57 protein-coding genes and 1 pseudogene (1 of these 58 running past the window's edge) are annotated in these 57,671 nt (G+C 40.1%); 28 read left to right on the forward strand and 30 right to left on the reverse strand.

The window, feature by feature from the left end:
- Positions 1-282: pseudogene (locus H6G73_RS09805) on the forward strand (hypothetical protein); the annotation flags it as partial.
- Between the two features lie 41 nt (positions 283-323).
- On the opposite strand, the gene H6G73_RS09810 reads toward H6G73_RS09805, so the two are convergent.
- On the reverse strand, positions 324-1,946 hold the full coding sequence (locus H6G73_RS09810) for an adenylate/guanylate cyclase domain-containing protein (RefSeq protein ID WP_190603808.1): 1,623 nt from the start codon (positions 1,944-1,946) through the stop codon (positions 324-326).
- 275 nt (positions 1,947-2,221) lie between these two features.
- On the opposite strand from H6G73_RS09810, the gene H6G73_RS09815 reads away from it, so the two are divergent.
- Both H6G73_RS09815 and H6G73_RS09820 read left to right on the forward strand, forming a co-directional pair.
- Positions 2,222-3,625, forward strand: a complete 1,404-nt coding sequence (locus H6G73_RS09815; RefSeq protein WP_190603810.1) for an amidohydrolase — start codon at positions 2,222-2,224, stop codon at positions 3,623-3,625.
- A gap of 325 nt (positions 3,626-3,950) precedes the next feature.
- The gene (locus H6G73_RS09820; protein WP_190603811.1) at positions 3,951-4,226 is read left to right on the forward strand and encodes a Calvin cycle protein CP12; all 276 of its coding nucleotides are present in this window, start codon (positions 3,951-3,953) and stop codon (positions 4,224-4,226) included.
- 173 nt (positions 4,227-4,399) lie between these two features.
- Here the strand turns inward: H6G73_RS09820 and H6G73_RS09825 are convergent, their stop codons facing one another.
- The 5 genes from H6G73_RS09825 to grxC all read right to left on the reverse strand — a co-directional run bounded on the left by H6G73_RS09825 (position 4,400) and on the right by grxC (position 7,324).
- Positions 4,400-4,591 (reverse strand): hypothetical protein, encoded by a 192-nt coding sequence (locus H6G73_RS09825; RefSeq protein WP_190603813.1) that lies wholly within the window; start codon positions 4,589-4,591, stop codon positions 4,400-4,402.
- An 88-nt stretch (positions 4,592-4,679) separates the two neighbouring features.
- Entirely contained in the window at positions 4,680-5,489 is an 810-nt protein-coding gene (locus H6G73_RS09830; RefSeq protein WP_190603815.1) for a TlyA family RNA methyltransferase, read from the reverse strand.
- 106 nt (positions 5,490-5,595) lie between these two features.
- The gene (locus H6G73_RS09835) at positions 5,596-6,504 is read right to left on the reverse strand and encodes a lysophospholipid acyltransferase family protein (protein ID WP_390839549.1); all 909 of its coding nucleotides are present in this window, start codon (positions 6,502-6,504) and stop codon (positions 5,596-5,598) included.
- Positions 6,501-6,944 carry a tRNA adenosine(34) deaminase TadA gene (gene tadA, locus H6G73_RS09840; RefSeq protein WP_190604047.1) on the reverse strand — a complete coding sequence of 148 codons (444 nt, stop codon included), beginning with the start codon at positions 6,942-6,944 and terminating at the stop codon, positions 6,501-6,503. The genes H6G73_RS09835 and tadA overlap by 4 nt, the downstream gene beginning before the upstream one ends.
- A 68-nt stretch (positions 6,945-7,012) precedes the next feature.
- On the reverse strand, positions 7,013-7,324 hold the full coding sequence (grxC, locus tag H6G73_RS09845; protein ID WP_190603817.1) for a glutaredoxin 3: 312 nt from the start codon (positions 7,322-7,324) through the stop codon (positions 7,013-7,015).
- 287 nt (positions 7,325-7,611) lie between these two features.
- On the opposite strand from grxC, the gene glpX reads away from it, so the two are divergent.
- Together glpX and H6G73_RS09855 are read left to right on the forward strand one after the other, a co-directional pair.
- Positions 7,612-8,649, forward strand: a complete 1,038-nt coding sequence (glpX, locus tag H6G73_RS09850) for a class II fructose-bisphosphatase (protein ID WP_190603818.1) — start codon at positions 7,612-7,614, stop codon at positions 8,647-8,649.
- A 130-nt stretch (positions 8,650-8,779) separates the two neighbouring features.
- A complete protein-coding gene (locus H6G73_RS09855) occupies positions 8,780-10,066 on the forward strand; it encodes a glutamyl-tRNA reductase (RefSeq protein WP_190603819.1) in 1,287 nt (428 codons plus the stop codon).
- Positions 10,067-10,353: 287 nt separating this feature from the next.
- Here H6G73_RS09855 and H6G73_RS09860 read toward each other — a convergent pair whose 3' ends face one another.
- From H6G73_RS09860 to H6G73_RS09875, 4 genes are all read right to left on the reverse strand, one after another.
- Complete coding sequence (locus tag H6G73_RS09860) at positions 10,354-11,901, reverse strand: mercuric reductase (protein ID WP_190603820.1); 1,548 nt, start codon at positions 11,899-11,901, stop codon at positions 10,354-10,356.
- A 105-nt stretch (positions 11,902-12,006) separates the two neighbouring features.
- Positions 12,007-12,762 carry a TVP38/TMEM64 family protein gene (locus tag H6G73_RS09865; RefSeq protein WP_190603821.1) on the reverse strand — a complete coding sequence of 252 codons (756 nt, stop codon included), beginning with the start codon at positions 12,760-12,762 and terminating at the stop codon, positions 12,007-12,009.
- Positions 12,755-13,519 carry a TVP38/TMEM64 family protein gene (locus H6G73_RS09870; RefSeq protein ID WP_190603822.1) on the reverse strand — a complete coding sequence of 255 codons (765 nt, stop codon included), beginning with the start codon at positions 13,517-13,519 and terminating at the stop codon, positions 12,755-12,757. Before H6G73_RS09870 ends, H6G73_RS09865 begins: the two co-directional genes overlap by 8 nt.
- A gap of 32 nt (positions 13,520-13,551) precedes the next feature.
- Positions 13,552-14,244 carry a TIGR04283 family arsenosugar biosynthesis glycosyltransferase gene (locus H6G73_RS09875; RefSeq protein WP_190603823.1) on the reverse strand — a complete coding sequence of 231 codons (693 nt, stop codon included), beginning with the start codon at positions 14,242-14,244 and terminating at the stop codon, positions 13,552-13,554.
- A gap of 291 nt (positions 14,245-14,535) precedes the next feature.
- Here H6G73_RS09875 and H6G73_RS09880 point away from each other — a divergent pair, with 291 nt between their 5' ends.
- Complete coding sequence (locus tag H6G73_RS09880) at positions 14,536-15,282, forward strand: PEP-CTERM sorting domain-containing protein (RefSeq protein ID WP_190603824.1); 747 nt, start codon at positions 14,536-14,538, stop codon at positions 15,280-15,282.
- Between the two features lie 67 nt (positions 15,283-15,349).
- On the opposite strand, the gene H6G73_RS09885 is transcribed toward H6G73_RS09880, so the two are convergent.
- On the reverse strand, positions 15,350-16,147 hold the full coding sequence (locus H6G73_RS09885; protein WP_256443832.1) for a tetratricopeptide repeat protein: 798 nt from the start codon (positions 16,145-16,147) through the stop codon (positions 15,350-15,352).
- A 368-nt stretch (positions 16,148-16,515) separates the two neighbouring features.
- Between H6G73_RS09885 and H6G73_RS09890 the strand changes: the two genes are divergently transcribed.
- On the forward strand, positions 16,516-17,751 hold the full coding sequence (locus H6G73_RS09890; protein ID WP_190603828.1) for an LL-diaminopimelate aminotransferase: 1,236 nt from the start codon (positions 16,516-16,518) through the stop codon (positions 17,749-17,751).
- 78 nt (positions 17,752-17,829) lie between these two features.
- On the opposite strand, the gene H6G73_RS09895 is transcribed toward H6G73_RS09890, so the two are convergent.
- On the reverse strand, positions 17,830-19,710 hold the full coding sequence (locus tag H6G73_RS09895) for a sensor domain-containing diguanylate cyclase (protein ID WP_190603830.1): 1,881 nt from the start codon (positions 19,708-19,710) through the stop codon (positions 17,830-17,832).
- A gap of 385 nt (positions 19,711-20,095) precedes the next feature.
- Here H6G73_RS09895 and H6G73_RS09900 point away from each other — a divergent pair, with 385 nt between their 5' ends.
- From H6G73_RS09900 to H6G73_RS09915, 4 genes are all read left to right on the forward strand, one after another.
- Positions 20,096-21,589, forward strand: a complete 1,494-nt coding sequence (locus tag H6G73_RS09900; protein WP_190603832.1) for a thymidylate synthase — start codon at positions 20,096-20,098, stop codon at positions 21,587-21,589.
- 73 nt (positions 21,590-21,662) lie between these two features.
- Positions 21,663-22,511 carry a hypothetical protein gene (locus H6G73_RS09905; RefSeq protein ID WP_190603834.1) on the forward strand — a complete coding sequence of 283 codons (849 nt, stop codon included), beginning with the start codon at positions 21,663-21,665 and terminating at the stop codon, positions 22,509-22,511.
- A gap of 121 nt (positions 22,512-22,632) precedes the next feature.
- The gene (locus tag H6G73_RS09910; protein ID WP_190603836.1) at positions 22,633-23,058 is read left to right on the forward strand and encodes a nucleoside 2-deoxyribosyltransferase; all 426 of its coding nucleotides are present in this window, start codon (positions 22,633-22,635) and stop codon (positions 23,056-23,058) included.
- 53 nt (positions 23,059-23,111) lie between these two features.
- Positions 23,112-23,681, forward strand: a complete 570-nt coding sequence (locus H6G73_RS09915) for a deoxycytidylate deaminase (protein WP_190603838.1) — start codon at positions 23,112-23,114, stop codon at positions 23,679-23,681.
- A gap of 199 nt (positions 23,682-23,880) precedes the next feature.
- Here the strand turns inward: H6G73_RS09915 and pirA are convergent, their stop codons facing one another.
- The gene (gene pirA / locus H6G73_RS09920; RefSeq protein WP_190603840.1) at positions 23,881-24,036 is read right to left on the reverse strand and encodes an arginine synthesis PII-interacting regulator PirA; all 156 of its coding nucleotides are present in this window, start codon (positions 24,034-24,036) and stop codon (positions 23,881-23,883) included.
- A gap of 123 nt (positions 24,037-24,159) precedes the next feature.
- On the opposite strand from pirA, the gene H6G73_RS09925 reads away from it, so the two are divergent.
- From H6G73_RS09925 to dprA, 3 genes are read left to right on the forward strand one after another with little or no spacing between them, the layout of a single operon-like run.
- A complete protein-coding gene (locus tag H6G73_RS09925) occupies positions 24,160-24,948 on the forward strand; it encodes an SAM hydrolase/SAM-dependent halogenase family protein (RefSeq protein ID WP_190603842.1) in 789 nt (262 codons plus the stop codon).
- A 49-nt stretch (positions 24,949-24,997) separates the two neighbouring features.
- Complete coding sequence (locus H6G73_RS09930) at positions 24,998-25,657, forward strand: DUF2301 domain-containing membrane protein (protein WP_190603844.1); 660 nt, start codon at positions 24,998-25,000, stop codon at positions 25,655-25,657.
- 30 nt (positions 25,658-25,687) lie between these two features.
- Positions 25,688-26,800 (forward strand): DNA-processing protein DprA, encoded by a 1,113-nt coding sequence (gene dprA / locus H6G73_RS09935; RefSeq protein WP_190603845.1) that lies wholly within the window; start codon positions 25,688-25,690, stop codon positions 26,798-26,800.
- A 3-nt stretch (positions 26,801-26,803) separates the two neighbouring features.
- On the opposite strand, the gene psb28 is transcribed toward dprA, so the two are convergent.
- From psb28 to H6G73_RS09955, 4 genes are all read right to left on the reverse strand, one after another.
- Positions 26,804-27,175, reverse strand: coding sequence for a photosystem II reaction center protein Psb28 (gene psb28 / locus H6G73_RS09940; RefSeq protein WP_190603846.1), 372 nt, complete (start codon positions 27,173-27,175; stop codon positions 26,804-26,806).
- A gap of 541 nt (positions 27,176-27,716) precedes the next feature.
- Entirely contained in the window at positions 27,717-29,270 is a 1,554-nt protein-coding gene (locus tag H6G73_RS09945) for a serine hydrolase (protein WP_190603847.1), read from the reverse strand.
- Between the two features lie 198 nt (positions 29,271-29,468).
- Positions 29,469-30,215, reverse strand: a complete 747-nt coding sequence (locus tag H6G73_RS09950; RefSeq protein WP_190603848.1) for an RNA methyltransferase — start codon at positions 30,213-30,215, stop codon at positions 29,469-29,471.
- Positions 30,216-30,325: 110 nt separating this feature from the next.
- Complete coding sequence (locus H6G73_RS09955; RefSeq protein ID WP_190603849.1) at positions 30,326-31,912, reverse strand: peptide ligase PGM1-related protein; 1,587 nt, start codon at positions 31,910-31,912, stop codon at positions 30,326-30,328.
- Positions 31,913-32,613: 701 nt separating this feature from the next.
- Here H6G73_RS09955 and H6G73_RS09960 point away from each other — a divergent pair.
- Positions 32,614-33,477 carry an SDR family oxidoreductase gene (locus tag H6G73_RS09960; protein WP_190603850.1) on the forward strand — a complete coding sequence of 288 codons (864 nt, stop codon included), beginning with the start codon at positions 32,614-32,616 and terminating at the stop codon, positions 33,475-33,477.
- A 159-nt stretch (positions 33,478-33,636) separates the two neighbouring features.
- Entirely contained in the window at positions 33,637-33,894 is a 258-nt protein-coding gene (locus H6G73_RS09965) for a hypothetical protein (RefSeq protein ID WP_190603852.1), read from the forward strand.
- Between the two features lies 1 nt (position 33,895).
- Here H6G73_RS09965 and H6G73_RS09970 read toward each other — a convergent pair whose 3' ends face one another.
- The 3 genes from H6G73_RS09970 to H6G73_RS09980 all read right to left on the reverse strand — a co-directional run bounded on the left by H6G73_RS09970 (position 33,896) and on the right by H6G73_RS09980 (position 36,274).
- Positions 33,896-34,531 carry a Vat family streptogramin A O-acetyltransferase gene (locus H6G73_RS09970; protein WP_190603855.1) on the reverse strand — a complete coding sequence of 212 codons (636 nt, stop codon included), beginning with the start codon at positions 34,529-34,531 and terminating at the stop codon, positions 33,896-33,898.
- A 17-nt stretch (positions 34,532-34,548) separates the two neighbouring features.
- Positions 34,549-34,938, reverse strand: a complete 390-nt coding sequence (locus H6G73_RS09975) for a hypothetical protein (RefSeq protein ID WP_190603857.1) — start codon at positions 34,936-34,938, stop codon at positions 34,549-34,551.
- Between the two features lie 577 nt (positions 34,939-35,515).
- Positions 35,516-36,274, reverse strand: a complete 759-nt coding sequence (locus H6G73_RS09980) for a YebC/PmpR family DNA-binding transcriptional regulator (RefSeq protein ID WP_190603860.1) — start codon at positions 36,272-36,274, stop codon at positions 35,516-35,518.
- Here H6G73_RS09980 and H6G73_RS24390 point away from each other — a divergent pair.
- Complete coding sequence (locus H6G73_RS24390) at positions 36,263-36,391, forward strand: DUF6335 family protein (RefSeq protein WP_242034160.1); 129 nt, start codon at positions 36,263-36,265, stop codon at positions 36,389-36,391. The two genes, H6G73_RS09980 and H6G73_RS24390, sit on opposite strands and share 12 nt — an antisense overlap.
- Positions 36,392-36,460: 69 nt before the next feature.
- Here the strand turns inward: H6G73_RS24390 and H6G73_RS09985 are convergent, their stop codons facing one another.
- The 4 genes from H6G73_RS09985 to H6G73_RS10000 all read right to left on the reverse strand — a co-directional run bounded on the left by H6G73_RS09985 (position 36,461) and on the right by H6G73_RS10000 (position 40,157).
- Complete coding sequence (locus H6G73_RS09985) at positions 36,461-37,084, reverse strand: hypothetical protein (protein ID WP_190603862.1); 624 nt, start codon at positions 37,082-37,084, stop codon at positions 36,461-36,463.
- Positions 37,085-37,126: 42 nt separating this feature from the next.
- Entirely contained in the window at positions 37,127-38,152 is a 1,026-nt protein-coding gene (locus H6G73_RS09990; RefSeq protein WP_190603864.1) for a glucokinase, read from the reverse strand.
- Between the two features lie 42 nt (positions 38,153-38,194).
- The gene (locus tag H6G73_RS09995; protein ID WP_190603866.1) at positions 38,195-38,842 is read right to left on the reverse strand and encodes a histidine phosphatase family protein; all 648 of its coding nucleotides are present in this window, start codon (positions 38,840-38,842) and stop codon (positions 38,195-38,197) included.
- A 460-nt stretch (positions 38,843-39,302) separates the two neighbouring features.
- The gene (locus H6G73_RS10000; RefSeq protein ID WP_190603868.1) at positions 39,303-40,157 is read right to left on the reverse strand and encodes a DUF72 domain-containing protein; all 855 of its coding nucleotides are present in this window, start codon (positions 40,155-40,157) and stop codon (positions 39,303-39,305) included.
- A gap of 266 nt (positions 40,158-40,423) precedes the next feature.
- On the opposite strand from H6G73_RS10000, the gene H6G73_RS10005 reads away from it, so the two are divergent.
- Positions 40,424-40,855, forward strand: coding sequence for a TOBE domain-containing protein (locus H6G73_RS10005; protein ID WP_190603870.1), 432 nt, complete (start codon positions 40,424-40,426; stop codon positions 40,853-40,855).
- A gap of 77 nt (positions 40,856-40,932) precedes the next feature.
- On the opposite strand, the gene H6G73_RS10010 is transcribed toward H6G73_RS10005, so the two are convergent.
- A complete protein-coding gene (locus H6G73_RS10010) occupies positions 40,933-41,214 on the reverse strand; it encodes a DUF427 domain-containing protein (RefSeq protein WP_190603872.1) in 282 nt (93 codons plus the stop codon).
- A gap of 151 nt (positions 41,215-41,365) precedes the next feature.
- Positions 41,366-42,367, reverse strand: coding sequence for a hypothetical protein (locus H6G73_RS10015; protein ID WP_242034161.1), 1,002 nt, complete (start codon positions 42,365-42,367; stop codon positions 41,366-41,368).
- A gap of 92 nt (positions 42,368-42,459) precedes the next feature.
- Between H6G73_RS10015 and H6G73_RS10020 the strand changes: the two genes are divergently transcribed.
- On the forward strand, positions 42,460-43,368 hold the full coding sequence (locus tag H6G73_RS10020) for a metallophosphoesterase (RefSeq protein WP_190603874.1): 909 nt from the start codon (positions 42,460-42,462) through the stop codon (positions 43,366-43,368).
- Between the two features lie 165 nt (positions 43,369-43,533).
- On the opposite strand, the gene H6G73_RS10025 is transcribed toward H6G73_RS10020, so the two are convergent.
- Together H6G73_RS10025 and H6G73_RS10030 are read right to left on the reverse strand one after the other, a co-directional pair.
- The gene (locus tag H6G73_RS10025) at positions 43,534-45,609 is read right to left on the reverse strand and encodes a thioredoxin domain-containing protein (protein ID WP_190603876.1); all 2,076 of its coding nucleotides are present in this window, start codon (positions 45,607-45,609) and stop codon (positions 43,534-43,536) included.
- 179 nt (positions 45,610-45,788) lie between these two features.
- The gene (locus tag H6G73_RS10030) at positions 45,789-45,944 is read right to left on the reverse strand and encodes a hypothetical protein (RefSeq protein WP_190603878.1); all 156 of its coding nucleotides are present in this window, start codon (positions 45,942-45,944) and stop codon (positions 45,789-45,791) included.
- 569 nt (positions 45,945-46,513) lie between these two features.
- On the opposite strand from H6G73_RS10030, the gene clpP reads away from it, so the two are divergent.
- A complete protein-coding gene (gene clpP / locus H6G73_RS10035) occupies positions 46,514-47,119 on the forward strand; it encodes an ATP-dependent Clp endopeptidase proteolytic subunit ClpP (RefSeq protein WP_190603880.1) in 606 nt (201 codons plus the stop codon).
- Positions 47,120-47,177: 58 nt separating this feature from the next.
- Here the strand turns inward: clpP and H6G73_RS10040 are convergent, their stop codons facing one another.
- The gene (locus tag H6G73_RS10040) at positions 47,178-47,972 is read right to left on the reverse strand and encodes a hypothetical protein (RefSeq protein WP_190603882.1); all 795 of its coding nucleotides are present in this window, start codon (positions 47,970-47,972) and stop codon (positions 47,178-47,180) included.
- Between the two features lie 853 nt (positions 47,973-48,825).
- Here H6G73_RS10040 and H6G73_RS10045 point away from each other — a divergent pair.
- The 3 genes from H6G73_RS10045 to H6G73_RS10055 all read left to right on the forward strand — a co-directional run bounded on the left by H6G73_RS10045 (position 48,826) and on the right by H6G73_RS10055 (position 52,706).
- Positions 48,826-51,177: a ribonuclease R family protein gene (locus tag H6G73_RS10045; RefSeq protein WP_190603884.1), complete on the forward strand. Its 2,352-nt coding sequence runs from the start codon at positions 48,826-48,828 to the stop codon at positions 51,175-51,177.
- A 17-nt stretch (positions 51,178-51,194) separates the two neighbouring features.
- The gene (locus H6G73_RS10050) at positions 51,195-51,815 is read left to right on the forward strand and encodes a flavin prenyltransferase UbiX (protein ID WP_190603886.1); all 621 of its coding nucleotides are present in this window, start codon (positions 51,195-51,197) and stop codon (positions 51,813-51,815) included.
- 231 nt (positions 51,816-52,046) lie between these two features.
- Positions 52,047-52,706 carry a LapA family protein gene (locus H6G73_RS10055; protein WP_190603888.1) on the forward strand — a complete coding sequence of 220 codons (660 nt, stop codon included), beginning with the start codon at positions 52,047-52,049 and terminating at the stop codon, positions 52,704-52,706.
- 68 nt (positions 52,707-52,774) lie between these two features.
- Here H6G73_RS10055 and H6G73_RS10060 read toward each other — a convergent pair whose 3' ends face one another.
- Positions 52,775-52,969, reverse strand: coding sequence for a hypothetical protein (locus H6G73_RS10060; protein ID WP_190603891.1), 195 nt, complete (start codon positions 52,967-52,969; stop codon positions 52,775-52,777).
- 406 nt (positions 52,970-53,375) lie between these two features.
- Between H6G73_RS10060 and H6G73_RS10065 the strand changes: the two genes are divergently transcribed.
- The 5 genes from H6G73_RS10065 to H6G73_RS10085 all read left to right on the forward strand — a co-directional run.
- Positions 53,376-54,965 (forward strand): NB-ARC domain-containing protein, encoded by a 1,590-nt coding sequence (locus H6G73_RS10065; RefSeq protein WP_190603893.1) that lies wholly within the window; start codon positions 53,376-53,378, stop codon positions 54,963-54,965.
- A 39-nt stretch (positions 54,966-55,004) separates the two neighbouring features.
- Positions 55,005-55,565 (forward strand): shikimate kinase, encoded by a 561-nt coding sequence (locus H6G73_RS10070; RefSeq protein WP_190603895.1) that lies wholly within the window; start codon positions 55,005-55,007, stop codon positions 55,563-55,565.
- A 256-nt stretch (positions 55,566-55,821) separates the two neighbouring features.
- A complete protein-coding gene (gene argB / locus H6G73_RS10075; RefSeq protein WP_190603897.1) occupies positions 55,822-56,715 on the forward strand; it encodes an acetylglutamate kinase in 894 nt (297 codons plus the stop codon).
- Positions 56,716-56,808: 93 nt separating this feature from the next.
- Complete coding sequence (locus H6G73_RS10080; protein ID WP_190603899.1) at positions 56,809-57,330, forward strand: tetratricopeptide repeat protein; 522 nt, start codon at positions 56,809-56,811, stop codon at positions 57,328-57,330.
- 61 nt (positions 57,331-57,391) lie between these two features.
- A protein-coding gene (locus H6G73_RS10085; protein WP_190603901.1) for a DUF3153 domain-containing protein crosses the window boundary here: on the forward strand, positions 57,392-57,671 show its 5' portion. The gene runs 548 nt beyond the window's last position; 280 of the gene's 828 nt are visible here — the first part of the coding sequence; the start codon lies at positions 57,392-57,394; its stop codon lies beyond the right edge, outside the window.

A 57,671-nucleotide genomic window follows, 5' to 3' on the forward strand; every position in this document is an offset into this window, starting at 1 on the left:
GGTAAGGGTGGTTTACCGGCTGATTCTCAGGATGTAATTGCTAATGCACCAGGGTTAGTTGAGTGGGTAAATCGTGGAGACAATGAAAATAAAGTTTCTGTGGTTGTGAAGCCGCAGCAGCAAACTGATATTTCTCAAGTAATTAATCACAAATTAATTCAACAAGCGCAAGGTTGGATAGTCACAGCTAATGGTCAGGTGATTTTAACAGCAGAAGTACCCAAAACTACTTTGCAAAAACCTCGTTTTATTCCTCCTAGTTGTGGTGGATATTCTCAATAGTAAAGATGAGTTCACCATAATTTTCATTGACCTACCAACTACTACTGCATAGTTGTTTGATAAATCTTAACTAACCTATCAATACCTTTAAATCGATAGTCCCCCATGTCGTGAAAATCTGATGGTTTTGATAGTAGTCCATAGGTAACTTCGCTAATTACACATTCCCCTGGAGGACATATAGCTTCCATACGTGCAGCTAAATTAATGGTTGCCCCTAATGCTGTATAGTCAACCCGTTGGGAACTACCAACATCACCAACCACAGCTTTACCACTATTAATGGCAATACGCAGTTGCAAAGCCTCCTGCCAAAAGTTATTAGCATTGAGGTGTTTAAGACGTGTGAGCATTCCTTTCGCGGCAGCAACAGCACGTTCAGCATGGTCTATCTGTGGTTCAGGCGCACCGAAAAAGGCCATAATACAATCACCAATATATTTATCTAAAGTGCCACCATAGGCAAACACTTCTTGCAACATTTCCTCAAATAAATTGTTGAGTAATTTGGCAATTTCAGTGGGTGTGAGTCGTTCAGAAATAGCAGTAAAACCAACTAAATCAGCAAATAAAATACTAATTTCATTTTCATCAGGTGGTAAACGTCCATCAGGTAAACCACCAACTGATATTAATTGTTGCACAACCGCAGGAGAATGATATCGTTCTAAACGATGACGAATTACTTCTTCTGTTTGTAATTTTTGGGCGAGAATCCAACGTTGCACACTAGAGGCAACAATATTAGCTAAAGCTGAGAAAAAGCTCAGTTCTTCTTCACCTTCATTAGCCCAGTGATAAGAAGAAAGTTGAGCATCAGCATAAAGAACACCAATGACTTTATTTTCATCCCATAAGGGAACAGCCATAGCACTACGAATGCCTTTGACTAAAATACTTTGCTCACTGGAAAATCTTTCATCAGCTTGGGTATCAGCACTTTGAATTGCGACTTTATCAGCAAAAACTTTTTGACAAATGCTGCGACTAATCCAACTACCATCAGCCGCTAAATATTGCTGTTCTGATAAATTTCTGGTGGCTGAATTAATTAATTCTAAATTACCAGTACCATGGAGATCAATTAATAATGCTAAACGGTCAATACTATCTAGGTAACGAAAAACTACTTGTTGAACTTGTAAAAAAATTTCTTCAATAGATGCAGCAGCTGAGAGATTTTTGGCAATATCTACCAAATCCTTAAGACGAGCAATAGTCTGGTCTTTATTGTTATCAGTTCCATTAACGGGGTTTGCGTCTATCCACAAACGCTGCAACTGCTCAACGTCTCTAAAAATAGTTCTTTGTTTATTATAAATAGATTCTAAAGGTAGTGCATACTGTGTTGAAGATTTTTCACCCCTACCTCTGAGCATGACTACTAAACTGATATTACCTAACCAAATAACATCACCATCCCGCAACTCTTGGGCGCAGGTGACTAAATTTTGATTAACTTGGGTGCCATTTTTACTACCCATATCCTCTATCGTCCACACACCATCAGCTGTCTTGACGATGCGGGCATGATTACGGGATACGCCGCCAAAAGGTAAAAATAAATCACATTCTGGTAAACGACCGATAGTAAATACTTCTTGTTCAACGGAAACTTCGGTTTCAGTAGTTTCTTCTCTCAGTAGAAGTGTCAGTTCAGTCATGAGTTTACTATATCCATACTGCTAGTTAGGAATTAAGCATCTGTGATTACGCTTAGATCCTAATCTAAACTGTTTGTGAAACTTGTAACGTCATCAGGATAACTAAGCTGTAGTAAATATTACTAAATTTTATATTGATGGTGGCAAAAAGTAATCTATTAACTCTGGGATGTAGTTAAACAAACACTCCCTCCTCTGAAATATATGGAGATTTTTGAATTTTTTCGACTCAAATGCTACTCATGAAGTAATGAAGTATAAACCATGTAAGCATCATGAACTTTACGATCCAAAATGTTCTAATTCCTGTTACAGACAGTTACACAACTACAAATATACAGGTTGTGAATGGGAAAATCGCGGCGATCGCTACAAATCTAGATGTCATTGGTCAAGCCATAGATGGCACAAATAAGCTGTTATTACCTGGCTTTTTTAATGCTCATACCCACTCCTCGGAAATGTGGTTACGGGGTATGGTTTCCATGTATCCCCTAGAGTTATGGTTGGCAGAATTATATGATTTTGCCCCTCTGGATGTAGAAAAAGTTTATTTGAGTGCCTTGGGAACTGCTGCAGAAACCCTATTATCGGGGGGGACGAGTGTAGTAGACCATTTAGTGTTAATTCCGGGACAGGAGTTAGAAACTATTGCTACGGCTGTCAGGGCCTATAAAGAAGTGGGCATTAGGGCTTTTATCGCACCTTTGATTCAAGACGAATCTTTGATTGCGGGGATGCCTTCAGGAGGTTCACAACCCCGTCAAGAGTCTTATTTTCGCTCTACAGGGGAAACATTAGCCATTATTGAGGAGGCAGTGCAACAATTTCATTGTCCAGAGGGGGGAGTGAATATTTTAGTTGCACCAACAGGGATACAGTTGTGTACAGATGCCTTATTTACAGGGTGTATTGAGTTAAGCAATCGTTACAACCTTTGTCGTCACTCCCATTTACTGGAAACCAAGGCCCAGGAAAAACTAGCCCAGGAGAAGTATGGTTGTACTGCGGTGGCACATTTAGAGGAGATTGGTTATTTGAGCGATCGCACTAGCTTGGCTCATTGTGTGTGGTTAACGGATAATGATATTAATATCCTGGCCAGAACTAAATCTACAGTCGTTCACAACCCATTAAGTAATTTACGCTTAGGTAGTGGCATTGCCCCAGTGCTCAAATATCTTCAGGCAGGAGTAAATGTTACCTTTGGTTGTGATGGTGCATCTAGTAATGATTCCCAAGATTTATTAGAAGCCATTAAAATTGGTTCAATTTTACACAACATTACAGACTTTGATTATCAAAACTGGATTACACCGAGAAAAGCCATAGAAATGGCAGCCTTGGGAGGAGCTACAGGACTAAATATAGCAAATCAACTTGGTTCTCTGGAAGTTGGCAAGGCAGCAGATTTAGTTATGTATGATTTAACTAATTTGTCATTACTACCACGCACAGATCCCATTGGTCTATTAGTTTTAGGAAGAACCACCAACGCTGTTCATAGTGCTTGGGTGAAGGGTCGAGAAATTGTCAGTAATGGACAATTAACAACGTTGAATGTTGATGAGTTAAAGCAAGAGTTATTTCAACGTAGCCAATGGGAGAATAAAGGACAATCACCAAATGCGAAGAAAATAGAACCTCATTATCGAAAAGTTATGGATTTGTCGAATTAATTGGTCTTGGTTTTTGATTTGTTGCCAATCTGCATTATGTAAAACAACAGATTTCAGGTTTCAAAATATCCCTACTGAACACCTGAACTCTTTATTTATTATGTCATGGACACCTGATATCAGGATAAAACGTATATATAATTACGAAAAAAACAAATTTGAATTGTTAATTTTGAAAAAGCTGAATTAACACCAATTGCTAATAAATCTCCGGTATAAATGCTTTAGTCAATTAATCTCTAAAGCAGGAAATACCTATTGGGTTAGGCAGCACAAGTAAAAATTATGATTACTATTTTATCCAACTATCACAGGTGAAATGACCATGACCACCATAGACGAAATTAAAACCACAATTAATGACTACAAAACTGGTCAAAAAACTATTGAGCAAACAATTTTAACAGCAATAGTACAGGCACGCGCTACTTGTGATTTAGAAGGCAAAGAATCATCCAATTGCTTGGAAGCTTGGGAAATTGTCGAAGAATTACAAGCTGAAAAAGAACTGCAAAAACAAGCCAAACACCGCAAAACAGACTTAGATATTTATTGCGAAATGTACCCAGAAGCGCTTGAATGTCTGATATACGACGTTTAAATTATTCAATCTTTCTATGATCAAGTCTCACGCCAAGATGCGGAGAGACTTTTTTATATAGCCCTAGACAAGGGATACAAGGACGAATATTTTCTTTTTCCTCCCCCTCTACTCTACTCCCCCTCTCCTACTCCCCCTCTCTTTCTGTCACCTGCTATAGCTATCAATATTCCCTAATATCCCTGATAAATCCATTCCCGTCCTGCTTTTTCCGCTGCTTCCGGGGTGAAGTAAAGCCTGCGTTCTCCAAACACTGAACCACCAGCCGTGATTAACCGGAATTGCCAACAGTCCGATTCTGTATAAAATACCAACAGGATAACATCACCAATTCCAACAATTAAATGTATTTTGACGGTAAACATATTCTGCAACTTCTTCCGTCTACCCGTAGGAAATTAATGACAAGATTACAATAGCTTGGGTGAGAATATTGTCATTTTATTTATTTTTTCATAGCTTCTGAACTGCTGTCAGCGTTATTTCTTGAATATTTTCTAAGTTAGTTGGTGAGGCTGTACTTTCCATTCCTAGCCATAACAGATATTCAATATTTCCAGCGGGCCCGGTAATGGGAGACCAAGTTAAACCTTGATATTTCCATCCTAAATCGAGGGCTGCTTGTAATACTTGAAAAATTGCATCTGCATGGTCTTTCGGGTCACGTACTACCCCTTTTTTACCCACACGGGACTTACCAACCTCAAATTGTGGTTTGACTAATAAAACTGCCTCTCGCGGTGCTTGAGTCAAGCGCCATACTGCTGGTAAAACTTTAGTTAAGGAAATAAAAGATACATCTACGACTACTAAATCAGGCAATCTTGCCCCATCTGCATATAATTGCTCTGGTTGTAATTCGCGTAAATTGGTACGTTCTTTTAAAATTACTCTGGGGTCATTTCTGATTTTCCAATCAACTTGACCATAACCCACATCTACACCGTAAACTTGACTGGCACCAGCTTGTAGTAAACAATCTGTAAAACCACCTGTAGAAATTCCTCCGTCTAAACAAATGCGTTCAGAGACGGAAATAGAAAAGAATTTTAAAGCTTTGGCTAGTTTTTCTCCACCGCGAGAAACAAAGGGTGGACGTTCTTTAATTAATATTTGTGCTGCTATATCTATTTCGGTTCCAGGTTTGTCAATCACCTGTTGATTAACCAAGACTTCTCCGGCTTGAATTAGCCTTTGTGCTTGTTGACGGGATGGACATAAACCTAAATCTACTAATAAAGTATCTAATCGCTGCTTAACCAATGAATGTGACTCCCCTGATGAAAATCGGATTTAAGCATGATAGATAATTTCTGATTGATTCACCAGCTTTTGGGGATGGTGTGACGAATAACTGCTTTGAGGATACTTACGGCTTTTCAGTCTGCAATCGAGAATTAGGAAATTCAGTCACTGAAAACTGACGGAACATGATACTAGATTTGCTATTTAATTGTTGCAATTGATGGGTTATATCTGCTGTCAGACGTTTAGCGTCTAATTTAAGATGACCACTGTTGTAGTCTGAGACTTGAATAGGTTCACCAATTTGAATCATCACATCTGCACCCCAGGTAGGACAGGGTTGGCTGTAGTTGATGGTGATGGGTATTACTTTGATACCTAAATCAGGGTGATTATGTTCTGCACTTAAAGCAATGCGGGCTACTCCCTGTTTTAAAGGATGCACATTGCCATCTTGAAAAATACCTCCTTCGGGATAAATAACTAGCATTTCTTTTTGTAACATCAAATTTACCGCATGACGGAGAGTAGCGATCGCTGGATGTTTCTGGTTGACGGCAAAACCTCCCATCTGTGACACAAACCAGCCTTGTATGCCATTACACTCGCTGCTAGTCACCATAAATCGCATATCTCGACCTGTAATGAAACGGCCGGTAGCGTAGGGTAAAACTAAGGAGTCCCACCGCGAACGATGGGTAGGTGCGAGGATGACAGGGCCTGTTCTGGGAATGTTTTCTTGGCCAATTACATGAATTCGCCGAAAAAAGCATGGTAGGACTAGATAACGTCCTAAAAAATACAAAATAGGGCTTAACCAAGGAGAGACATGGGAGGTACTTTCAGCAACAGGAGAAGTTACTGTTTTACCTGTTAATTTGGATGGATAGATGCTAGAAGCAGTAATAAATTCTGTCATTAGAGCGGCTGCTGGTTGGTGGTAAAATGCAACGCAAACTTCACTAATTCCACCGTAGATTTTCTTGGGTATTTTTTGTTTTCCTGGATGGACAGTTTCACCTCTGTCTGTCATTTTTGCTTCAGTCTTTGACTGGCAAACCACTGTTGTAATTGCTCTCTACAAGCTGATTCTAGAATACCTCCCAGCGCTTGTAGTCGGTGATTAGAGGCTGGACTATCAGGGATGTTGATAACAGTACGAATCGCGCCAGTTTTGGTATCGTCCACTCCGTAGACTAGTTTACCCAACCTGGCATGGGCGATCGCTCCTGCACACATGGGACAAGGTTCTAAAGTTACATACAGGGTGCATTCATGCAGTCGCCAGCTGTGTAAATTTTGTGTGGCTGTGCGAATCGCCACGATTTCTGCATGGGCCGTGGGGTCTTGGTCGCGCTCCTTTCTATTTTCACCTTCAGCAACGATGTTACCAGCACCATCAACAATCACCGCACCTACAGGCACTTCTCCCGCTTCACCAGCCATCCGTGCCAATTCTAGAGCGTGATTCATCCATTGTCGATATGTCAGATAGTCTGGGTAGTCAAGGCTAGGGGTTTGGTTGTCCATCTCCCTATCACCTAGACCTGTGTTGCTAACATTGGGTCTAGCTGACCTTGAGTATCTAGTGCATAAATATCATCACAACCGCCTATGTGGTGATTATTAATAAAAATTTGGGGGACAGTCCGCCTGCCATTAGCGCGTTCTGCCATTCTTGCCCTGGCAGCTTCATCACCATCAATTTTGTATTCAGTGAAATTCACACCCTTCCACCACAGCAGCATCTTAGCGCGGATACAAAAAGGGCAAGTTTGCCAAGTGTAAATTTCTACATTTGCTTTAACGCGCTCTGGGGAGCGTCCCAATAGACGATTGATCAGTGGCAGCATCTTTCTTAAGTATTAAATTTGAATTTTATGGACAAAAATTTTTGGACATGAAAAGTCAAACTCATGTCCTACAAATTAATTTTAATGATCATCTTCTCATTTACAACAAAAGTCTGATCAAGTTGCATAACCAGGAATGAGCCAGAGTTTGAGGGGTTTAGCAGCAAAACTTAACACAAACCCCAGGTAAGTCTTTTTTCCATGTGTAACCGCCCTTTGGTAGACTTGAAAACTGAAATAGCCAGATAAAACAACGACAAGATTCAGCAATCAAGAGGGCAGACTCTGTGGAAAATACACTTGGGTTAGAGATTATTGAGGTAGTAGAGCAAGCAGCGATCGCCTCCGCAAAATGGATGGGTAAAGGCGAAAAAAATACTGCTGACCAAGTAGCTGTAGAAGCTATGCGGGAGCGGATGAACAAAATCTACATGCGCGGACGCATCGTTATCGGCGAAGGAGAACGGGACGACGCTCCCATGCTCTACATCGGTGAAGAAGTAGGTATTTGCGCTAATCCCAATGCCAAAGACTTATGTAACCCAGATGAATTAGTAGAAATCGATATCGCTGTTGACCCCTGCGAAGGTACAAACTTGGTGGCTTATGGACAACCTGGTTCAATGGCTGTACTCGCAATTTCTGAAAAAGGCGGTCTGTTTGCTGCACCCGACTTCTACATGAAGAAACTCGCAGCACCTCCAGCTGCTAAAGGCAAAGTAGACATCAACAAATCAGCTACAGAAAACCTCAAAATTCTCTCCGAGTGTTTAGACCGTGCTATTGATGAACTAGTTGTAGTAGTCATGAAGCGCGAGCGCCACAACGATTTGATTAAAGAAATTCGGGACGCTGGTGCAAGAGTGCAACTGATTTCCGACGGTGACGTAGGAGCAGCCCTTTCTTGCGGTTTTGCTGGTACTAATATTCATGCTTTGATGGGTATTGGTGCGGCTCCAGAAGGTGTAATTTCTGCGGCAGCTATGCGCGCTTTGGGTGGACATTTCCAAGGTCAATTGATCTACGATCCAGCTATCGTGAAAACAGGTTTGATCGGCGAAAGCAAAGAAGCCAATATAGAGCGTTTAAATTCTATGGGCATTACTGACATTGATAAAGTCTATGATGCTCATGAACTAGCATCTGGTGAAACCGTTCTTTTTGCTGCTTGTGGTATTACCTCTGGAAACCTCATGCAAGGCGTTCGCTTCTTCCACGGTGGCGCACGGACTCAAAGCTTAGTCATCTCTAGCCAATCAAAAACTGCTCGCTTTGTCGATACTATTCACATGGTTGAACAACCCAAAGTTGTACAACTGCACTAAGAATTAGGGACTAGGGAAGGGGAGACGGGAAGACAAACCAAGTCAAATTCCAGAACTTGCGCTCTTATCTGTTCCCTGTTCCCTACCACCTATCGCCGATCACCTACTTTACCCATTACCAATTTAAGAAATGAATATTGCAGTGGTGGGGTTAAGCCATAAAACAGCCCCAGTTGAAGTTAGAGAAAAATTAAGTATTCCCGAACCTCAAACCGAGAGTGCGATCGCTCATCTCATTAGTTATCCTCATATTGATGAAGTTTCTATCCTCAGCACCTGTAACCGGCTGGAAATTTACATTGTGAGTAGCGAAACTCATCAGGGTGTGCAGGAAGTAACTCAGTTTCTTTCTGAACACAGCAAAATTCCCGTCACTGCTTTAAGACAGCATCTGTTTACGTTGTTACATAGCGATGCTGTCATGCACGTTATGCGTGTAGCCGCCGGCTTAGATAGTCTGGTTTTGGGTGAAGGTCAAATCTTGGCCCAGGTCAAAAATACCCACAAACTCGGCCAGCAATACAGCGGCATCAAAACCATTTTGAATCGATTATTTAAACAAGCAATTACAGCCGGTAAACGGGTACGTACAGAAACTAGTATTGGTACTGGTGCGGTTTCCATCAGTTCTGCGGCTGTGGAGTTAGCCCAAATCAAAGTAGAAAATTTAGCCCCCTATCGAGTAGCAATTTTGGGCGCTGGTAAGATGTCCAGATTGCTAGTCCAACACCTCATTTCTAAGGGTGCAACCCAAATTACCATTGTTAACCGTTCTCTGCCACGGGCAGAAGAATTAGCCAAGTTATTCCCAGAACAGCCTATCCAAATCCATCTCATGTCTGAGATGATGAATGTGGTAGCCAATAGTGATTTGGTCTTTACCAGCACCTCTGCAACTGAGCCAATTCTTGACCGTGCCAAGTTAGAACAGGTGTTAGCACCCACTCACTCACTGATGTTATTTGACATTTCTGTGCCCCGAAATGTGGATGCAGATGTCAACGACCTACCCAACGTCCAAGCCTTTAATGTAGACGATTTAAAGGCGGTTGTAGCTCAAAATTATGAAAGCCGTCGGAAAATGGCCCAGGAAGCAGAAAGGCTATTAGATGAAGAAGTAGAAGCCTTTGATGTGTGGTGGCGTAGTTTGGAAACTGTTTCTACTATCAGTTCCCTAAGAAATAAAATCGAAACCATTCGCGAACAAGAATTAGAAAAAGCTTTGTCGCGCTTAGGTTCAGAATTTGCCGAAAGACATCAAGAAGTAATTGAAGCGTTAACCAGGGGGATAGTTAACAAAATTCTCCATGATCCCATGGTGCAGTTACGGGCCCAACAGGATGTAGAAGCCAGACAACGCTGTATGCAAACTCTACAAATGTTATTTAATTTAGATGCTGGCGGTCAGTTTAGTTAACTGAAACGTTCATCTATAGCAGGTGACAGAGGAAGAAGACAGGAGTTACAGAAGTTACAGAAGTTACAGAATAATTCATACCATTACTGTTTAATTCTTGAATTTTTAAACTCCTGTTCGCGCAGCGTGGCGCAGCCATACTGCTGTAGTTAATGTCCTAACTGCCTTGTCTACGGTTATCTTGACACCACAATTGATGATAGGGGCAAACAAACCCCACTCCTATACTCTATCTGTAGTAGATATTGAAGACGGAGAGGGGTTTTATACTATCTAGCAACTGAAAATCAAGAGAATTTAGTTAAAAAGCCCAAAATCTTTTTAGTTCTCGGAGTTAACAATGTCCGACGGTAAGCATCAGCAGCTTTCTTGATTGCTTCTGCTTGGGTGGGGTAAGGGTGAATCACACTACTGAGTTTACTTAAACCGATTTGATGGACAATGGCTGTGGTGATTTCGGAAATCATTTCCCCTGCATGACTGGCCACTATTGTGGCACCCAAAATTTGATCCGTACCTTTTTTGTGGAGAATCTTTAAAAATCCTGATTCCTCACTATCAGCGATCGCTCGATCTACACTAGTAAAAGGTATCTTGATTGTCTCGACCTCAATTCCCTGTTTTTGCGCGTCCTCTGCATATATACCTACATGGGCAATTTCAGGGTCAGTATATGTCACCCAAGGCATCACTAACTTACTGAGTCTATCTTTTCCTAAACCCCAAGGTGCAAATAAAGCATTTTTAATCACTATTCTTGCGGCTGCATCTGCTGCGTGGGTAAATTTCCAATTCATGCAGACATCCCCTGCGGCAAAAATCTTTGGGTTGGTGGTTTGTAAATAATCATTCACTTTCACACCTTCTTTGAGGTCATATTCCACTCCCACCGCTTCTAAATTCAAATTTTCCACGTTGGGTACACGTCCTGCACCAACTAAAATTTCGTCCACTGTCACTGAATCTCGATGACCATTAACAGAAAAATACAGTCGTTTTCCTTCCGTCACAGTCACGACTTCTTCTAATTTGCAATTTAAAACAACACGAATACCTTCTTTAATGAGTACCTTTTGTAAAACTTCTGCCGCTTCCCGGTCTTCTTTATTTAAAATGTGGGAACTACTATGAAATAAAACCACTTCTGCACCCAAACGTCGGAAAGCCTGTGCCAATTCGCAACCAATGGGGCCTCCGCCAATTACAGCTAAACTTTCCGGTTTTTGAATCAGAGAAAAAACTGTTTCATTAGTTAAATAACCTACCTGTTCAATCCCTGTGATTTGGGGTTTTACAGGTCTAGCACCAGTAGCAATTACAGCTTTTTTAAACTTGATATTTGTATCTTCTACTTGCAGAGTATTTTTACTTGTAAATCGACCATTGCCAAAGAAAACATCGACACCCAATTTTTTAAATCTAGCTGCGGAATCGTGGGGACTAATACCTGCGCGAATTTGTCGCATTCTTGCCATGACTGAAGCGAAATCTACCACCACATTTTTGTTAACATTTAAACCTAAATTTTGTGCCTTCCAAATTTCCCCAATCACACGGGAAGAACGGATAATTGATTTAGAAGGAATACAACCAACATTTAAGCAGTCTCCCCCCAGGAGATGCTTTTCAATTAATGCTACTTTTAACCCTAAATCTAACCCCGCAGCACCTGCGGCTACTACTAAACCTGCTGTACCTGCACCAATCACTACTAAATCATAATTATCCGCAGGTTGGGGATTAACCCAATTTACTGGATGAACATTAGCAATCAATTTTTGATTATACTCATCCATTGGGCGAATAATGATTCTCTCAGTTTCGGCATTAGACATTGGTGCGACCTCGAAAGGAAACCCTTGTAGAGAAATTATATTCTACTTTGAATTTTGACTTTTGACTTGCTGTTGTGGATTTAAAATGCACAACAGCTTACTACCCTACAACCCTTCAGCATCTAAAGCTTTTTTTGCTAATTTAGTAATATAAATTGTTACCAAGACAGTAGCTACAAAACCAAATATTTTCATGGCTAATTGAATACTAGAATTACCGGATGGAGTGGCAGTGTCTAGCATCGCTAAACTGGTAGCAAGAGAACCAATGTAAACATACATAATTGTACCAGGAATCATACCGATAGAGCCAATCACATAATCTGAGAAAGACACCCCTGTAATTCCAAAAGCATAATTTAATAAATTAAAGGGAAAAATTGGTGACAGTCTTGTTAATAAAACAATTTTTAAACCTGCATTCCCCACAGCTTGGTCAATGGCCGCAAATTTTTTGTTACCAGATATTTTTTTAACTACCCAGTCTCTCGCTAAATAACGTCCCACTAAAAAAGCTGCGGTTGCACCTAAGGTCGCACCAATAAAGACGTAAACCGACCCTAAACCCACATCAAAAATCACTCCTGCACCCAATGTGAGGAGGGAACCAGGCAAAAAGGCTACTGTAGCAATGATATACACTAAAATAAAAGCGATCGCCCCAATTGCACCTTGACTATCAATCCACTGTAAAACTTGTTTTAACCAGATTTGTGGATTAATTTCTGTAAAATCAATGGTGGTTTCGGCTAAAGCTGTTTCCTGTGTCCATATACAAGCAATTACTACTGCTAACGATAAACAGATAAATAACCGCCATTTTTTTGGAAATATATTTGGAAATATATGATGACTAATCATTGCGTTTAGAACTATTCGCTAATGTCGCTAATTCGTTGTTAGATATTTTTGTATTGATGGCTTTCTGAGCAATTTTAGTTATATATATGGTCACTACTAATGTTGCTAAAAAGCCAATAATTTTAATAAACAGCTGGAAAATTTTTGTCTCTGAATATTGAGATTCATTGGCTAAATCTAACATAGAAATATTATTGACCAGGGAACCCATATAAACATACAACAACGTCCCCGGAATGATACCAAAAGAACCTAAAACATAATCTTTTAGGGATACTTGAGTAACTCCAAAGGCATAATTTAATAAATTGAAGGGAAAAACTGGCGAAAGTCTTGTTAATAAAACTATTTTCCATCCTGCCTGGGCAACTGCTGCATCAATGGCTTGAAATCTAGGATGTTTTTCTAGCTGTTTATTAACCCAATCCCTTGATAGATAACGACCAATTAAGAAGGCACAGATAGCACCAAGAACAGCGGCAATAAATACATAAATTGAACCCCAAAATAACCCAAATAAAAAACCTCCTTTCAAGGTCATAATGGAGCCAGGAATAAATAAAATTGTGGCGATATTGTAGCAGAAAATAAAAACAATTGGAGCAAATTTACCTAAACTTTGTATCCAGAGAATAGATTGATTAGCATGTTCTAAAACCTGCCAGTTTCTACTAACTATGAGGGCGATGACCACAAAACAACTTAAACAAATTAATTTGATGATTTTGTTTAAGCGTAATTGATAATTTGGTGGCATAGATTTGACCAAAAATAGTTATCAATTTTTAGTTATTGACGATACCAAGCGCGAATTCGTTCGGGTGCAATTCCCAGTAAATAACCAATAATCACAATTTGATTGATCAGGGTCGTTCGGAAAATACCCTTTTTTAACCACCGACGAGCCGAAGTCATGACAGGAACAGGAACAATAGTAATTTTACCGCGTTTTTTCAAGCGTTGCATCAGTTCAAAATCTTCCATAATTGGCAATTCTGGAAACTTGCCAATTTCCATAAACATGGATTTAGTCAAAAAGATACCTTGATCACCGTAGGGTAGCTGCCAAAGGAGCGATCGCCATTTTACTCCCCATTCTACCAACCGCAAACCCCACTGGGGTGCATCAATTGCCAATGTAAATGCACCAGCAACCACTCCCGGTTGTTGTAGTGCAGCGCGAATAAACGTCTCAAAATCAGGGGGCAATTTAGTATCCGCGTGGAGAAATAACAAAATATCACCACTCGCTACTGCTGCACCTATATTCATCTGTACAGCGCGACCGGGAGGAGAAGAAATAACAGTTACATTTAATGCTTTAGCTAGATTGACAGTATTATCTTGAGACCCACCATCAACCAAAATTATTTCTAAATTGGCACTAGATTGGATACCAGATATTACTCTGGCAATATTTTTTTCTTCATTCCAAGTAGGAATGATAATCGAAATTCGACAATATGTCAAGCCTGCAAGCATTTTATCAAAATTGAATCAAATGAAAATGATTATCGACGATAAAAATATAACTCTAAACCATAAATAATACTCGAAATATTTCGTCTCACATCATTAGTAATTTTCTATAGATTTAGAAATTCTCTCTAGTTATTTATATCTACTTCATATTACTTGCCCTTTGTTTGAAGACCTAGTAAAAACACTACTTACTCTATTGTGGGTAGTCGCACTCTTACGTAAGATAAACGACAACAGAAAATAGAAAAAAGCGCATACAAAGTTACGAACCGAGTCAAGGAGTAAAAGAGAATGAAAAATAAATTAGTTCAAGTGTTGCTCTCAGCGTTATTAACCACAGGTATGGTTTATACTTCAGCAGTTGCACCAGCATTCGCTAATGGTGGTGGTGGTGGCGGTGGTAACGGTGGCGGCGGCGGTGGCGGCGGTGGCGGCGGCGGCGGCGGCGGTGGCGGTGGTAACAACGGTGGTGGTAACAACGGTGGTGGCAGTTCAACATCAACAACTGGTACATGTCAACTAAGCGATGTCACTGCTAATGGATTTGGTAATGCAACTGCTTGTAGAGGTGAGTTTGAAACCAATTCTACTCTCTGGCCTTATCAAAACGATGTTTTGGGAGATGGTAATCCATTACTCGGCCAATTGAACACTTTGTTCAACGTAAATTACAACTGGTCTTTTGTTGGTAAAGATGAATCTACTAGTAGTAGTGCCAATGGTTTTGATGGTTTTGCAGATTCTCAAGATGGAAACTGGAGCGTTAGTCCATCTCTCACTGGTCCATTTGCTATCAGTTTGAAAGGTAGTGACGGATTTGCAGTGTATTTCTTTAACAGCTTTAACCAAGTCTCTAGTGGAGCTTGGAAGACACTAGGTCTGCTCAATAATGGCGAAAAACAACCAAATCTATCTCATATTTCTTTGTTTAAAGCGGAAACAAATACCAAACCTGTTCCCGAACCTGCTACAATCATCGGTCTAGGTGTAGTAGCTGCTGGTATGGCTGCTGCTCGTCGTCGTCGCGCTGCTAATTAATACCGCAACACTTGAAAAGCTTGTGTTAGATTTCTAAGACTTTCTGTAGATTCGGAATAAATTTTATTTACTTACCGTTACAAGTGAAAACTTGTAGCGTTTTTCTATTTATTCCAATATAGATGATTGATATAAATATCAATTCTTCTGAGTTTCTAAACAATATTTTTCCCACATTTGCTGATATTTTTCTTTCAAAGATGACATCGAGACATTGTTGGTAATGTGCGATCGCTTGTGCTAATTTTCCGGTAGTTCGCAGGGCGTTTGCTAGGTTATAATGGAATTCGGTATCATGTGGACTCAGTGCTAGAGCCTGTTGATAATGTGCGATCGCTTCCTCACATCTATTATTTTTGATCAGCGCATTACCCAGACTATTGTGAAAAGACGCATTTTTCGGACTTAAAGCAATGGATGTTTGTAAATAAGAAATTGCAGATTCTATTTGTCCTAAATCTTGAAAAATTACTCCTAATAGAGCATGGCATTCTGGCAGATGAGGATTGATTTGTATCGCTTTTTGATAGGCTTTAGCTGCCGCTGCTAAATTTCCTTGCAACCGTAAACCATGACCGAGATTTACATAACCATCTACCTTGTCTGGTTGTAAAGCGATAGATTTTTGACTATAAATAATTCCTTGATCAATATTGCCCCGTTTTATCTCTATAGCCGCTAAATATATATATACTTCTACTATATTGGCATTGATAGCTAAAATCTTTTCATAAATCTCAATAGCTGCTAGAAAATTTTCTTGGGTTTGATAAATTACACCTAATACAAACATGGCGTGAACATGTTCAGGTTGTACCTGCAAAATCTGCTGACATAATTCCTTAGCTGCTGCTAATTCTCCCAGTTTTTAGTGCGTAAAAACATTAGTTAATTTCTGATCAATTTCTGATTGATGATTATCCATAAAATTTTATACTAGTAGTAGTTACATAGCTACAACTGTTGCCAATGTTATGAGGCACAAAATCATCTACGTTTAATTCTTATTGCTTGTACCTCACGGGAATGGAAATTGCTATAAATAGCAGAAAATTGGCTAAATATTCAGATTTGATCAAATTTTACTACCATATTCAGGATTTACAGTGAAGCCTCATGGATCAGTTTGATGCTGGTGTGAACTGTATTAACAGGCAACTAATGAATTATCAACAGGTATCCCAGCCATCAATTACAGTAAGCTATTTTAGTGCGTGTCTTCAAAAATCTACGATGGCTACTGTTAACGACAACTATCTAAAACTAAAAGCTGGTTATCTATTCCCGGAAATTGCTAGAAGGGTGAATGCTTTTGCACAAGCTAACCCCGATGCGAAAATCATCCGCTTGGGTATTGGTGATGTTACTGAACCCTTGCCAGAAGCTTGCCGGACTGCCATGATTAAAGCAGTAGAAGATATGGGCGATCGCTCTAGCTTCAAAGGATATGGCCCAGAACAAGGTTATGCTTGGTTGCGGGAAAAAATCGCCGCGCAGGATTTCCAAGCCAGAGGAGCAGCAGTAGACGCAGATGAAATCTTCATTTCTGACGGTTCTAAATGCGATACAGGCAACATTTTAGAGATTTTTGGCAAAAATAACACCATCGCCGTTACCGACCCCGTATATCCCGTTTACGTCGATACTAACGTTATGGCAGGTAACACCGGGGATGCTAACGAAAAAGGCGAATATGCAGGTTTAGTTTATCTTCCTGTCACCGCAGAAAACAACTTCACCGCAGAAATTCCTGCCCAAAAAGTTGATTTAATCTATCTTTGCTTCCCCAATAACCCCACCGGTGCAACCGCAACCAAAGAACATTTACAAGAGTGGGTGAATTACGCGAAAGCCAATGGTTCCATCATCTTCTTTGATGCTGCTTACGAAGCTTTTATTACAGACCCCACTATTCCCCATTCTATCTATGAAATTGAAGGCGCTAGAGATTGTGCCATTGAGTTTCGTTCTTTCTCCAAAAACGCAGGTTTCACCGGTACTCGCTGTGCGCTAACAGTGGTTCCCAAAACCCTGACAGCAAAAGCTGCTGATGGTTCCAATGTAGAACTTTGGAAACTCTGGAACCGTCGTCAGTCCACCAAATTTAACGGTGTTTCCTACATTGTCCAACGAGGTGCAGAAGCAGTTTACTCACCAGAAGGACAAGCACAAACCAAAGCTTTGGTAAGTTTCTATTTAGAAAATGCCAAAATTATCCGTGAACAACTCACCAACGCAGGTTTATCAGTTTACGGTGGAGTGAATGCACCTTACGTCTGGGTGAAAACTCCCAATGGTTTATCTAGCTGGGAATTTTTCGATAAGTTATTACAAACCGTCAATGTTGTAGGAACTCCCGGTTCCGGTTTTGGTGCTGCGGGTGAAGGTTATTTCCGCATTTCTGCCTTTAACAGTCGGGAAAATGTGGAAGAAGCAATGAAACGCATCACTGAGAAGTTTAAGGTTTAGTAGGTTTTAAAAACCTTTAAAATCTCATGGTGGGCAATGCCCACCTTAATTTTTTTAGACTTTATACTATTGATACTGCTACACTAGGATTTTACTAACTATGCGATCGCGTCCCTGTTTTTTTCCTTCATAGAGTGCTTGGTCTGCGATTCTGATCAATTTATCCACTGGATGATTCTGAAGAGGAATACAAGTAGCAATTCCCATAGTTAAAGTTATATGGTTAGTAACTTGGGAATATTCATGTCTAATATTGATTTGATGAATTTCCCCACGAATTATATTAGCAATGTGTGCTGCTGCTTCTGTACTCGTGTTACTAAGTAAAATTGCAAATTCTTCTCCACCATAACGCGCGACTAAATCACTTGAACGTTTTACATGCTGACGGATAGCTTGTGCAATTTGGATTAAACAAATATCACCCATTGGATGACCATAGTTGTCATTGTAAGCTTTAAATTCATCAACATCGCATAGAATTAAAGACAGAGGTTGTTGATTGCGAGTACACCTTTGCCATTCTTTAATTAATACTTCATCGAAATGACGACGGTTAGCAATTTGTGTTAAACCATCCAGTAAAGCTTGTTCTTGAAGTTGTATTTCGAGTTGTTTACGAGCAGTTATATCCATAAACAATAAACCTACTCGCTCAGGATAATGATTGGTATTAAAAATCGGAAAATAGGAAACTAGCCAAGTAGGTGGAGTTTGATTTTTGTTGATGATTTTACCAGTTAATTCTTGATTTAATAAAGGTTGTTTAGTTTTAATTACGGTCTGGTAACTTACTTCTATTTCTTGCGCTAAATCTGGGATAATCTCTCTCACTGTCTTACCGAAATGGTCAGCGATAGAGACACCAGTAATTTCTGCTAATATTTCATTAACTCGGATAAATTGGATTTGATTATCCAGAATTGCCATACCGATAGCAGCAGAGGAGAAGAACCCATCAAGTTGAGCTTCACTTTGTTGTAAAGCGGTTGTTCTTTCTATCACTTGTTGTTCTAAATTTGCTAGTGTGTTTTTTAAAGATAATTGAGCATTTTTTCTTTCATCAATTACCGCAGATAACACCAAAGATGTTAAAGAAAAAACTGCTGTAAAAGATTGCAACATAATCAGTGAGTCATGGTTTGTATACTTGGCAAAGGAACCGTATCCTTTAACAGTGGCAAAAATTGCAAATAAAGAAACTAAACTCACTAAAAAACTGGCAGGAAATTTTCCTAATCTCAAGACAGTCCAAATTAAAATTGGTAAAAATAAGTATTCCAAATTATAATTACTTATAAAGCCGACCCAAATAATACCCACGATAAAACTTAATATTAAAGTAATTTCTCCAATCATGGATTTGTATTTGTGCCAACGAAAAGTAGGTAATAATAGTAGAAATGGCGTAAATAGTAAATGAGCTAATGCACTAGCCAACCACCAATTGAGCCAGCAAATATAATAACTACTCCCAGGAATAGTACCCATTAAATAGGAAGCTGTAACACCCATGAAAGCTGATATCGTTGGTGAAATAATTGCGGCAACTATAAATATACAAACTGTATCTACTCGATTAAATATGGTTTTAGCAGGAGCAAATCTTTGGAATATCTTTTTACTAATTAATGGTTGCAAACAATTACTCGCTGCACAAATTAAGTTGAGTAAAATCAAGTTAAAGGTAGATAAAGGTGGTTCTAATGTTGATAATGTGTCTACTAAAGCCAAGATAGAACCGATAATAATACCCGGAAATACCTGTATATCAAATAAAAATACTGCGGCTAATGTCATCCCAGACGAAAACCACACAGAGGCAACTCCACCTGGTAAAGATGAAAATTTTAAACTAATTTGTACACAAATATAGTAGGCGATCGCTAGCAACAGATTAATAATTAAAAATCTGAAAGCTCTTTTAAAAAACAACCACTTCCCTTGGTTAAGTAGCATGATTTATATTTAAAATAATTGCTTAACTTGCAGGGAATACACTATCCTTAAAAACTAAGAAATTTCATAAATATTTATTATCAAGGCTAAAATGTGTAGCCTTGGCATAAATTGATTTCCTGTTTATTAGTCCAAAATATAAAAATATACCTTGGATGGCTAGTGATACCATTGCTGGTTGATATTAATAATTGACCCTGACTGAATATAATCACTAAATATCACAGAGCTAACCTGCTCAAAAGAGTGATATCACGACATATGAGTTTTCACTGTTCGTGAGTAAAATCGCAGAGAAATAAATGAAGAAAGCTTTTATTGTGTAAACTGAAGACAAATTTATGATGAAATAGTATAGTATTTAATCTTTTTTTTCAACTAAAAGATGAGCAAGATGGGTCAAGTTACCCAATTTCACTATACAGCACAGCATAAACCCAACCAGTTAATCTATGGTAGCGGGCAAGTAGCTGTAATTACAGGATGGACAGTAAAACAAGCGATCGCTAAACATCTGCAACCAAGTGAGTATGCTGTAATTGGGCAGTTATATTCACCGACCAGAGGCATCAATCTACTAGTCCGTAACCTCCTCTTAAACCCCCATGTCCGCTATGTAGTCATTCTCAACGCTACTAAGGAAGATAAAAATGCAGGTGCAGGAGAATGTTTACGGGACTTTTTCCATCACGGTGTCCAAGAAAGCGTAAGCGATACAGGTCGTAAATCTTGGGTAATTCGCTCTCACATTCCTGGGTATATTGATATTGATATTGATATTAGGGCCATTGAAAAACTGCGTCACGCCCTAAAAGTTGAAGTAGCGACATCAATTGCTGAAGCAGTAGAGAAAATTAAGGCTTTTGCCCAAATAGAAGCTGTGGAACCTTGGGGAATACCCTTAGACTTTCCCATGGCCACTGTAGAACCAACCGTTTTACCAGGAACACGCTACGGACACCGCATAGAAGGAAAAACCATTGCAGAAACCTGGGTAAAAATCATCCATCGCATTAAAACCACAGGCACAATTCGTCCCACTGGTTATGATGGCAAGTGGCAAGAACTCATAGATTTAATGGCAGTTGTCACCGCTGAACCTGCGGATTTTTATTTTCCTGAACCCAATTATTTACCAATTGACCGCAGTTTTTTAACTGAATATATTTCCCAGATTTTAGATGATTCACCCTATCGAGAAGGAGTAAAATACACCTACGGTCAACGCTTACGTTCCTGGTTTGACCGCGACCAAATTGAGCAGGTAATTGAAAAATTAATTGGTGAAATTGATGCTGCTAGTGCAGTTATGACTTTATGGGATGTGAAAGACCATGACAAAGGTGGTAGCCCTTGTTTGAATCATATTTGGTTAAGAGTAGTTGATAATGAATTATCACTAACTGCCATTTTCAGAAGTAATGATATGTTTGCAGCTTGGCCTGCTAATGCCATGGGGTTAAGGGCTTTACAAAAACATATTCGAGATGAAATTGCTAACCGTTCTGCCTACGATTTGTACATGGGCCCACTTATAACTCTCAGTCAATCGGCTCATATATATGATGATACTTGGAGTAATGCAGAACAACTAATTAAACAACAATATGCAGCTATTTGCTCGAAATTAGATTATGCTGACCCCGCAGGTAACTTTTTAATTGAAATTGCTGATGGTCAAATTGTTGTCACTCATACAACTCCTGGCAGTGGAGAGATTGTTGGTTGTTACTCTGGGAAAAATGCCCTGAAGTTAGCCAGAGAAATTTGTGCGGCTTCTCCCGCAATATGTCCAGATCATGCTGCATATTTAGGTATGGAATTGCAGAAGGCAGCAGACTGTATTAAACTTGACAAAGCATATATCCAAGATAGATAAGCATTAATTAATAACCGTCATTAGTGACGGTTATAAAAAATTCTAGTGTTTTCTAAAGCTCAGGGAGTATTCCATGTCAGTTTTGAGTTATCAAGATATTATTGGGGAGCTTGGTAAAGGTATACTTTTTCATCCTCTTAAACCAGGTAGTATTAAAGATTGCGATTTATGTCTAACTGCTGGTGAGTGCGCTTATTCACTTGGAGAAGAAAAGCGTTTGACTATTCAAACAGAAAAAAACCAACAAGGTGAGGAACAGAGATTTTTTGAGATACCAGGTAACGATACTGCTTTAGTATGGACTAGCGAAGCAGTTTGGATCAGTAATAAATTTCGTGGACCACTTTATTCAGTTGTTCAACAAGTATCAAATGGTTTAGGTCATATTGGAACAAGAGTAAATCCTGAGTGGTCAAGTGTTCTTTGCATAGCACTTCATAATGTTTCAAAGAAACCAGTGAAAATTTACGTGAATGATGTCGAAAACCCAATTGCCCATTTAGCGATTGAAAAGTTAAGTTCTAAGTGTTCTAATCCATCAAAGCATCGCAAGCATGAACATACTCCTGGAAGACTTGATGTTCTACGTGGACGGCTTAATAACCAGGAAATAAACGACTATTTTAATGCTCCAGAAAATGGTTGGATGACCAATAATAGGAAAGATAGATTAAAACAATTGATGGAGGAATCAACAGAGTATAAAAACTTGAAAAAAGGTGTCAAAGAAACATTAATAAGCTTTCTAGGTTCAGATCAACAGACTCGGTGGACAGCATTGGGGGTTATTATTTCATTTATTGCTTTATTGATAGCTGTATTTAAACCTTCTGAATCGTCTAATCTAAATCCCAGAACAGATACTAATCCTCAGATACAAGCAAATCCAAATAAAACATTATCTCCAGGATCAAATAAATAGTAAATATAATTTACTTTACTATTTATATTTATTATAAAAATCATATTTTTGTAATAAAACTAAAATTTGTTGACTCAACATCTAAATAACTAGAATTTGTAATGTAAAGTGATTAATAAAAATGTACAAAATATATATATCTGGTGCTTTAACTGATGTAGAAAATCCAATAGAAACTAAAGCACTGTATGAAAAAATAGGCTTGCTTTGTGAAGAAGTAGGTCTTCAAGCTTATGTACCGCACTTACACACTGATCCGGTAAATAATCCTGATATTACTCCCCGTGAAGTTTTCGATCAAGATAAGCATCAGGTTAGTATCTCAGACTTAGTTATTGCTTACCTTGGTTCGCTTTCTTTTGGTGTAGGAATGGAGTTAGCTTATGCAGAGAGCAACAAAATTCCCATCATTCTTTTGTACGAAAAAGATAAGCGGATATCAAGATTTCCTCGTGGTATTCCTACTGTGATTGCCGAAATTCAGTTTAATGATTGTGCAGATGCTTTAATTGAGCTAAAAAATATTTTAGTAAATTGGAAGCAATAGCACTTAAAATTTGTTTCAACAAGACAGCATAATCAAGTTTACAATTCAACACTATGCAAAATATTTGCTCATTTGAAGAATACTATCAAAGACCAACGTGGGATGAATACTTTCTAATGTTGGCTAAATTAGCAGCAACTCGCTCAACTTGTCTAGCTTTTCCAGTTGGTGCTGTAATTGTTAAGAATAAGCAAGTTGTAGCTACAGGTTACAATGGCTCTCCCTCTGGTTCAGCGCATTGTACTACTCAAGGGTACTGCTATCCAGGTTTAAGTAGCTGTGATGCAAGTAAAACATTACCATCGAGGGCTGTACATGCAGAAGCAAATGCGATCGCTCAAGCAGCAAAATATGGTATATCAACAGAGGGCGCAAGCATATATGTAACCCTGGAACCTTGTCTTTCTTGTTTAAAGTTAATTATTTCTGCTGGCATCACAGAAATATTTTACGAAACTTCTTTTAATAGTGGAGATAAAGCTGTAGTGAGAGATTCATTTATAAATGAAGGCTTAATATCGATACATCAAGTTATTTTGTCTGAAGAAATTGCCAAAAAAGCAGCCTCATTTCTCCTTTCATCTACGTCAGTGAAGAATTTTGACATAGTAAGACATTCCTAAGCTTATACAAAATTCACTATTTTTAGACAAGGTATATTTTTAGTGTGTTTTTTGAGTGAGTTTCACAACCATCAACATGCTTTAATTCAAAGGAAACTTGTTTTAGAGTTGACATTTGTCATTCTGCCAAAAGCAGTCAAGAAAAAACCCGATTTATCGGGTTTACACACAACAAAACTATGAACAATAAAAACTTAATTTAGCTACATTCTGTCAGTTCTGCTTCTAATTGACGTATTAGCTGTTCATCACCTTTGGACTTGGCTATCTGCAAACGGTGTTCTATATTTTTTTCGATGTTCTCTCTATGTGCTTGGAGGGCTTGTTTAGCTGCTTGTACTCTATTGTGATTCATAGGATTTACCTCTTTAGGGGCATTTATATCAATTATTCGTAACATAACACATTTTTGGTAGTGCTTGTTACAGAAAATATTTCTTCATTATAAATTCACGGTTAGTCTTGATTTTTTCGGTAAATGCGGAAATCGAATGTAATCACTTTATTGAGCGATTTTGGTATCAATGATGTCTATGTAGGTGTCATGAAGGGGGTAATTGCTCAAATTAACTCCAACTTGACCATAGTGGACTTAACACACCAAATTCCTCCACAAAATATTGCTGCTGGTCGCTTTTGTCTAATGAATGCTTATGCCTATTTCCCTGCTGGTACGGTACATGTGGCTGTGGTAGATCCAGGGGTGGGTAGTCAGAGGCGATCGCTTGCGGTAGAATTTTCCCAAGGATTTCTAATTGGCCCTGATAATGGCCTTCTTACAGGGGTACTCAGTCAAATTCCGGCAATTAGGGCAGTAGAACTTACAAATCTTAACTATTGGCGGAGTCCTCAACCTAGCAACACCTTTCACGGACGAGATATCTTTGCACCAGTAGCTGCATATCTAGCTAGCGGTGTCCCTCTCCTCGAATTGGGTACAGAAATTAATCCAGACAGTTTAGTTCAGCTAGATATTGGTCAATGGGAAGAAACAGCAACTGGGGTTTGCGGTTGTGTTCAATATATAGACTACTTTGGTAACTTAGTCACGAATATTCCCGCTAGTTATGTGCAAGGTAAAAGTTGGTCGGTGCAAATTAAAGGGATGACTATTGGTGGATGTCAAACTTACAGTGATGTGGGTGTTGGGGAAGCCTTAGCTTTAATTGGTAGTCATGGGTGGGTAGAAATTGCTGTGAATAGTGGTAATGCACAAGCGCAATTGCAAATTGACTGGCAAGATACTTTAGAGGTGATTACTCACTAGACTAGAAACTGGGACTATTGATGATGAGTTGATTTATTGCTGTTTTGCTATGACTACACAAACCGTACCTGCGCTGCAAGTCTATCAAGGGCAGTTTGGCCAATTTACCATTACACAGAGCGATCGCTTGAGTGTGATCATCTACCGCTTTGGTTTAATGGTAGCAGCAGTTAGTTTTGCGATCGCTACTGCCTTGGTTTTATTTTCTCCCACAGCTGCCGCTATTCAAGCAATTACCCCTTTATATACTCTTTTTGCCCTAGCATTGGGAGTCAGTTTATTTACCATTCACATATATATGGCTTCTCTGCACCGATTGTTGCAGCTATTTTGGCTCATTGGGTGCATTTCTGCTTTTATTTTTGCCCATGTAGATAAACAACCCTTTGCAGTGACTATTTATCATGAACCCTTGAGTATATTCGGGGTGGGTTTTCTATTTGCCGCTTTAACTGGTATTTATTTCAAAGAAGCTTTTTGCTTCAATCGGTTAGAAACAAAAGTCTTAACTCCCATTGTGCCTTTATTATTACTAGGACATTTAACGGGGATTTTACCAACTTCTGGAGAACAGATTTTATTGGCAACTTGGGCAATATTCTTTCTCGTTTTTGCAGTGCGTAAAGTTATCCAACCAATTCCCCCCGACATTGGTGATAAATCTGTATTTGATTATTTAAAATCCCAACGCACAGCCAAAGGAGTATAAAATGTTCAAGGGGGTGTGAGGGCATCAAAATTGACGCAAGAACGTGCATACTGGTTAGCTTGGACGCAAATTTCTGGAGTGGGGCCAGTATTACTGCAACGATTACAAAATCACTTCGGCAACTTAGAAACAGCTTGGCAAGCGAGTGCTGCACAGTTGCGAGAAGTTGAGGGTTTTGGTTGGCAAACTCTCGAAAAAGTGGTACAACAGCGATCGCGTCTCCATCCACAACAACTACTTACCCAACACCAACAGGATAACCCCCATTTCTGGACACCAGCAGACCCAGACTATCCCCAACTCCTGCGAGAAATTCCCAGTCCACCCCCAATTGTCTACTATCGCGGTGAAGTTGACCTAGCAGAAAATAGCGGTCAAAAACCGTTAGTGGGAATTGTCGGTACTCGTCAACCCACAGATTATGGTATGAGGTGGACAAGACAAATTAGTGCAGCTTTAGCTAAAAATGGCTTTACGGTCGTTTCGGGAATGGCTGAAGGAATTGATACCGAAAGTCATGCCGCAGCTATGCAAGCCGGTGGAAGAACAATAGCAGTTCTCGGTACAGGTGTGGATGTAATTTATCCCTATAAAAATCGGGATTTATACAAACAGATTTTGACATCTGGGTTAGTAATGAGTGAATACCCTGCGAAAACTCCACCTAATCGAACTAATTTTCCCAGACGTAACAGAATCATAGCCGGTTTAAGTCGTGCAGTTTTAGTCATGGAAGCACCTTTAAAATCTGGTGCATTAATTACTGCCACCTATGCCAATGAATTCGGCAGAGATGTTTATGCACTACCAGGAAGAGTTGATGACCAACCTTCTCAAGGCTGTTTAAAATTAATTAGTCAAGGTGCGGGTTTAATTCATCAAGAACTGAGTGAATTGTTAACAATGCTAGGGGCAATTCCCCAAATTGATGTGGACATCCCCACAGTTAAATCAGCACCTTTACCTGATTTATCACCAGAATTACAACAAGTTATCCAGGTGGTAGGAAATGATGCCTTAAGTTTTGATGTAATTGTCCATAAAACTAATTTAGATGCAGGTTTAGTTTCCAGTTATTTATTACAATTAGAATTGATGGGTTTAGTTTCTCAATTACCAGGAATGCGCTATCAAAGAATTTGATTGTTAATTCTTTTCTCCATACTCCATCCCATTGGCATCAGCATAGCGGTGCATAAAGCGCATAAATCTTTCCCAGTGGTCGTCTCTTTCAATTTCAAACTTACATTCTACCCGTCTGAGTTCATCACCTTCATCTCCACCGAAAATGAATTGAGTAGAAGATGGAGTAACGCTAATTTCCCCTTCTTCATCTGTTAAAAGTAAGGAATTCAACGATTGTTTAGTAAAACTTGTAATTCCTGATATGGCTTTTAAGTCCTTAAATATCATCACCACAATGCGTTTACCAGTGCGAGTTTCTCGACGTAAACTCACATTATTTAATTCTTCAAAAACACCTGCAAAAAATTGGATGGAAGGAGTTATATTAGACATGAGCAATATTAAAAATTAACAATTAATCTATCATTAGTTACCAAATATTGTATTTTATCAAGGCTAAACAACACAAGTTATAAAAAATTAACAAAACTTTGTGCAATGATTTCTTACTCAAGTCGAAACTGGAGATCCTGTATATTTAGGCTGGAAATACTCTACATCTCATTGCCAGTCATAAAAATTTGGGCAAGATTAACAATATTTCTTAATCTAATAAAGTACAAAATTATCTGCTTTTATCTGCGTCCATCTGCATTTAATTATTACTGCTTCTCACTTAAAGGTGAATATCTATTGTAATAAAGATAACAGCAAAATATCAGCCTAAAATTTAGATTAGTCTGTTTTTAATTATTTACCAACGAATTAGTCAAATGCACAAAAAAAGCACAACTGGTTATCACGCAAAAATTAATCTAGTCGATGCAATATTGATTTTATAGCAATTCTACATGGTGAAAAAAAGAGATATTTAATTTCCATTTTCCTAGTCCCTGTAGAAATGCTATATTTCGGGGTTTTGCATTCAAGTTCCTTAATTTTGATATCCGGGAGAATAAAAGGGTTGTTGATTGAGAATTGGGGCTTGATAATTGCCCATTGGCACATTGTTAATAGTTCCGTTGGGGATATTAGGAACTAGTGGAGGTGATTGATAATTGTTGGTGGGTAAATTGGGGGTATTAGAAACAGGAACATTAGGAGTAGTAGAAACAGGAGGAGTAGTATTAGCAGCAGGTGTAACCGCAGCTTGACTAAAATACTGATAGGCTGTCCTGGAAATAGAACTAATCAATTTTTCTGCACTGGGGTCATTATTAGGACGTTTGACCATGACCGCAGCTATGTAACGCTTGCCAGTGAGAACATCTATTAAACCTGCATCAGCTAGCATTGTGCCAATATCACCAGTTTTATGATACGCTTTGGCACCATCTCCTAAACCAGAAGGCAGTAAATTATCACGCTCTGTGCGACGCATAATGTCCAGCATCATATCACGCGATCGCATACTCACCAGATTATTACCCTGATTCACCATCGCCATCAACAAAGCTAATTCCTTGGGACTGGTGGTGTTAGTACCAGCTAAATCAGGTAATTGATTATTAATGACTGTATTCGTTAGTCCCCATTTTCGGAAACGTTCATTCAGTGCATCTTTGCCACCCAATCGAGCAATTAACATGTTAGTTGCCGTATTGTCACTAATGGTAATCATCTTCGTGGCAATTTCCAAGGCCGAATATTGGCTACCCACAGCTTGATATTGTAAGTTACCCGAACCTCCAGCAATCATTTCTTTTGCCATAGTGAGTTTTTCACTCAAGGTGATTTTTCCAGCATCCACATCTTGGAAAAATGCAATCAGAATGGGTACTTTAATAGTGCTAGCAGCGGGAAAACTAGCCGTACTATTAATATCTACATAATTACCGTTATCTAAGTCCACCAGTAAAATGCCTGGGGATAAATTAGCATTAGCAGTGGCCAAGTTGCTAACACTAGTCTTCAACGAGGGAATTTCCTGAGTGAGATTTAAGCTAGGAGGATTGACTAGGGGATTAGATTGTGCTGAATTTTGATGAATGGTGAGATTTGATTGAGGAACTGAACCAATACGACTGGCTGGGTCTAAAATGGACAGCAGCGTACCGACAATGGAACCCATACCTACACCTACAATCAATAAGCGTAAGGCATAGAGCATGGTTCTAGCCATGGGTTTTAAGCGGGTTTTTCGGGATGGACGCTTCTCCATTTTCACTAAACCAGGCTTTTGCATCCGTATAGTCTTTAAGGGGACGGCATTAGGTGCAGTAGCTGGTTTCTTGATTCTATTGTTTGGTAATGGTGTCACCACAGGAGGAGTCACAACTCCAGACCGTGACCGCCGCTTTCCGGATGGAGTGACGCTAGGATTGATATTATGATTGATACGTGTGATGGCCACAGTAGATGCTGTGGGTTTAGGCTGTTCCTGACTCTTTGGCTTCTTGGGTTCTACCTTTTGGACGGTACGAGAACGACGACGCTGTGAGAGTTGTCGTCTAGAGACAGGGATGAGTTTTTCACTTGATTCTGACACAGCTACTCCTTGTTACCCACTGGACTGTAAATAGTTTGTAGACATTCGACCCAAATAAAACAATTGCTGATTAGGCACTTTGGTACTCAGATCACCGTTTGGGACTAAGTAGCATTTTTGTGTTTAGTGTAATTCATATTCAGCCTTTTGCAATATCATGACTAAGAGATTGAAGTATAAATCCCCAGAATAATAGTGTCACCCATCTTGTATATTTCCATGGTGTTGATGGCTAATTGCCCATTCTACCTGTCGCAGCAAACCCCTTAACATAGATACTTCCGTGGTTTGCAAGTGAGCGCGATTATATAGATGGCGAAATTTCTGCATTCGACTAGCTGCGGTGTGAGGATAAAGATAACCTATGGCAAGAAGTAGGGATTCTAATTCTTGGTAGTAAGTTTCTACAACATCCACCGGGGCAATTTCTGGGGTGGAAAGATTCTTACTACTAAATGTCGCTGCTGACTGTGACAATTCGTAACAACAGAGGGAAACAGCTGTAGCTAAATTTAAAGATGGGTAATCAGGATTGGTGGGAATATAAACTAAACGGTGGGCATAATTTAATTCTTCGTTGGTCAGTCCCCGGTCTTCTCTACCAAAAATGATGGCTGTGGGTTCAGTAGGATTTTCTAATAACCAAGGTAAGGCTATGCGTGGGTTTTCCAAGGGTCTATCTCGACCGTAGTCACGACCGACGGTAGCTATAACCCGCACACAACCTTGTAGTGCTGCTATTAAGGTGTCTTCTATGACCGCAGATGTGAGAATTTCTTTGGCATGAACTGCCATTTTTAAAGCTTCAGGTGATGAGCGATCGCACTGGGGATTTACCAATACTAAATCATTGCAGCCAAAATTTTTCATCACCCTGGCAATTGAGCCTAAATTTAATGGCCCAGCTGGTTCTACTAACACGATTTTTACTCCAGCTAAACCCATTCTTTGCCTCCAGCCATTAGAAAAGTCAATACTTTGCGTTGTGAGCAAGTATTACTAGTAATATTTTAGCTGTATTGGTGAATACTGGAGTGAACAGTCAGATTTGGTGATTAACCGTTGGGGAAAGGATAATCACAGAATAACCAGTTATTTTGATTTTTATCGCTGGTTTCTTCGTCTAAGACTTTGACGACTTTGTGATAAATATCTTCTGCATGTTGGGGAGAGTCACCAATACTGGTTAATCCCAATTTACCAAATTGAGACAAGCAACCCATGAGATGAAATACTGTACCCGTTTCTGTCCCACTATCAAAATGTAGTCGGTGATGGGCGATAATATCCATCAAATCATTGGGTAATAATCCCCGATAGCGGTCTTTTTGTAAGTTATCGGTAGCAATGTAATATTTTGGTCTACCTTGCTGGCTGTAAAATAGACCTGTGGATAGGTCATAACGTCCGTTAGTTAACAGTTTCAAGGTCATAAAGGGGTGTGTAGTTCCACCTTTGCGGAGGTTAATTTCAATGGTCTGGATATCCCATTGATTGTTACCTTGGTCAACTGCCACGAAATCTACACCAAATCTTTCTAATGCGCCTTTTTCAGCTAGTTTTTTACCAACTTTTAAGCCGAGTTGCTGTAATTCTACTCGATAACTAGCATCCGCAGGAAATTTACAACCAAGATAAATTTGCCCATCGGGTCCACCAAGAATTTGGTCGTGGGTAGAGAGAATTTCTACTTCTCCCACAGGTGTGATACGTCCTTGGACACTAGGCGATCGCTTGATGTCTCCTTCCACGTATGCTTCTACTATGGCCCCTAATTCTGGGATTCTGCTGGCAAAATTGGCCCAGGTTTCCTGGGAAGCTTGAAAGCGCATGGTAGAAAAGCGATCGCTAATTGCTGTTACCCTTTGACTATGGGAAGCTTGGCCTGGTGCAATATCCTGCAAGGGACGTAAATCTAAGAGTGCATTTCCTTCTCCAGAAATTCCCTCATTCAGTTTGACTACCATCCTTTGTAAACTTGGTTGCCGTTCCCACAAATTGGCTGCGGCTTCTGCTAAATCTAGAGCATCCCACATGCGATCGCTACCATCAGGATGAGGAACATTACTTTCACTAAAAATCTGTCTACTACCGCTTTTTGTGCCCCAAATTTGTAAATCTGGTGCTGCTGCATAGAGTGGAATATCTAATTGCAGAGATAATTCTGCTTCCCAAAACGTTGAGTTATAACAAACCATAAAAGCCTTGTCCAGTCGCAACGCTTGACGAATTCTCGCTAATAAGCGTGGACGTTCTAATATTTTTTGACTTAAAGGTTTGAGAGCAGAATCATAGGTAGAAAATAATAATAAGCGGTTACGGGCATGGGAAAAGGGAATTCCTGGCAGTAATTGGAGATAATAATCAATAATGCTGGGATGCAAAGGAATAGACGTAACATAAATAAGTCGCGTGCGCGGATTTCGTAACCGAATCAACGAAAAAAGTAATCTTTCTTCATAATGTTCAAACCCCTCGACTTTGCGGATTTCCCGTTGGTCGATACTCAAAGAAGGAATAATTAAAATATCAGCTTCACTATTATCAAAAAATTCACTAGTTTTCCAGCGATCGCGCAACTTTAATTGTAAGTTACGAAATGCTTCAATTTGGTCGAATGCCGCCACATTTATAGTTGCCATACATCATACCTATCTTGATCCCAATCATGATTTACTACTTTAGATATAGCCCAAAGAGTAGTTGATAAGTTGCTGGCTAATGTATCTTTTTGTAACTGCTGCAATTTGAGATTTGAGCTTGGGAAATGAAACTGCTAAGTTATAGTTCTTAAGATTGAACTAATAAATATTTTGTTTATAACTAGAGAACGATTCATATCTCCCAAATAACAATTAATTTAAAAGCAGATGTTAAGGATATATCCTTCTTCATCAGAGAGTTGTGTACTTGTTGTCAGTGATTGGATTAAAAATGTGTGTTTAGTGTGGGGAGAGATATTTTTCTCCAGTTTAGATTGACCAATTATTAGTAATTCAACTTCTTTGCAACAGCAGTAAAAATGTAGGTTTATTCATCGTTGATCAAAGAACATATGTCGTGAGTTCTGTGATCTAAAGATGAGAGAGAGAAAATCACCTAGATTTAACTCTGTTCACAGTTGGGTTACTCAAATAATCAATGGAAGTGACAAACATCCAAGGTGTCAATGCCTAAACTTGCAAAGAACAAGTGGGAGCAAAATTTACAATTTAACCTTGGGTTAGCTTTGCAATCCAAGGTTTTTAATTGATGGGCTGTGAACTGAAATCAACAACAAAATTTTCTCCTACCTCCTGCTTTTTAATTAATTTTGACGAACAATCAATGTGGAGCAGAATCTATGAGTCAAGCACAAGCAGAGAGATTACAACCTCCCCAGGAACAAAAACCACCTGGTAAAGAATCCCAAATGCAACCAAGACCTCGTGCGGAAGATGAAAAATATCGAGGTAGTGGAAAGTTACAAGACAAAATCGCTATTATTACCGGTGGAGACAGTGGTATTGGTCGTGCAGTAGCGATCGCATTTGCCAAAGAAGGAGCAGATGTAGCTTTAGTTTATCTCAAAGAACATGAAGATGCTCAAGAAACTAAAGACTTAGTGGCAAAGCAAGGACGTAAAGCAGTAACTATTGCTGGAGATATTACCCAGGAAGAATTTTGTCAGCAAGCAATACAACAAACCATTGATGAATTTGGTAAACTAGACATTCTTGTTAATAATGCTGCTGAACAACATCCCCAAAAGAGCATTGAAGATATTAGTCAAGAACAATTAGAACGTACTTTCAGAACTAATATCTTTTCCATGTTTTATCTTACCAAAGCAGCTATCAAGCACTTGCAACCAGGCAGTTCTATTATTAATACCACTTCAGTTACAGCTTATAAAGGCAGTTCCCAACTATTAGATTACTCCTCTACTAAAGGAGCAATTGTTGCCTTTACTCGTTCCCTTTCTCAAAATTTAGTTTCTAAAGGAATTCGTGTCAATGCTGTTGCACCGGGGCCGATTTGGACACCTTTAATTCCTTCTACATTCCCTGCTGAAAAAGTTGCAACCTTTGGTAAAGATGTACCCATGGGAAAACCTGGACAACCGGAAGAAGTAGCACCGAGTTTTGTCTTTTTAGCCTCAGATGATGCTTCCTATGTCTCTGGTCAAGTATTACATCCCAATGGAGGAGAAATAATCAACGGCTAAAGGGATAAAGGGCAATCAAAGCCTGTGCAAGCAGGCTTTTTAATGATTATTTCTTGCTAATTTCTCCATACCATTCATCCTACAGAGGAAGGATGATATATTTTTGCTTCTTTGATAATCTATCAATGCAACAAGTTTGAATGAAATATAATTTAGTTTATGGTCTCACTTAAACCATTGCATGGAACAGAATTAGTAGATTGTGCTAGAGCAAATGCCAAACAAGGAATAGAAATTGCGGCCTATCAATGTGGCTATAGTAACGATGTGAATAAATTTGCCCAAGAACTCAGGCAAGCGTGTGAACAAATGAATTTACAAGTGAAAGAACTAAATGAATTGATTACGGAACAAGATTTAATTTTAAATTTAAATAACAGTGAAATTATTGCCCCGGAAAGTGCTTCAGAACTTTAAATTATATAGCAGCTTTGATTTTTTGAATATGACCATTCATAATCACATCCAGATTGCGAGTAATTTTCTCAATTTCCCAATCCCACCAGCGAATTTTGAGTAATTCCTCAATTTCTATATCACTAAAACGTTGCTTGATCACAACCGCAGGATTGCCACCCACAATAGTGTAAGGGGGAACATCCTTTACCACTACAGACCGCGCAGCAATTACTGCACCATCCCCAATTTTTACCCCTGGCATAATCAGTGCATCATAACCAATCCACACATCATTACCAATGATGATGTCACCTTTGCTAGGTAAATTCAGCAACTCCGTCATTGCTGACTCCCAACCATGGCCAAAAATGGGAAATGGATAGGTAGAGATGCCATCTAACTTGTGATTAGCACCATTCATAATGAATTTTACATGGGTTGCGATCGCACAAAATTTGCCAATGATTAAGCGATCGCTACCATAGTTATACAAAACATTCTTTTCAAAGTCTTCTGGGTTAACAGGGTCGTCATAATATGTATAATCACCAATAATAATGTTACTAGCTTTGACAAAATTTTTAATAAAGCAAACCCGTGGATGTCCTGGTACAGGATAAGGTTCCTTGGGGTTTGGCCCGTAACCTTCCGTCATTCCATCACCTCTGCACACTAAAATTTAATTCCTAATTGACCGTTAAATCCTCTGACCGAATTGTAACCCGCACCAAGGAACACATTCTCAGTCGCATTTACTTGCACACCACCAGATAAAGCCACACCCTTCTCATTAGAATACCAGCCTAATCCTACATAGGGAGAAATGACGGGTAAATTCATAAATTTCAACACATCAAATCCTGTGGAACTATCAGGGCCTACTCCCACCTCTACACCTAAATTCAATGCCCTGGCACCTGCTGCATAGGTAACATCACCATCTTTCTCTCCCACAGAAACGTAAGGTTGGGGGATAATTTGGGCTGAAGCTTGACCGGAAGAAAATAATACTAATAAACCTAAAGATGCAATAATTGTTTTAACAATAAATAGATTTTTCATATTTATTCCTGTGACTATATCTTTTTTTCTCATAGCTGAAATAGTATAGCTATAGAAGATTTTAAACAGCAACTTCTGCCGATATTACTAGTGACTGCAAAACCTGAAATTAAGTGCCAAAAATCCAGAAAAATTATTTTTCTGCACATAAAAAAGGCTTGGTCAACCACCAAGCCCGGATATATACCAAGTGTTTACCATACTTGGACAATTTATACGTTTTCTTATTTCCGTTCATCTACCTAGAGAAGGTAGACACACAGGGATAATACTGCTTTAGCACTGACCAACACAAATGCAACAGATTACTATAGTTTTTGTTTGATAATTGCCGAATTGAAATAGCCTTTCTATTGGTGAGGACTTACCCACAAGTTACCAAAAAACAAAACAACTATCACTACAGCGACAGCTGATGACAAAATCCCTAATTCTTGCGTTCTTCTTTGCGACTACCCTTCTCCTTCGGAGACGCTAACGCGAACGGGAATGCCTACGGCACATGCGCGAAACAAAAAATATTGACAAGAAAAAGGGAAAGTTCCATGCACATTTAACTAAAACCTGTGCAAATTCATCAATATGCCATACTGGCTGTCATGAGATTTTCGGCCATATCAAAGTTAGCAGTGACATTTTGCACATCATCTAATTTTTCCAGTGTATCAATTAACTTGAGGAGCGATCGCGCTTGTTCTGTATCCGTTACTTCCACAAAGTTATCAGGAATCCATCGTAATTCTGCATCTGTAACTTGAAAACCCTGTTCTTTCAGTGTTTTGTTGAGATGTTCTAAATTACCTACCTCTGTCACCACTTCCCCTGTCTCTACTTCTGTCATCTCATAACTATCAGCACCACCTTCTAGGGAAGCTTCTAGCAGCTTTTCTTCATTCTCAACACCTTGAACTACACAAACCCCTTTTTGGGCAAACATCCAACTCACACACCCAGTTTCACCCAAATTCCCGCCATTTTTACTAAAGGCTGCACGCAAATCAGCCGCAGTTCGATTTCTGTTATCTGTTAAAGCTTCAATTAAAATAGCCACACCACCAGGGCCATAACCTTCGTAGCGAATCTCTTCTAAAACACTACCATCAGACCAAGTACCAGCACCTTTAGCGATCGCTCTTTCAATATTATCATTGGGAATTCCCGCAGCCTTAGCCTTATCAATGGCAGTCCGCAGTTGAAAATTACCTGCTGGGTCTGGAATACCGCTTCTCGCAGCCACAATAATTGCCCTTGACAACTGGGTGAAGGTTTTACCCTTTTTGGCATCGACTACTGCCTTCTGACGTTTAATATTAGCCCATTTACTATGTCCTGCCATAACTTACCAATTGTTAATACTTACTTCGATACTAATGAAATTTTAAAACAGCGCGATGACAGTTGTTGGGAATTAGATACCATGTCCTCTGAGGATTATTCGGAACGCAGAGAATAATTAATTTTTCATGATTTTTCAGAGAGAGACGCTATAAAAAACGCCTCTACGAATACCAGTTCCTAAATTTTATTTCTTCACAACTAATTGGAATGAATCTAAAAATCCTTCAATTGTTTTAGATAAGGTTTTATATTGTTTTTTAGAAGCAATAGCCGTGACTTGATATAAGCGTCCGTTGGCAAAAAACATGCGAGTTCGTGTAACTTTGCCAATGGAATTCACATACTTAATTTCTTTGCCAACATGATAATTAGAACTACGAATATTGCGTTGATAAACTAAATTACTTTTCGTTGTTTTTAACGCCACTGATTGAGCATCATTAAAAATTTCCTGGGGGTCTGTCATTTGAGCATAACTATAGGGAAATTCATTATAAGTAACTAAATAGGCCACTTGCTGTTGAGGTGGTTCTGCAAAATAAATATGCAAATCAATTTTCCCCATATGGGTTTTTTGGACTTGAGTTAGCTTTTTAGGAGTTCCAGGCATTAAGACACTAAAACTTCCATCTGGAACTGTAAATAACTTCCATTTGGGCTGAACGACTTTAGGAACAGTAGGTTTTTTCTGGGTGACTGCTGGTTTATCACTAGAAGCTACAGGTTTGCTGGGACGAGGTGCAGCAAGAACATAGCCACTGTATAAAAAAGTGGCAGCGATGAAAGATATTACAACTCTCATGGTCATTGTTTTAGCATTTAGGGATGCAAATTTTACTGATGCTGCTATTTATAACTTAGAAGCACACACAGCCGCACCAATTAACCCAACTTGAGGGTTAAGAATTATGTGGACGGGGATTTCTTCTAGCAAGGGACGCATTCTCCCTTTTTCGGTAAAGTTCAGTAAAAAACTACCATTTTGCAGGAGGGGGAGAATTTTGGCGGCAATACCACCAGCAATGTATAATCCTCCATAGGGCAAGAGTTTTAAGGCCAGATTTCCCGCTTCTGCACCGTAGGCTTCTACGAAGATTTGCAGGGTTTGTTCAGCCAAGCGATCGCGTCCTTCTACCGCTGCGCTACCAATGATAGCTCCTGGATCAACAGTTTTTTCTGGCTGTCCCGCTTCCTGTTCCCAAGTTCTCACCGCTTCAGCAATATCGGGAGATTCAGCCGCAATTTTGCGATCGCGCAAAAATTGGTAAATTGAGAGAATTCCTAACCCAGATACCACCCTCTCTACAGAAGCCCGTTGGATACCATGTTTATCCAGCAAATACTTCAATAGTTGAAACTCTAACTCATTCCGAGGGGCAAAATCTGCATGTCCACCCTCAGAAGGGAAAACTTGATATTGATGACCCTGTTTAATTAAAAATCCTTGTCCTAAACCAGTTCCTGCACCAATTATCGCCATGGGTGCATCTGGTTGATGTTTACCAACTTGTAAAGTTGATAAATCTTGTTTACTTAAACCCAAGATGCCATAACCAACTGCGGCAAAATCATTAATGAGAGAAACCGCAGCAATACCAAGTTCTTCTGATAACCTGTCTGCTGCTAACAACCAAGCTAAATTAGTCAACTTTGCAGTATTGTTGACCACAGGCCCAGCAATAGCAAAACAGGCTTTGTCTGGAGTTTCTGTATTAGCTGCGGCTAAAAACTGTTGCACCATGGGGACTAAATCAGGAAAATCTCCACTGCGAAAAGTTTCTTCATACACAGTGTGTAAACCTGGTGCATCAGAGGATTTTACTAAACGTAAAATAGTTTTTGTACCGCCAATATCTCCCGCTAGTAACAAAGTCATAAGCAGTTAAAAATTTAATTCCAAAATATTGAGGATAAAAAATTAAACGAAGCGAACCACTTTTTCTGTTGCTGTTAAATGAGAAGTATCTCCCGTCAGTTCTAACAACCACTCAGAATCTTGACGTACAAGTTTCACTAAAGAACACAAGGTCGCTTTCACTTCTTTAATAGCAATATCTCCCACAAAACCCATGGCCCCACCTAAAACAGAAGCACCATGAGCAACTAAGAGGATATCATCTGGAAAGAACTCAGCTGCCAGACATCTAGCAGTTTGTCCTGAACGTTCCCGCACCTTGGCATGGGTTTCAGGATATTGTGCAGCAATACGTGATGTGTAGCTAGTGTCAATTCTCGGAAATAAATCAGCTAAAGCTAGTGTTGACAGCCGTTCTGGTTCTTCCGTCATCCACTCTGGATTTAACCACTCACTTAACCCTGTTTCCAGTTTAATCGATAAATCCAGTGCTTCAGCTACAGCATTGGCTGTTTGGACAGTTCGCAAAAAGGGAGAAGCGAAAATATGGGCGATTTTTTCTCCTTTGAGTCGTTGAGCTAACTGCTGTGCTTGTATCATCCCATCATCAGATAAGGGAGGATCATAACGTCTTTCGGCGGTGAGAAACCAATCAGGGTTAACGAAATCGAGTCGGTTGGCGTGTCTTGCTATCCAGACGATTTGACTCATAGGTGAAAAGAGTTCTACATGTATATGCTGATAAACACCTAAAAGACAGGTGCAAACCTTAATATAAGATAAAATTTTAATCTTTTGTAATAATGAGGAGTATGCCTACGGCACGCTGCGCGAACAGGAGTCAGTAGGGGCGGGTTTACAGATATCATCAACTATGAACGAGAATTTTGGTAAACCCGCCCGTACAGAAGTATGCCTACGGCACGCTGCGCGAACAGGAGTATGGCTGATGCCTCCGGCACGCTACCGCGAACGCCACGCTACGCGAACAGGAGTTACAGAAGTATGGCTGATGCCCATGCCACACTACGTCCACGCGAACAAGAGTTTAAAACGCAAGAATCCAGCAGCAATCATCTGAATTATTCTGTAACTTCTGCAACTTCTGCAACTTCTGTCTTCTGAATTATTCTGCAACTTCTGGAACTTCTGTCTTCTGAACTTCTGTTCCTTACCAAAGACTCAACTGATTAGGTGGTTGGTTGAGATGATTCCAAGGTAAGGGGGGAACTGGCACACCACTTTGTTCTAGGAGTTGTTGGAAGTGACGAGCGTTACCGGGCGATCGCTCTTCTGTGGGACAATGGACAAAGAAATAAATCCGTATTCCTGCTTTCAACCATTGTTGAATCTGCGTTACCCATTCTTCCATAAAGGGTTGATTGACAGGCAAGTGGGGATGGGAAATAAAGCGAATTAAGGTAAAGGGTGCAGTCACACTAAATTGCACCGGCAGTTGGGGTTTACGTCGTTCTGAGGCTATTTGTGGGTCATCGTCACCACTATAAATGGGGCGCGAGTCTAAGAGTACCCGACCTACTCCCAGACTTGCTAATAAAGCTGTTAAATTACTGGCATGGGGTTCTTGAAACCAGTCTCGATGTCTGACTTCTAATGCTAAGGGTGCATCGCTGTGTGGCCAAGCCTCTAGAAAGGCTGTTAAATCGTCTGTAAGGGCAGGAGAATAGATTGGTGGTAATTGGGCAAATATGGGCCCTAAACGTTCGCCTAAAGGTCGCATCACCTCTAAAAATTTTAGCGCCTGTGGAATATGCGATCGCAAGGACTGTTGATGAGTGATGTCTCTTGGCATCTTCAAGCAAAACTCGAAACCTGGTGGTGTTTCTAGGGCCCAACGGGTCACTGTTTCTTGGTTGGGAACAGCGTAGAAAGTTGTATTCCCTTCTACGGTGGTAAAACGACGACTGTAAAGATGCAAAAAATCGGTGGTGCGTGTTCCTGGAGGATATAATTCTCCCACCCAACCTTTATATGCCCAAACTGCACAACCAAGATGAAAGTTCACAAAACAGAAAGCTGTGGTAGATTCAACTGTTTGGCATTGTATCAGGGCGGTTGGTGCGATCGCATCTTACTTCGGTTATTTCTTGTCAATTACCAACTAACTTGATGATTTTGGATCTTGGATTTTAGATGCTGTGACTGGAAATAGATCCTTCTATAGCCATCTTCTTCACAATTGCCATCACAGGAGTTGGTTAGAAATAGAAAGACTCTTGCTAGGATTGTACCAATATCACTTATATATATACCAGATAAATTGGTAAATTTATGCCAAGAAAAGAACAAGGATGGGTAACATTTCAAACTTCAGAAGAAGAACGGAAGATTTTAGAGGAATTCTGTCAGCAGTCTCAACGTACCAAAACTGAGATTTTGCGCGAGTTGGTACGCAATCTCCCTAAACACTCTAGCACCGAAACATCTTTACCAACCAAACGTGAGACGGCGCAAACTGAGAATTTTGAGCTAGAAGTAGCTAAAAAGAAACCTTTAAAAGTCAGTTCTCGCAATGTTCTCAAGGGAGTAGTGAAAAAAATCGTTAACGGTGCGGTGAATACAGAAGTGACTCTAGAAATTGTCCACAGAGTAGAGTTAACATCTATGATTACTAGAGTCTCTGCCGAAGAGTTGGGGCTATTTGAAGGAGACGAAGCTTATGCAGTCATTAAGAGTAACGATATAGTAATTGCTAAAGAGTAATTTGACACAAAACTAAGGAAGGTGCGTTAATTTCCTCTTGGTAAATGAGGAACGCACCGTTATGTTAATTAGAAAGACTAGGCCTCAACTTTTACCCCACGCCAAAAAGCGATATAACCTTCAATATTTTTCGCCTTTTCTTTGGTGCTGGGGTAGTACCAAGCCGCATCTTTATTTACTTGTCCATCTACTTCGATACTGTAGTAACTCGCAACTCCTTTCCAAGAACAAGTAGTGTGGGTGCTACTGTCTTGGAAATATTCTTTGTTAATTGCTGCTGGTGGGAAGTAATGATTTCCTTCCACAACGATAGTATTATCACTTTCCGCTAAAACAGCGCCATTCCAAATAGCTTTCATGGGTAAGATTGAAAAAAATGTTAACAATTACATTGTTACGCAAAAATTCCCATGACAGAAGTCAGTAGGGGCGGGTTTACAGATATCATCAACTATGAACGAGAATTTTGGTAAACCCGCCCGTACAAGAGTTGCACAAGTTACAGAATAATTAATGCGACTGCTGCTGAACTCTTGCATTTTGAGGGCTACTTGCTTGATTTTTAACCTGAGCATCAACTAACTGACGACGTTTAAAAATGACCATCTCATTACCCACCACTGGACTACGCGCTACTAACTTATTTTGAGTATCAACAATTTCTAAATGGGTAAAATACAATTCTTGAGAACGCCCTAAGACATCAGCCGCTAATTGGTTTTGCTGTTTTGCTTCTAAACTATACCAATTATCACTAACCATCACAGTTAAATCACTAGTCCGGAAGTTAGCTTGAATAGATTCTATCAATCCAGTGGCAAAGCGATCGCTAATTTCCGCTAAACGATTTTTAATTCCTGCTATCAATACTTGTTCTGGAGTTAATTCCACCTTGGGTTGGGTTTCTGGTTTCAGTTTCTCTTCCACTTCAGGTGTGGGAGTTGGTTCTGGTATCGGTTTCTCTTCTACCTCAGGAGTAGGGGTTGGTTCTGGTATCGGTTTCTCTTCTATCTCAGGAGTAGGGGTTGGTTCTGGTGTCGGTTTCTCTTCTACTGCTGGTTTTGGTTCCAACTTCTCAGACTCTGGAGGTGCAGTCATAGTTGGTGCGGGTGTGGGTCTTTCCTCAACTGGAGGAACAGTTGCCACCTCCACAGGCTTACCAGAAAATAAATTAGTACCTGTCCACACTACAACCACAGCAATTATCGCTAAAATTCCTGTTAAAGTTGCATCTGAAAGGCTGTTTGATACACTTGATGGCAAAAATAAGCGGAATGTCCTTAAAAATCTATCCCAACCCAACAGTATCCTTTGGACAAAACCCACAGTCTCCCCACCATCTCCAGGGGTTTCCGTCTCCAACTTGTCCACTGCTGTTTCTAAAACCCCAATAGTTCCTCTCAGAATTTGGATAATTGTTACTTTCCAAATTGGCTGATTTCTCTGGTAGGGTTTTGGGGTAGGTTGAGCTTGTTGTCTCTTCCTTGGTTCCCGCTGTTTGTCTTGTGACATGGAACTTTTACCAAGATTAGCGATTCAAACACAGATAAAAACACATTCTGACTATAGCTGTCTATCGCACCATTGATTAAATTTGTTGTTTTATGAAACTTAAACGCCGTCAGTTTTTATTTTTAGGTAGTATTAGTGCCATTGGTACAGGATTTCTCACTTGGAAATTCTCATCTCTACAAAAGAGCCTAGCTGAAAATTCCATCCTTGATAGTACAATAATTGCTAACTCATCCAAGCCAAACTTATTACTACGTTTTGTATCCGTAGCCGATACTGGCACGGGAGCCAGAGGACAGTATGATGTAGCTAGAGCCATGACCGTCTATCACCAGAAAAATCCCTACAATTTAGTTATCTTAGCTGGTGATAATATTTACAATAACGGCGAAATTGAGAAAATTAACGCAGTTTTTGAACGTCCTTATCAAGCCTTAATTCAGCAAGGTGTGAAATTTCATGCTTGTTTAGGTAATCATGATATTCGCACTGCTAATGGTGACCCACAAGTAAAATATCCTGGATTTAATATGGGGGGTCGTTACTATACTTTTAGTAAAGGAAAGGTACAGTTTTTCGCTTTAGATACTAATGGTAATGCTGATTGGGATAACCAATTACCTTGGCTAGAAAAAGAATTAAGTAAAAGTAAAGCCAATTGGAAAATAGTATTTGGTCATCATCCCATTTATTCATCGGGACATTATGGCAGTAATTCTAAATTTATTCGCACCTTCACCCCCTTATTTCAAAAATATGGAGTGCAACTTTATATTAATGGTCATGAACATCATTATGAACGCATTCGCTCGATTAATGGTACCAGTTATTTAATTTGCGGTGCAGGTGCAGGAAATCGTCCTGTAGGTCGTTCTCAATGGACTGAATATTCCACCAGCAACTTAAGTTTTGCTGCATATGATGTATATCCAGACAGAATAGAAGTAAGTGGTATTGGTACTGATAATCGAGTTTTTGACCGGGGTGTGATTAAGTTATAGACGATTGTAAATATAGCAAAAGGCAGGAGGCAGAAGGCAGAAGGCAGGAGGTAAACTATTGCTATTCCTAGCGTTCACGCTTTCAAAATTTCCTAACCCAAGACTTTTGGTACTGTCAGCTGTCACCTGTTACCTGTCACCTACTATAACCAAATACAACTTGATTTAAACTCGATTTTGACTTTTGTGAATTTGCTCTAATAACTGCTGCCAATTTCCTGGTGCGGGTAGACATTTCAAACCTTGACAAACCAAACCTATATTACCCTCTCCTAAATTAGATTCTAGACTAAACATAGCACTAGGCAAATATTGGGTAATTAGGGTTTGAATTTGCTCTTTTCTACTACGAATTAAGGTCGAGTTACGATACCAATCTAAAGCTGTAAATAAACTAGGACAAGCTTGGGGGGAACTATTCATTACCCCTCGAAAGGCTTTTAAACCTTGTTCAGCTAAGTCAAGGTAATGTAAATTATCAGTTAGCAAAGATAGACGCACCAAATTAGCAAGAGCTACTCCATTAGCAGAGGGTGTAGCATTATCAGCATAACTGCGTTCTCGGACAATTAAATCTTGACTAGCATCACTAGATGTGTTGTAGTAGCCACCAAGTTCTACACTCCAAAGAAATTCGTCAAATTCTGCTTGGAGAGCGATCGCCTTTTCTAACCATTCAGAGTGCAAATTTGCGTTATCATCATGAATGAGAGTTGCTTGGTGTAAATCAAGTAAAGCCTTAATAAAAAACGCATAATCCTCAGACTGAGCCAATACCGTCGCTTCACCAGCATAATTCAGTCTGTGGAAACGCCCCTGTAATTGATTTTCTAAAATAAACTTTGCTGCTTTTGTCCCTAATTCTAAATAATATGGCTGTGCAAACACCTCACTAGCTCTAGCTAACCCAGAAATCATCAAACTATTCCAAGCCACAATCATCTTTGTATCTGTAACCGCAGGAATACGGCCAGGCCAATTGATAGTTTTTGCTTCCTGGTTATCCCGCGCAGGTGGAAAGGTAGTTAAAGATTCAGGTGTAGCACCATAACGCACAGCAAACAGCTTACTTAAACCTGTTTCTACAGTCCCACTTAACTCACCCCGAAGGAGTCTTTGTAAAACATTCTTTCCTTCAAAGTTACCGTTAGGGGTGACGGTAAATTGCTGTTGTAATTCCGTTAGTTCTGCCGCAGTTAATAACTGTTCTAATTCGCTGTAACTCCAAACATAAAAAGCACCCTCCTCCGGTTCCTCATCTGTCCGCAGATGGAAACTATCAGCATCTTGAGCAGCATAAAAATAACCTGTCGATGCAGTCATTTCCCTTGCTAGCCATTTCACAGTTCCATCCACAGCCACCTTGATAGCTGGTTCCTGGACACCCACACTCCACAAATTAGCCAAATATTCGACAATCTGACCATTGTCGTAGAGCATCTTTTCAAAATGCGGTACAGTCCAAGTGGGATCAACTGTGTAGCGGTGAAAGCCTCCACCTACATGGTCATAAATTCCACCCAAAACTAAATCTAAACCCCGTTGAGTACAAATTTGTGCAGCATCATCACGAGATTCATAATTAAAGCGAGTACCACGTAATGCCAACTCAGCATAGGGCATCATGGGGAAACTATTACCATATTGATTGGGTGTAATTATCCTTGTACTAGTTTCCCAACCCTTACGTAATAATTCCCGTTCCTCTATTTCCTCAGTTTCTTGATTTGCCAATACCGCAGAACTCAACAAAGCTTCCACAATTACCGCCTTACGTTGGCGTAAATCAGTCTTTTCTGTATCGTAATAACGACGTAACGCCTGTAAAACTTGCAAAAAGCCGGGACGGCCATAACGGGGTTCAACAGGAAAATAAGTCCCAGCGTAAAAAGGTACTAAATCATCAGGAGAAAGAAATACATTTAAAGGCCAACCCCCTTGACCGCTCATCATCTGCAAACTTTGCATATAGATGCTGTCTATATCTGGTCTTTCCTCCCGGTCTACTTTAATGGGGAGAAAATTGGCATTCATGTATTCAGCAATATCTAGGTCAGAAAAAGCTTCCCCTTCCATAACCGTACACCAGTGGCAGCTAGAGTAACCAATCGAGAGAAAAATTGGTTTATCTTGATTTTTAGCTGTGGTTAGTGCTTCATCACACCAAGACCACCAGTCAATCGGATTATCAGCATGTTTACGAAGGTAAAGACTCTTAGCTGCGGCTAGGCGATTGGGCATGACTAAATTTAGTATATTCCTTGCTTTGCTCAGTCTAACTGTTTAATAGTTAATATTTCAAATTCTGGAAACTCACCAACAAATCTTTTGAAAAATTTTTGAATCACAACACACTAAACTATTTGCACTTCCTGCTTACACAGAGAAATTCTGGTGACTGAACTCTATGCCTATATATCTTACTCAGCTACATTCAATGTAGAGCTAATTACTGTTGTAGATATTTCAGAAATTGGGGTTACACCTTTAGTAGGAATGGGAGTGTGAGAGCGTAAACCTACTATCAAATGTAGTAAAAAAGTGATTAAAGCAGCTTGTATAAGTTTTTCCAGCATAGTCATCTCGCTTGAATAATAAAATTGCTCTTCAGGCTGGCTTATTCTAAATACAACGTTAACTATTGATTTTTCGGGCTGAGTAAGTATAACCGGACAATAACTGATATCAAGATAAAAAAATGTGAAAAATGTTACTAATAACGAAAAAGCTACAGGTATTTAGTAGTAACAAAAAATAAAGAAATGTTTAAGAAAAAGCTTGACTAACAGTTATGAGCCGTCAGGGGGTGATTTAGCGTTTTTTCAGGGAACTACACCTGATTTGACATCTCACACCAGAAAAAAGTTCCCAGAGCAGGGATAGAAGAAGACAGGAGTTCAGGAGTATGGCTAACGCCACGCTGCGTGAGCAGAAGTATGGCTTATGCCTCCGGCACTTTGCGCGTTAGCGATGCGCCATACTACGTGAACAATAGTTTAAAAATGCAAGAATTACGCAGCAGTCGCATTAATTATTCTGTCTTCTTCTGCAACTTCTGCAACTTCTGAACTTCTGAACTCCTCTCTTTCCCACAAATTTGTTAGTCGTCGATAGAATATAGGAAAAATAGCTACAATTAAGCTCAATGATTCCAATCGTTATTGAACAATCGGGTCGAGGCGAACGTGCCTTTGATATTTACTCACGACTGTTACGTGAGCGCATCATATTTTTGGGACAACAAGTGGATAGCAGTCTGGCTAACTTGATTGTGGCCCAATTGCTGTTTTTAGATGCTGAAGACCCGGAGAAAGACATTTATATGTACATTAATTCTCCTGGTGGTTCAGTTACGGCTGGGATGGGTATTTTTGATACTATGAAGCACATCCGCCCCGATGTTTGTACTATTTGTACTGGACTGGCAGCGAGTATGGGTGCTTTTCTATTGAGTGCTGGGACTAAAGGTAAGCGGATGAGTCTACCCCATTCACGGATTATGATTCACCAACCTTTGGGTGGGGCACAAGGACAAGCAACGGATATTGAAATTCAAGCGCGGGAAATTTTATACCACAAGCGACGCTTAAATGAGTATTTAGCTGATCACACAGGTCAGCCGTTGGAGAAAATTGCGGAAGATACAGAACGTGATTTCTTTATGTCACCAGAGGAAGCTAAGGAATACGGTTTGATTGACCAAGTAATTGACCGTCATTCTGCTGGTAGTCGTCCCATGGCTGTAGTTTAGTAATTTAGCCATTGGTCATTAGTAAATCAACTTTACTGATGACCAGTGACATGGTGCGCTAAAATCCAGCGATGGGGTCTGGTTGAGATTCCAGGTAGCGGAGAAAGTCTAGTAATTCTTCTTCGCTGAGGAGCGATCGCCCCCTTTTGCCGTAAGTTTTAATTAGATACTCTTTTCCTTGGTCTGGTGTCCACCCTAAACGCTCTATCTGTACATCTGTTTTGGCTATCACATCTGATAGGTTCACAGGTTCGCTTTTCTTCTTTCTTTTTGATGTGACTGGCTGCACTGCCACATCTTCTGTAGGGGGATAGCTACGGGGAGTAAAAGGTGTAACGTTACTGGGGGAAATGGTAGGTAGAGAAGGGATATCTACCTCTGATTGAGGAAATGGTTCTAAATCTTGGCTAGGAATGGATACAGGCTCTTCTGATGGGGTATATTCACTCACGGCCTGATTACCCACTAGATGTTGGGGATCAGGGGTAGTAACAGGAGAAATTTCTGGGTGATAACTTACTGACCATTGGCTAGTAGTAGTATCCAGGGAAGTGTGACTAGGATTGACAACTTTTGGACTCTGAACAGTAGGTTGAACCTGGGTTAAGGATACAGGTGCAGAAGAATTAACACCTGAAGATGAAGATAACTGAGGTAACCCCACTAGCGTTAAGGCACGATTTCTAGCTTGGTCTTCTGCTGTTTCCACTGTCTCTGCTGCGGCCATAGCAGTGAAACGAGTCACGCCTTCAATGATAATACTGACTCGGACTATATATTTACCTTGAAAAATTTCTACTAATTCCGAGATAATACAGCCCTTAGGGTACAAGCTCTGGAATTGAGCCAACATAATACTGCCACCAATTTAAATTTGTTTACTATAAGCCTCACGCTAGCAGCAAATGCTGCTAAGAACAATTGAAAGCTAAATCTCTAGAATTCCTAGACAATAGTCAACTCTCACTTGTATGCTGATTTTTAATTACGATCTTCACTATAAAGTCTGACTCAAAATTCTGCACGCATGACTGACAAGCCCTTATCCTCCAGCTTTTTTCTGTATGTCTACAGCCTACTGATGACAAAAGAGTAGCTGTTGTCGGTAACGAAAATTTCTGTTCATTGCTAACTAGTTTTGAGTAGTTTCGCCTTCAGTGCTATACTAATTACCTAATTCAATATCTAGAAGTATTTTCTGGAAGTACGCTCTAACTCTACAATAATAAAGATAAGGTTCGCCCTCACTGCTTGTTAAACTGCTTACCTGATTGTTACCGATTCTACAGATGGGAAAATTAGGTTGATCGGCAGTTTCTCCTAGTTAAAACTCAGATTCTCATGGCGTGAAATTACCTTTTATCTAGACAATCAAACACCTGTGGTTTCACCTGCGTAGGAGCTTCCGGGTAAGGTGGAGAATTCTTCAAGCCAAGCCTTAAAAAACCAGTGGCATAATTACTGGGAAGGGCAAAAGGAGAAGCGGGAGCGCCTTGTTCAGATTGCCTAGATGGAAAGAGTGGAACGACAATTTCTGAGAGTATCGTGCAGTGAGAAGTCGGAGTAGAGAAGTCCTCTCACCAGAGCTTCGGCAGCCTTGCCTTCGGGCAATTCGTTTGCAGCTAGTGTCTGTAGGCCGTGAGGGTATACAGGGAAGAACCAGAGTAAACAACAAATGATGTTTTGACCAAAGGTCGGTTCACTGCATGGAATTTTCAATCGCTACACTCCTTGCCAATTTCACCGATGATAAATTGGTAGCTCGCAAAGTTCTGGAAAAGAAACTGGGTTGTGAGGATGAAGATAGTCTAGAAAAACTACACATTGCTTTGGAGGTGCTAGAAAAGATAGGGCTGTTGGTCAAAGAACGGGGTAAATACCGCCGTGTGATGGAAGAAGGCCTGATTGAGGCTAAATTGCGTTGCTCTAGCAAGGGCTTTTGCTTTGCGATTCAGGATGTGGAAGGATCGGAAGATATCTACATCCGAGAAAGCCATTTGAGTAATGCTTGGAATGGCGATCGCGTTTTGGTCAGAGTTCTGAAAGAAGGAAGCCGTCGTCGTTCCCCAGAAGGGGAAGTGAAGCTGATTTTAGAGCGTTCTAATCACACCTTACTGGCACGAATTAAGCAAGTAGAAGGTGGTTTCCGCGCTGTGCCTTTAGATGACCGCTTGTTGTTTGAGCTGAAACTGCAAACCAGTGGTATGAGTTTAGAACAGGCTATTGATCATCTAGCCCATGTGGAAGTCCTGCGCTATCCCTTGGCCCAGTATCCCCCTTTAGGTCGGGTAGTACAAATCTTGGGCAGTGATGCCGAAGCAGCCGCGGATATAGATTTAGTTACCTGTAAGCATGACCTATCACGTAATTTTCCCGAAAATGTTTTAGAAGCAGCTGCCAAGTTGCCTAAAAGGTTGCTGAAGGCAGATTTAAAAAATCGCGTAGATTTACGAAATCTGTTTACTTTCTCCATTGAAGGTATCACAGGGGACAATAAAGTAGTCGAAAATGCCTTTAGTTTGGAAAAAACGACTGGTGATAATTGGCAGGTGGTGGTTCACATTAGTGACCTCACACATTACATCCAACCTGACGAAGCTTTAGACCGGGAAGCACTCAAACGGGGTCGGTCTGTTTATTTGGGAGAATTAATTTTGCCCATGCTACCAGATACGGTGACAGAAAGGTGTTCTCTGGTAGCAGGTAGCGATCGCTTGGCCATCTCCTTCGTCATTAACATTAACTCTCAATCTGGAGAAGTCTTAGATTGGGAAATACAACCAAGTGTGATCAATGTAGATACTGCCCTGAGTCAGCAACAAGCAGAAGCTGCACTCTCAGGTCAACCCAGCAAGATATCTGCGGAAATCATCCAAAAATTGCGCGATTTGACCACTTTGTCCCAAGTAGTCAAACAAATGCGCCTACATCGTGGCAGTTTACAACTCAATCTTCCTCCTAGCCACAATCCCTACTGTGATGAAGGTGTGATGGGAGCAGTAGTAGTTAACGATTCACCGTTAACAGCAGTGGTGACAGAATTGGTGATTTTAGTTAATCAAATCATTGGTGACCACCTCAATGCTTTAAGTGTGCCAGCGATTTGGCGTGTTCAAGGTACACCTGATCCCGAAGATGTGCAGGAAATGTTGAAGCTAGCCATTAACTTAGGTGTGGAACTAGCACTAGATCCAGAAATGGATATCCAACCCCTAGATTATCAACATTTAACTAGAGCTTTTGCTGAATCGGCATCTGAACAAGTCCTCACCTACTTGTTGCAAGATACACTCAAACCCTCTGTGTATAGCACTGCTAAGGGTTTACACTTTGGTTTAGCTCTGCCCCAGTATCTGCACTTTACCTCACCTTTGCGTCGTTACCCAGATATGTTGATGCAGCGGGTGTATCATATGCTGCTGGAACACGGTCGCGATCGCCGCACTACTCGTGTGAAAGAACGGGTCAACCTGCGTCATTCCTCCTCCCATGGAGAAATTAACTGGAATGTTCTTGCACCAGAACTCCAACAAGAGTTACAAAGCGAATTAACCAGAGTCATTGTCCAAATTAACGACCGCGAAAAAGAAGTCCAAGAAGCAGAAGCTGACTTAGCAGGGCTGCAAAGAGCCGCCTTAATGAAGCAACGCATTGGACAAGTATTTCAAGGCGTAATTACTGGCGTACAATCCTATGGTTTCTTTGTGGAAATAGAAGTTCCCACCCCGGAAGTTAAGAACAAAGCTAATCAAGGTGCGCCATTACGGGTAGAAGGACTAGTCCATGTTAGTTCCCTCAAAGACGATTGGTACGAGTATCGAGCTAGACAACAGGCCTTGTTTGGTCGGAAAAATCGCGCTTCCTATAGATTAGGCGATCGCGTCTCTGTCCAAGTCAAGAGTGTAGATTATTACCGCCAGCAAATAGATTTAGTCACTGTTGGTAGTGATGGTTTAGCTAAAGGCTTTGGAGTTAATCCCTTGCTTGATGATCCCAACGATATTTACTTACAAAGCAAATTAGGGGATTTAGACTTAGACCCCTATGAAGAAGAGTAAATTCACTGGATAAAGGCGTGTCAAATCAGAACAAACCCCTTATTGTTGGCGTATCAGGTGCATCAGGACTAATTTATGCTGTACGTCTGCTCAAATTCCTTTTGGACGCTGAGTATTGGATTGAACTTGTAGCCTCCAAATCCACCTACACAGTTTGGCAAGCCGAGCAGAACATCCGAATGCCAGCAGAACCAGAACGACAAGAGCAATTTTGGCGAGAACAGGCAGGAGTGCCACTAGCAGGTAAACTACATTGTCATACTTGGAGCAATGTAGGTGCTAGCATCGCTAGTGGCTCTTTTCGGACTTTGGGCATGGTCATTATTCCCTGTAGTATGAGTACAGTGTCCAAACTAGCGGTTGGTTTAAGTTCAGACTTACTGGAACGGGCCGCTGATGTCCAAATCAAAGAAGGACGTAAACTAGTCATCGTCCCTAGAGAAACTCCCTTTAGCTTAATTCACCTCCGCAACTTAACTACCCTAGCCGAAGTTGGGGTAAGGGTAGTACCTGCTATTCCAGCTTGGTATCATCAGCCACAAACCATAGAAGATTTAGTTGATTTTGTCGTTGCTCGCGCTTTAGATCAATTAGACATCGACTGCATCCCTATTCAAAGATGGCAAGGTCATGGTTAAGGTATCAACAGGTTAAGGAATTCAGGAGTAGCTGAGAAATGGGAATAATTTAGTATGGTTGTGAGAAGTTTGCCATTGTTGGGTGATGGAGATGAACATAATCAAAAACAATTGAGAGCAGTTATCCTGCGGTTGATTTTGGTGCAACCCCTTGACTGACAGCGGACAGACAAATCCAAATTCTCAAATCCCCAGCTTCTCAACTCCTGAATACTTTATTGATAAGTTTTTATGCCGATAATTCGCTTAATTTTGTTAGTAGCAGTATTAGGAGGACTAACACTACTATTAGTTCAAAATTGGTCTCCCGTCCTCCCCTTAGTTTTTTTGGGAGTCCAAACTAAACCTTTACCACTAGCATTGTGGATTTTATTTAGTACATTTGCTGGTGGTTTTACTTCTGTGCTCATCACTATTTTGGGAAAATTTACTGGTTATGGGATGGCAGTGGAACCAAAAACATCTGTGAAAAAAACTCCAACCTCCACTCGTGTCAATCCTCGTCCAGTAGAACCTCCCATTTATTCCCGCACTCCCCCATCTAGCCAAAGGGAATACACCACCAATCAAGAATTTGATGATTGGGATAGCAACAGTAATCAAGATGATTGGGATTTTGATGGGCAATCACCTATAGACAATCCAAAAACATCCGAATCCCAACCACAGCCTAAAAACACTCCTCAGTCCGGCGTATACTCCTATAGCGCTCAGGAACCCAAAAATACATCTGTGGGTAAAACTGAGTCAATTTATGATGCTGATTATCGAGTAATTATTCCTCCTTTCAATCCTCCTAGCACAGAAAAGGCAGAGGAAGAGGATGACTGGGGAGATTTATTTGCAGATGACGATTTTGAAGATGATCAAGACAGTGCTCGTCGTCGTTAAGCATTTATATTTAGTACCTGAGCAAAATTAATTAAATCTTGTAGCTAAGAAAATAAAAATCTCTTGTTTTATCGGCAAGTACACTGCTCTCGCGACTCTTGTTTCACCTTACCTGTCATTGCCGCTTCTTGCAAAATCATAAAAGCATTAAAATCTTCCCGATCATATGGATTTGTTAAAAGTTGTCTAAGTTGATTTTCTGCATCCACTGTTAAATATCCAGTTCTTAAAGCAGTTTGGACAACATCTCGAATTCGAGTCATAGCTGAAACCTCATTCAGTCCAAATTGATGAATAGAAGCTTACTCAGATTGAGAAAAGCCATGTTCTACAAAGGTAATATTAGGTTATCTTTCTGAAAATTCCGGGCTTTAGCTACTTAGTTCAAACTAAATTAAAAACAAATAGTTCATGTGCTAAGAGTCGGAAGTGGGAATTGATGAACCCACCAGCGAGATAATTGTTTAAGTGGATAGACGGAATTCGTTTCTTAAAGTTTCAAAGAAGTTATATAAAATTTAGGTTAAGCTAAGGATACCTAAGTATATTTATTTCTGCACCTAACAACTGTTACTAAATTCGTTATAAATTCATGTTTTGTTCATCGGGATTTTACGGAATAGTAGTTAGCATATTGTTAGTTTATTTGTTAATTGAATATTGACAATAATGTCATTGATGAATTCTCCAAGGATAGAAAGCGAATTTATTGAAGCGCAAAAAAGTTGGGAGTTAGAAAAACTATATGTAGATTTAGCCTCTGCAAAGGGAAAAGCCCTTACTCCTGTGGAGAAGAAATTTTTGCGGGGTTTATTGTGTGGGTTTAGTCCAGCGGAAATCGCGAATGTAGTGTATCAAACTCGTAGTAGTAGTACGGTTCGAGTTTATCTGTCGAATGGGTTGTATAAATATTTAGAAGAAATGCTCAGTAACCAAGTAGGATACTTGGTGAAGGTGAAAAATTGGAGCCATGTGACTCATTTGCTGGAAAAAGCAGGGTATAAAAAGAACTGGTTAAATGTCAAATCAACTAGTTTTTTGCCTCCGCGCCCAAGTACAGAACCAGAAGCAGATTTTAGCCAAATTAAATCGCCAAAAATTCAAGATTGGGGTGAAGCAGTTGATGTCAAAGGCTTCTCTGGCAGAAATCGGGAGTTAGCTACTGTAGAAGATTGGATTGTGAATCACCGCTGTCGGCTGGTGGTGCTGTTGGGGATGGGAGGTATTGGTAAAACAGCGTTGGCAATTAAGTTAGCAGAGGATATTCAAGACCAATTTGAGTATGTAATTTGGCGATCACTGCGGTTTGCCCCACCCTTGGATATTTTGTTACATCAAATTAAGCAAATATTCGCACCGAAATCAACAATAGAGCAAACAGAAGGGTTAGGTATTACTAACAAAATTTCTCGTCTCATTAACGATTTACGTAATGCCCGTTGTCTATTGGTTTTAGATCATTTCGATGCCATCTTAGATAGAAGGGTTGACGAGGCCAGTATTCTCACGCAACATCCAGCTAATTACTCCCGTTCACAGATTGTCTATCGTCAAGGTTATGAGGATTATGGCGAAATGATTAGACGGGTAGGTGATTCATCACATCAAAGTTGTTTGTTATTAACGAGTCGAGAAAAACCACCAGAAATTGCAGCGAATGAAGGAGGTAAATTACCAGTTCGCGTTTGTAAATTGACTGGCTTGAATCAGGACGCAGCCATGGCCCTTCTTCATGCTAAAGGTTTTAACCAATTACCTCTGGAAAGTGGTCAAATTTTATTACAAAGGTATGCAGGTAATCCCTTGTTCTTGAAATTGGCAGCGACGACTATTAACGATTTATTTGGGGGTAGTGTAGATAATTTTGTGAATCAAGACACGGTTGTTTTAGGGGAGATGCGGATTGTCTTAGATGAACAGTTGCAGAAGCTATCAACTCTAGAAAAGCATATACTGTGCTGGCTGACCTTGAATTTCCACATTTCCATAGAACATCTACCCGTCATGATGATGCCAGAATTATCACCATCTATGGCTAGAAGATTAATTTTGGAAACCTTGGAATTATTACAAAGGCGATCACTCATTGAACTTCAAGATTCTCATGTATGTATTAACACAGTAGTCAGACAATATATTCTTGAATCCTTAATGACAGAACAGTCTCAAAGCGGTATAGACAAAGGCTTTCTACGGCAAAATTCCACCCTAGCAGCGGTATGGGAAAAATACATAGGTGAGCACCCTGATTTAAAGTAAATTGAGGATCTAAAACTCGCAACTGGAGCAAAACGACTGGTGAATAACTTATTGCAGGGAGTAAACGTCTATTTAATTGGCATGATGGGTGTGGGGAAAACCACGGTAGGACGGTTACTTGCACAGGAATTAGGCTATGGCTTTGTGGATACAGATGATGTAATTGTCAAAGCCGCCGGCAAATCCATCAATGAGATATTTGACCAGAATGGGGAAGGGGTTTTTCGTCAACTAGAGAGTGATGTTTTAGGTCAAGTGTGTGCTTTTACCAAATTGACCATTGCTACAGGTGGGGGTATTGTCCAGCGACAAGAAAACTGGAGTTATTTACATCATGGATTAATTGTCTGGCTGGATGTACCAGTGGAAATTTTGTTGCAGCGTTTAGCAGAGGACACAACTAGACCCCTATTGAAAGATAACGACCCATTAGGAAAATTGCGATCGCTTCTCGAAACCAGAACCCCCTTCTACTCCCAAGCAGATTTACACATTACCATCACCGCTGAAGAAACCCCAGAACAAACCACCGCCAAGATTATCGCCGCAATTCCTAGTGTGCTGAAATCTCATGAATGGAAGGTGACAGGTGACAGTTGACAGGTGACAGAGAGAAGAAGACAGAAGTTACAGGAGTTATGGAAGGTGACAGGTGACAGGTGACAGGTGACAGAAGAAAAAGAGTGAAGCGTGGTGAAGCCATACTCCTGTAATATTATGTTCGCCGTGCCGTAGGCATACTTCTGTTCGCGCAGCGTGGCGCAGCCATACTCCTGAACTTCTCCCGAAAGATTGTGACTAACTGCAAAGTCTTCTACACTGACTTGCATAGGTTCCCAGTCTCACAAGAATCCTTATGATAGTTAACGATACCGAGTATATTAGGCAAGATGCGGCCACCCGTGTGCAAGTCCTCAGCGAAGCACTACCCTACATTCAACAATTTGCGGGTCGTACTGTAGTTGTGAAGTATGGTGGTGCGGCGATGAAAGATAGCACCCTCAAAGATAAAGTTATTCGCGATATTGTCTTTTTATCCTGTGTTGGGTTGCGACCAATTTTAGTGCATGGTGGTGGCCCGGAAATTAATAGTTGGTTAGATAAACTGGGGATTGAAGCTCAGTTTAAAAATGGTTTGCGTGTGACTGATGCACCAACCATGGATGTGGTGGAAATGGTGTTAGTTGGGCGTGTCAATAAAGAAATTGTGGCGCTGATTAACCAAGCTGGTGGTACGGCTGTGGGTTTATGCGGTAAAGATGGTCACTTGATTACAGCCCGTTCCCAAGGTGATAAAGCCATTGGTTTTGTGGGGGAAGTGAGTAATGTCAATATCAAAATTTTAGAAACCCTCTCTAGCAATGGTTATATTCCTGTGGTTTCTAGTGTGGCCGCTGATGAAACAGGACAGGCATACAACATTAACGCTGATACAGTAGCTGGAGAAATTGCGGCTGCATTAGGGGCTGAAAAATTAATATTACTCACCGATACCAGAGGAATTTTAAAAGATTACAAAGATCCTTCTACCCTAATTCCCAAAATCGATATTCCTGAAGCCCGCGATTTGATTAATCAAGGGGTTGTTAGTGGGGGGATGATACCTAAAGTGAATTGCTGCGTGCGATCGCTTGCCCAAGGGGTAAAGGCAGCCCACATTATTGATGGACGTATTCCCCATGCCCTACTACTAGAGATTTTTACAGATGTGGGCATTGGGACGATGATTCTCGGTTCTCAGTTTAAATAATAATTGGGTAGAGGGCATCAGGTGAAGGGTGAACAATCAAGCCAAAAAATCACCAAGACCCAATACCCAGCAAATACCAACGACCAATTACCAATGACTACAGACAGTTTAGAACTCGCCAAATCTAAATACCAAAACGGAAAAGCTGCCTTTGAAAATGGACAATATCGGGAAGCGGTAGATAATTTAGAGAAAGCTAGCGCCCTCTTAGCCAGGAATACAAGGTTAGCTGGTGAAGTGGATATTTGGCTAGTCAATGCTTATGAAGCAGCGGGAAGGTCACAGGATGCGATCGCCCTTTGTCAGCAACTCCGCCGTCATCCTCACCACGAAACCCGTCTCCAAGCCAAGCGCCTTGTTTACATTTTACAAGCGCCCAAACTCAAACGGCCAAAGGAGTGGATGACAGAAATTCCCGATTTAGGCGCACTGTCTGATAATCAAGACAAAATTCGTGTCACTGTCAAACCCAAAAAATCGACCTCAAAACCCAAAACCATAGAACCAGAATATATTGACCTTAGCCAAGTTAATACTAAAGATAATCGATTTATTTGGGTTGCTCTAATTGGGGTCTTGTTAACTATTTCTTATCTCATCTGGTTAAGCGTGTAAATAGTCATCACAGCCTCACTCCAAGGTCATATTCATTATCATTTTCTGGAGAACAACGTTTATGAAAATATCTAAACTACCACAAATCCTTACTTGGTTGTTCAAACCATTTACATCCTTATTTATCCGCAACCAGAAAATTAAGCATAAACCAATTTTATTCATAATTATATCCTTATCTTTATTATTATCTGGTTGTGTGCAATATGATTTAGGCATCAATTTTAATCATGCCAACAGTGGCGAATTAGTCCAGCATATTCAAATTTCTGAAAAACTCACCAGTTTGAGTGGTGATTATGTTTATGAATGGCTGAATAGCCTTGAACGCCGGGCGAAAA

Source organism: Richelia sinica FACHB-800 (assembly GCF_014698825.1).
GTDB lineage: Bacteria > Cyanobacteriota > Cyanobacteriia > Cyanobacteriales > Nostocaceae > FACHB-800.

Bases quoted from the DNA above. Each gene is read 5' to 3' on its own strand.
- H6G73_RS10065 (WP_190603893.1), top strand. From the start codon at position 53,376: ATGTCATTGATGAATTCTCCAAGGATAGAAAGCGAATTTATTGAAGCG.
- H6G73_RS10060 (WP_190603891.1), bottom strand. From the start codon at position 52,969: ATGACTCGAATTCGAGATGTTGTCCAAACTGCTTTAAGAACTGGATAT.
- H6G73_RS09870 (WP_190603822.1), bottom strand. From the start codon at position 13,519: ATGCCACCAAATTATCAATTACGCTTAAACAAAATCATCAAATTAATT.
- H6G73_RS09930 (WP_190603844.1), top strand. From the start codon at position 24,998: ATGACTACACAAACCGTACCTGCGCTGCAAGTCTATCAAGGGCAGTTT.
- argB (WP_190603897.1), top strand. From the start codon at position 55,822: ATGATAGTTAACGATACCGAGTATATTAGGCAAGATGCGGCCACCCGT.
- tadA (WP_190604047.1), bottom strand. From the start codon at position 6,944: ATGAATCACGCTCTAGAATTGGCACGGATGGCTGGTGAAGCGGGAGAA.
- H6G73_RS09910 (WP_190603836.1), top strand. From the start codon at position 22,633: ATGTACAAAATATATATATCTGGTGCTTTAACTGATGTAGAAAATCCA.
- H6G73_RS10020 (WP_190603874.1), top strand. From the start codon at position 42,460: ATGAAACTTAAACGCCGTCAGTTTTTATTTTTAGGTAGTATTAGTGCC.
- H6G73_RS10025 (WP_190603876.1), bottom strand. From the start codon at position 45,609: ATGCCCAATCGCCTAGCCGCAGCTAAGAGTCTTTACCTTCGTAAACAT.
- H6G73_RS09880 (WP_190603824.1), top strand. From the start codon at position 14,536: ATGAAAAATAAATTAGTTCAAGTGTTGCTCTCAGCGTTATTAACCACA.
- psb28 (WP_190603846.1), bottom strand. From the start codon at position 27,175: ATGTCTAATATAACTCCTTCCATCCAATTTTTTGCAGGTGTTTTTGAA.
- H6G73_RS09995 (WP_190603866.1), bottom strand. From the start codon at position 38,842: ATGAGTCAAATCGTCTGGATAGCAAGACACGCCAACCGACTCGATTTC.
- H6G73_RS09900 (WP_190603832.1), top strand. From the start codon at position 20,096: ATGAGCAAGATGGGTCAAGTTACCCAATTTCACTATACAGCACAGCAT.
- H6G73_RS09985 (WP_190603862.1), bottom strand. From the start codon at position 37,084: ATGACCATGAGAGTTGTAATATCTTTCATCGCTGCCACTTTTTTATAC.
- H6G73_RS09860 (WP_190603820.1), bottom strand. From the start codon at position 11,901: ATGTCTAATGCCGAAACTGAGAGAATCATTATTCGCCCAATGGATGAG.
- H6G73_RS09815 (WP_190603810.1), top strand. From the start codon at position 2,222: ATGAACTTTACGATCCAAAATGTTCTAATTCCTGTTACAGACAGTTAC.
- H6G73_RS09965 (WP_190603852.1), top strand. From the start codon at position 33,637: ATGGTCTCACTTAAACCATTGCATGGAACAGAATTAGTAGATTGTGCT.
- H6G73_RS09895 (WP_190603830.1), bottom strand. From the start codon at position 19,710: ATGCTACTTAACCAAGGGAAGTGGTTGTTTTTTAAAAGAGCTTTCAGA.
- clpP (WP_190603880.1), top strand. From the start codon at position 46,514: ATGATTCCAATCGTTATTGAACAATCGGGTCGAGGCGAACGTGCCTTT.
- H6G73_RS09980 (WP_190603860.1), bottom strand. From the start codon at position 36,274: ATGGCAGGACATAGTAAATGGGCTAATATTAAACGTCAGAAGGCAGTA.
- H6G73_RS10080 (WP_190603899.1), top strand. From the start codon at position 56,809: ATGACTACAGACAGTTTAGAACTCGCCAAATCTAAATACCAAAACGGA.
- H6G73_RS24390 (WP_242034160.1), top strand. From the start codon at position 36,263: ATGTCCTGCCATAACTTACCAATTGTTAATACTTACTTCGATACTAAT.
- H6G73_RS09970 (WP_190603855.1), bottom strand. From the start codon at position 34,531: ATGACGGAAGGTTACGGGCCAAACCCCAAGGAACCTTATCCTGTACCA.
- H6G73_RS09990 (WP_190603864.1), bottom strand. From the start codon at position 38,152: ATGACTTTGTTACTAGCGGGAGATATTGGCGGTACAAAAACTATTTTA.
- H6G73_RS10010 (WP_190603872.1), bottom strand. From the start codon at position 41,214: ATGAAAGCTATTTGGAATGGCGCTGTTTTAGCGGAAAGTGATAATACT.
- H6G73_RS10015 (WP_242034161.1), bottom strand. From the start codon at position 42,367: ATGTCACAAGACAAACAGCGGGAACCAAGGAAGAGACAACAAGCTCAA.
- H6G73_RS09950 (WP_190603848.1), bottom strand. From the start codon at position 30,215: ATGGGTTTAGCTGGAGTAAAAATCGTGTTAGTAGAACCAGCTGGGCCA.
- H6G73_RS09810 (WP_190603808.1), bottom strand. From the start codon at position 1,946: ATGACTGAACTGACACTTCTACTGAGAGAAGAAACTACTGAAACCGAA.
- H6G73_RS09855 (WP_190603819.1), top strand. From the start codon at position 8,780: ATGAATATTGCAGTGGTGGGGTTAAGCCATAAAACAGCCCCAGTTGAA.
- H6G73_RS09905 (WP_190603834.1), top strand. From the start codon at position 21,663: ATGTCAGTTTTGAGTTATCAAGATATTATTGGGGAGCTTGGTAAAGGT.
- H6G73_RS10040 (WP_190603882.1), bottom strand. From the start codon at position 47,972: ATGTTGGCTCAATTCCAGAGCTTGTACCCTAAGGGCTGTATTATCTCG.
- H6G73_RS09975 (WP_190603857.1), bottom strand. From the start codon at position 34,938: ATGAAAAATCTATTTATTGTTAAAACAATTATTGCATCTTTAGGTTTA.
- H6G73_RS09955 (WP_190603849.1), bottom strand. From the start codon at position 31,912: ATGGCAACTATAAATGTGGCGGCATTCGACCAAATTGAAGCATTTCGT.
- H6G73_RS09915 (WP_190603838.1), top strand. From the start codon at position 23,112: ATGCAAAATATTTGCTCATTTGAAGAATACTATCAAAGACCAACGTGG.
- H6G73_RS09820 (WP_190603811.1), top strand. From the start codon at position 3,951: ATGACCACCATAGACGAAATTAAAACCACAATTAATGACTACAAAACT.
- H6G73_RS09890 (WP_190603828.1), top strand. From the start codon at position 16,516: ATGGCTACTGTTAACGACAACTATCTAAAACTAAAAGCTGGTTATCTA.
- H6G73_RS09875 (WP_190603823.1), bottom strand. From the start codon at position 14,244: ATGCTTGCAGGCTTGACATATTGTCGAATTTCGATTATCATTCCTACT.
- H6G73_RS09835 (WP_390839549.1), bottom strand. From the start codon at position 6,504: ATGACAGACAGAGGTGAAACTGTCCATCCAGGAAAACAAAAAATACCC.
- H6G73_RS09925 (WP_190603842.1), top strand. From the start codon at position 24,160: ATGCGGAAATCGAATGTAATCACTTTATTGAGCGATTTTGGTATCAAT.
- H6G73_RS10005 (WP_190603870.1), top strand. From the start codon at position 40,424: ATGCCAAGAAAAGAACAAGGATGGGTAACATTTCAAACTTCAGAAGAA.
- pirA (WP_190603840.1), bottom strand. From the start codon at position 24,036: ATGAATCACAATAGAGTACAAGCAGCTAAACAAGCCCTCCAAGCACAT.
- grxC (WP_190603817.1), bottom strand. From the start codon at position 7,324: ATGCTGCCACTGATCAATCGTCTATTGGGACGCTCCCCAGAGCGCGTT.
- H6G73_RS10030 (WP_190603878.1), bottom strand. From the start codon at position 45,944: ATGCTGGAAAAACTTATACAAGCTGCTTTAATCACTTTTTTACTACAT.
- H6G73_RS09825 (WP_190603813.1), bottom strand. From the start codon at position 4,591: ATGTTTACCGTCAAAATACATTTAATTGTTGGAATTGGTGATGTTATC.
- H6G73_RS09865 (WP_190603821.1), bottom strand. From the start codon at position 12,762: ATGATTAGTCATCATATATTTCCAAATATATTTCCAAAAAAATGGCGG.
- H6G73_RS10055 (WP_190603888.1), top strand. From the start codon at position 52,047: ATGCCGATAATTCGCTTAATTTTGTTAGTAGCAGTATTAGGAGGACTA.
- H6G73_RS10045 (WP_190603884.1), top strand. From the start codon at position 48,826: ATGGAATTTTCAATCGCTACACTCCTTGCCAATTTCACCGATGATAAA.
- H6G73_RS09960 (WP_190603850.1), top strand. From the start codon at position 32,614: ATGAGTCAAGCACAAGCAGAGAGATTACAACCTCCCCAGGAACAAAAA.